A 56,497-nucleotide genomic window follows, 5' to 3' on the forward strand; every position below is an offset into this window, starting at 1 on the left:
ACACAACACCCACTCTCCCCCCCGCGACCCCCCGCCCCCGGGGTCGGGGGCGGGGGGGGGTGGTGTTGTGGGGTTGATGGCCCGCCCGCGCGGGGGGGGGGGGGGGGGGGGGGGGGGGCGCGCCCCCCCCCCCCCCCCCCCCCCCGCCCCGGCGCCCCCCCCCGCAACCGGTTCAGCTCGCCAGTGCCTGGGCAGCCTCCTCCGGGGCCCCGCTCACTCGCGGATCCGAGACCCGTACCGCCGGCGCCGGAACCTCTCGATGTGCCGGGTCCCGTACCTCGCCCACCAGGAGTTCCAGTACGTCCTCCAGCGCGACGAGGCCAAGGACCTTGCCGGACGCGTCGGCGACCTGGGCGAGGTGCGTCGCGGCGCGGCGCATCACGGTGAGGGCGTCGTCCAGGGGGAGTTCGGCCCGCAGGGTGGTCATGTGATGCCAGTTCTGCTGGGGCACCGCCCGGTCCGACTCCTCCAGGTCCAGTACGTCCTTCACATGCAGGTAGCCCATGAAGGCGCCGTTCTCCGCGACCACCGGGAAACGGGAGTACCCGGTGCGGGCGGTGAGCGCGACGACCTGGCCAGGGGTGACCGAAGGGCCCACGGTCACCAGGGAGCCGGAGTCGAGGAGGACGTCCGTGACCGGGCGGGAGCCCAGCTCCAGGGCGTCCTCGAGGCGCTCCTGCTCCTCGGGGTCCAGCAGACCCGCCTGCCCGGAGTCCTCGACGAGCCGGTTGAGCTGCTCACTGGTGAAGACCGCCTCGACCTCGTCCCTGGGCTCCACGCGGAACAGCTTGAGGATCACCCGCGCACAGGCCCCGAGGCCGACGGTGACCGGCCGGCACAGGCGCGCGAACGCGACCAGACCCGGGCTGAGCCAGAGCGCCGTCTTCTCGGGCGCGGCCATCGCCAGGTTCTTCGGCACCATCTCGCCGATGACGAGGTGGAAGAAGACGACCGAGGCGAGCGCGATGACGTACCCGAGGGGGTGGATCACGCCGTGCGGCATGTGGACCGCCTCGAAAAGCGGTTCAAGGAGCTGCGCGACGGTCGGCTCGGCGACCGCGCCGAGCGTCAACGAGCAGACGGTGATGCCGAACTGGGCCGCGGCCATCATCTGGGGCAGTCGCTCCAGGCCGTACAGCACCTGTCGCGCCCGGGCAGTTCCCAGTGGTTCGATCTGGCTGCGCCGTACGGAGACGAGCGCGAACTCGGCGCCGACGAAGAAGCCGTTGGCGAGCACCAGCAGGGCGGCGAAGAGGAGTTGGAGCACGCTCATCGGACGGCCTCCGCGACAGGCGCGGTCCGCACGAGGCGGACGCGTTCGGCGCGGTAGTGCCCGACTTGGCGCACCAGCAGCCGCCAGCCCGGCAGTTCGGCCCTGTCACCGGCGGCCGGGATGCGGCCGAGCAGATCGGCGACGAGGCCCGCCACGGTCTCGTACGGGCCCTCGGGCACGTCGAGCCCTATGCGCTTGAGGACGTCGACGCGGCAACTGCCGTCGGCCTCCCACGCGGGCTTCCCGTCCTCCGGTGGCGCCGCCGCGAGTTCGGGCAGATCCTGCCCGTCGTGCTCGTCGCGCACCTCACCGACGAGTTCCTCGACGATGTCCTCCAGGGTGACGACGCCCGCCGTACCGCCGTACTCGTCGACGACCACGGCGATCGGCTGCTCGCTGCGCAGCTGCTCCAGGAGCGGCCGCACCGGCAGCGTCTCGGGGACGAGCAGCGGTGCCTGCGCGATCCGGCCGACGGGAGTGCGCAGCCGGTCTCGCGAGGGGACCGCGAGGGCGTCCTTGAGGTGGACCATGCCGACGATCTCGTCGATCCGCTCCCGGTAGACGGGGAAGCGGGACAGGCCAGTGGCCCGGGTGAGGTTGACGACGTCCTCGGCGGTCGCCGAGGACTGCAGGGCGCTGACCTTCACGCGCGGCGTCATGACGTGCTGCGCGGTCAGATCGGCCAGCGACATGGTGCGGACGAAGAGATCCGCGGTGTCCTGCTCCAGAGCGCCGGCCCGCGCGGAGTGCCGGGCGAGGGAGACGAGTTCGCCGGGGGTGCGGGCGGAGGCCAGCTCCTCGGCGGGCTCGACGCCCAGGGCTCGTACGAGACGGTTGGCCACCGCGTTGAGCGCGGCGATCACCGGGCGGAACGTGCGGGCGAACATGTGCTGCGGGCCCGCGACGAAGCGGGCGACCTGCAGGGGCTTGGACACGGCCCAGTTCTTGGGCACGAGTTCGCCGATGACCATCTGCACGGCCGCGGCCAGCAGCATGCCGACCACGACGGCGACGCCGGGCACGGCGCCCTCGGGCAGGCCGGTCGCGGCGAACGGTCCGTGCAGCAGCTCGGCAAGCGCCGGTTCGGCGAGCATGCCGACGACGAGTGAGGTGATGGTGATGCCGAGCTGGGTGCCGGAGAGCTGGAATGACAGCTCCTTGAGCGAGTTGACGACTGTCGCAGCCCGTCGGTCGCCTTCGGCGGCCGCCTTCTCGGCGTCGGGCTTCTCGACCGTGACGAGGCCGAACTCCGCCGCGACGAAGAATCCGTTGGCGAGAATGAGCAGGAATGCCGCCCCAAGGAGCAGCAAGGGGACGATCATGCCGCCGCCTCGATATGTCGGAAGGGGGCGGCGCAGGTACTACAGGACGATCCGTCCATCGCTGGAGGGAGTCACTCCTCGGGTAGCTGGGGGCCTCTGAATACCGGCTGGCACATCAGCGGCGGAGGCGCGATGCGAACGCCTCCGCCAACAGATTAATCAAGACATGGGCCCGTGCGGCAGGGTGGAAGGCTGAGAGTCAGCCCTGATGTTCCTCCGAGTCACCCGTGGAGCGGGCTTCGGCGAGGGCTCTCAGGGCACGAGCGTCCTCGATCGCGCGGTGTTTGGCGATGCCCGGCTGGATGCCGAGCGCGGGCAGACTGGTGCCGTCACTGAGGTTGAGGAACACCCAGGGATCGCCCGGGCGCAGGTTGACCTGGAGGATCTCCGCCCAGGCCAGGCGCCTACTGCTGGCGATGTTGACGACGGTTACGCCGCCCTCGTCGGCGACGACCTTGGGCCGGGCCAGCATCAGGAGCACCCCGAAGATCAGGGCGCCGGTGAAGATGAAGCTGAGTTTTTCCCCCGGGCCGAGCTGCTCCAGAAGCATCACGACTGTGGTGAGGACCACAAGGATCGCGACACCGGTACCGACCAGGACGACCCGGGTTCGTGACGGCCGGAAAGTGACGGGCAGAGCGGGAAGTTCGGACATGGTCTTGAGGTCCCTCAGAGCCGGCAGGCGTGGATGGCCGTGGTCAGGATGGCCCGCGCGCCGAGCTCGTACAGATCGTCCATGATCCGCTGGGCTTCCTTGGACGGCACCATCGCGCGGACGGCGACCCAGCCCTCGTTGTGCAGCGGCGAGATGGTCGGCGACTCCAGGCCGGGAGTGAGCGCGACCGCCTTCTCCAGGTGCTCGGCGCGGCAGTCGTAGTCCATCATCACGTACGTCCGTGCCACCAGGACGCCCTGGAGGCGGCGCAGGAACTGCTGCACCTTGGGCTCGGCGTCCGCGGAGACATCGGCGCCGACGCGGCGGATGACGATGGCCTCGGACTTCATGATCGGGTCGCCGAACACATCGAGGCCCGCGTTGCGCAGCGAGGTGCCGGTCTCCACGACGTCCGCGATGACCTCGGCCACGCCCAGCTCGATCGCGGTCTCGACGGCGCCGTCGAGGTGGACGACGGAGGCGTCGATGCCGTGGTCGGCGAGGTGCTTGGCGACGATGCCCTCGTACGAGGTCGCGACGGTCTTGCCCGCGAGGTCCTCGATGGAGTTCGCCGTACCGGGCTTGGTGGCGAAGCGGAACGTGGAGCGGGCGAAGCCGAGCGGGAGGATCTCCTCGGCGCTGGCGCCCGAGTCGATGAGCAGGTCCCGTCCGGTGACGCCGATGTCGAGCCGGCCGGAGGAGACGTAGATCGCGATGTCGCGGGGGCGGAGGTAGAAGAACTCGACCTCGTTCTCCGGGTCGACGATCCGCAGTTCCTTGGACTCCCGGCGCTGCTGGTAGCCGGCCTCATGCAGCATCTCCGCCGCAGGTCCTGACAGGGAACCCTTGTTGGGGACGGCGATGCGCAGCATGAGGTCGGCTTCCTTTGCTAGATGGTTCGTTCGTACTTGCGGGGGTGCTTGGCTACGGCTCAGAGGTGGGCGTACACGTCGTCGAGGGAGATCCCGCGCGCGACCATCATCACCTGGACGTGGTAGAGCAGCTGCGAGATCTCCTCGGCGGCGGCTTCCTTGCCCTCGTACTCGGCGGCCATCCATACTTCGGCGGCCTCTTCGACGACCTTCTTGCCGATGGCATGAACGCCCTTGCCGATCAGCTCGGCGGTGCGCGAAGTGGCGGGGTCGCCGGTGGCGGCCTTGTGCTGGAGCTCGGTGAAGAGCTCCTCGAACGTCTTATTGGACATGGTGGCTCTCACCCTACGCGCTCACGCCGATCGGCTAGCGCCAGGGTTCGGATACTGAGCGGAGGGTGGCCGCGGTCGCCACGGCGGCCGTCACCGCCTCGTGCCCCTTGTCCTCTTTGGAACCCTCGATGCCCGCACGGTCGAGGGCCTGTTCCTCGGTGTCGCAGGTCAGCACGCCGAAGCCGATGGGGACACCGGTGTCGATGGAGACCTGGGTGAGGCCCTGGGTGACGCCCTGGCACACGTACTCGAAGTGGGGGGTGCCGCCGCGGATGACGACGCCCAGCGCGACGATGGCGTCGTATCCGCGGCCCGCGAGGACCTTCGCGACGACCGGGAGCTCGAAGCTGCCGGGCACCCGCAGGAGGGTCGGCTCGTCGATTCCCAGCTCGTGCAGGGCGCGCAGCGCGCCGTCGACCAGGCCGTCCATCACCTTCTCGTGCCACTGTGCCGCGATGACCGCGACGCGCAGGTCGCCGCAGTTGCGTACGGACAGTTCAGGTGCACCCTTGCCGCTCACGTCTCTCCTCAGTGCTGTTCTGGTGCTGTTGTGGTGCTGTGCTGGTGCTCTTACTGGTTGCCGCAGGCCGACACCGTGGTCGTGTCCAGCCAGGGCAGGTCGTGGCCCATCCGGTCCCGCTTGGTGCGCAGGTAGCGGAGGTTGTGCTCGCCCGCCTGTACGGGCATCGGCTCGCGGCCGGTGACCTTGAGGCCGTGCCGGACGAGCGCGTCGGTCTTGTCGGGGTTGTTGGTCATCAGGCGGACGCTCGTCACCCCCAGGTCGTCGAGGATCTGGGCGCTCGCGCCGTAGTCGCGGGCGTCGGCGGGCAGACCCAGCTCCAGGTTGGCGTCGAGGGTGTCCCGGCCGCGCTCCTGGAGCTCGTACGCGCGCAGCTTGGACAGGAGGCCGATGCCGCGCCCCTCGTGGCCGCGCAGGTAGACGACGATGCCCCGGCCCTCGGTCTGGATGCGTTCCATGGACGTCTGGAGCTGGGGGCCGCAGTCGCAGCGCTGCGAGTGGAAGACATCGCCGGTGAGGCACTCGGAGTGGACGCGGACCAGGACGTCCTCGCCTTCGCCGATCTCGCCGTGGACGAGGGCGACGTGCTCGACTCCGTCGAGGGTGGAGCGGTAGCCGTACGCCGTGAACTCGCCGAAGGCGGTGGGCAGCTGGGTCTTGGCCTCGCGGCGGACGGTGGGCTCGGCGGCGCGGCGGTAGGCGATCAGGTCCTCGATGGAGATGATCGTCAGGCCGTGCTTGCGGGCGAAGGGGATCAGTTCGGGGAGGCGGAGCATGCGGCCGTCCTCCCCGGCGATCTCGACGATCGCGCCGGCCGGGCGCAGGCCGGCGAGGCGGGCCAGGTCGACGGCCGCCTCGGTGTGGCCGTCGCGGACCAGGACGCCGCCGGACCTGGCGCGCAGCGGGAAGACGTGGCCCGGCCGGACGAAGTCCTCCGGCTGGGCGCCGCCGTCCGCGAGGAGCTGCAGGGTGGTGGCACGGTCGGATGCCGAGATGCCGGTGGACACACCGTGAGCGGCTGACGCGTCGACCGAGACGGTGAACGCCGTCTTCATCGACTCGGTGTTGTCGTCGACCATCTGCGGGAGCCGGAGCCGGTCGAGTTCGTCACCCTCCATGGGGGCGCAGATCAGACCGCGGCACTCGCTCATCATGAAGGCGACGATCTCGGGGGTCGCCTTCTCGGCGGCGATGACGAGGTCGCCCTCGTTCTCCCGGTCCTCGTCGTCGACGACCACGACCGGGCGGCCGGCCGCGATGTCGGCGATCGCCTTCTCGACGGGGTCGAGGGCGAAGTCCTCGATATTGTCCCTGCTGTACCAGACCGGCGCCGATGTCATGCCGGGGCTCCTTCCAGGACGGGCTGCCCGGCCTTGCGGGAGCGCAGCCACCAGTCGCGCATGCCCCACAGGACGAGCGCGCCGTAGAGGACGTAGACGAAACCGGAGAAGGCGAAACCGTTGGCGAAGTTGAGCGGGACGCCCACCAGGTCGACCAGCAGCCAGGCGAACCAGAACTCGACCATGCCGCGCGCCTGGGCGTACATGGCGACGACGGTGCCGACGAAGATGTAGGCGTCCGGCCACGGGTCCCAGGAGAGGGTCGGGTACGCCTTGAACAGGAGGCCGACCGCGAGGGTGCCCACGGCGGCCGCGCCGAGTAGCGCGCCGCGCTCGCGCCAGGTGGCGAACCGTACGGCGATGGAGCCGTCCTGAGCCTGCCTCTTGCCGCGGTTCCACTGCCACCAGCCCCATGCGGCGACGACCATGACGACGACCTGCTTGCCGGCGCTGCCGGACAGGTGCGCCGTGGCGAAGGCCGCGAGGAGGATGACGCCGGACAGGAACTGGACCGGCCAGGTCCATATGGAGCGGCGCCAGCCGAGCGCGAGGGCGATCAGACCGATCGTGTTGCCGATCATGTCCGACCACTTGATGTGCTGGCCGAAGAGCGTGAATGCCTCGGAGTTGAGCCAGTTCACCGCGCGGCCTCCTTGCCGCCGAGGAGGCGCTCCACGTACTTGGCGATGATGTCGACCTCGAGGTTGACCGGGTCGCCGGGCTGCTTGAGGCCGAGCGTGGTCAGCGCGAGGGTGGTGGGGATGAGGCTGACGGTGAAGTAGTCGGGGCCGGCCTCGACGACGGTCAGGCTGATGCCGTCGACGGTGATGGAGCCCTTCTCGACCACATAGCGGGAGAGGTCCGCGGGGATCGAGACCTTCACGATCTCCCAGTTCTCGGACGGCGTGCGTGCGATGACCGCGCCCGTGCCGTCGACGTGGCCCTGCACGATGTGCCCGCCGAGGCGTGCGCCCACCGCGGTGGGGCGCTCCAGGTTCACACGGGAGCCGACGGACAGGGCGCCAAGGCTTGAGCGGTCCAGGGTTTCCGCCATGACGTCGGCGGTGAACTCGTCGCCCTCATGTTCGACGACCGTGAGACAGACGCCGTTGACGGCAATGGAGTCGCCGTGCTGTGCACCTTCGGTGACTACAGGGCCACGAAGTCGGAAGCGTGAGGCGTCGCCGAGGTTCTCGACGGCGGTGATCTCACCCAGCTCTTCGACGATTCCGGTGAACACTTCCCGGGTCCTCCTGCCTCGTGGGGCACGGACTCCGGGGCCTGTCGATGACGACAGAATGAACGGACTGCGACACCGGGAACGATGCCGAATGAGACTCGTCCCGTCAGGACAAGTCGAAACAAACGGCAGCGCGCACGAATGCCCGCCCGCCGCGCACTGCCTCCCATCCGGACTTTAACCGTCGGTCCAGGAATTTCACCTGGTCAACCGGCCGCTGGAAGCGACCGGGTCGCGGACTGTAACCGCCGGTTCGGACTTTCACCGACCCCGGAGTGCGCTGCTTCTGGTACATGGCCAGTGTGCCACGTCTGATCGACGCCCATGCGGGCGAACAACTGTGGGCTGACTCACAGGCGGTATGGATGGACTTCCATGAGGACACAAGAGGAGACAACACCGGTCAACTCGGCTGGTACCGCGCATGCTTGACCCTTCGGGCCACACCGCATGGCTGAGGCTGGTCCATACCTATTGACCTCACTGGTCTAGTCCTCCTAGGGTCGCGATCATGGCTCGGCGATACCCGGCTGAGCGTTCACGACGTGTCGCATCCGCCCCCCGAGCGGCCCGGCGGCGGTGACGGAGGCCCTTGCCCCGCCGCCGGGCCTTTCAATCCGGCCCGTCCGAGCCGCCCGATCCGGCCGAGCGCCCGATCCGTCGGGGCCGACGCACTACCGACCCGGCGGCACGAACCCCTACCGGCCCGGCGGTGCAAACAGTTCGTCCTGAGCGCCTTCCCGGGCGGTCAGCAGCGCGCCGCGCAGCACCGCGCTCCCGCCCAGCGCGCTCGCGCGCACCTCCACAGGCAACGGCGACATCCGCGCGAGCCGCTCCTCGACGCGTGAAGCGAGCACGCTCCCGCCGGCCTGCCCGATCTCGCCTCCCAGGACGACGCAACCCGGGTCGAGCACAGCGACGACGGAAGCAGCACCGATGGCGAGCCGGTCGGCGAGGGCGTCGAGGAAACGGGAGGCGGGAGTTCCCGCCTCCGCCGCACTCGCACCCGCACCCGCAACGGCACCGGCACCGGCACCGGCGCCCACGCCCTCAACCGCACGGATGCCGGCGCCCACACGCGCACCCGCCCCCGTGTCCACGACCGATCCCACCGCCTCCCTCACCAGCGCCGCCGCATACGGCTCGTGCGGTATCCCTTCCGCCTCGACGCCGTACTCCGCCGCGAGCCCCGCGATCGCCACCGCCCCGGCGAGGGAGTGGAAGCCGCCCTCGCAGTCCGTCGCCGACGGCAGCTTCACGGTCCCCGGCACCGGCAGGAACCCGATCTCGCCGGTACCGCCGGAGGCGCCGCGGCGAAGGGAGCCGTCCAGGACGACGGCGGCGCCGGTGCCGTGGCCGAGCCACAACAGGACGAACGTGTCACGGTCGCGGGCTGCGCCGTCGCGCTGTTCGGCGAGGGCGGCGAGGTTGGTCTCGTTCTCGACCAGGACGCGAGCGGCGGGGAGTCGTTCCTGGAGGGCGGCGGCGAGCCGGCGGTGCCACTGGGGCAGCCCGGTGGAGCCGCGGAGCTCGCCGGTGACGGGGTCGATGAGGCCGGGGGCGCCGATACCGACGGTGTGCAGCCGCTCCGCCCCAGCCTCCTTGGCGGTGCGCTCCACCAGCGCGACCGCCTGCTCAACGGCGGGCCCGGTGCCCGTGTCATCCGTGATGGGCACCGACGCCCGCGCGAGTTCGGCGCCCAGCAGGTCGGAGACGACGACGGAGACGCCCTCGGTGCGGACGTCGAGGGCGGCCAGGTGTGCGCGGTCGGCGACGATCCCGTACAACCGCGCGTTCGGACCGCGCCGTTGTGATCCAGACTCCCCCACCACCGAGATCAGCCCGGCGAGGGTGAGACGTTCGACGAGGTCGGCGACGGTGGGCCGGGACAGTCCGGTGAGCTGCTTCAACTGCCCTGCCGTCAAAGGGCCCTCCTGCTGCATGAGCTGCAGGGCGAGCCGGTCGTTGATGGCCCGGGCGGTGCTCGGAGATGCGGGCATGCCGGGATCCTTCCAGATCAGCGAGGGCGCGGAGGCTTCGTCTCCGGCCCCGGCCGTAAATTCTCTATTTATCAGGCAGGGTTCCTGATAGTTTACGGCAACAGTACGGGGAGGACGTCCGGGAGGGGCAGCGGCACCATGGATGAAGTGGTCTACGACATGCGCAAGTTGAAGCGCGCGCGATACGCCGTGGCCGCCGTGTTCGCGGTGCACGGCGCGGTCACCGGGTCCTTCGCGACGCGCGTGCCGTGGATCCAGGACCACGCGGGGCTCAGCACCGGCCAGCTGGGGTTCGCGCTCGCCTTCACGGCCCTGGGCGCGTCCGTCTCCATGCCGCTGGCCGGCCGGATCAGCCACCGCTTCGGTTCGCGCACGGCCCTGCGCGGCCTGCTGGCCCTGTGGACGCTCGCCCTGCTTCTCCCGTCGCAGGCGCCGAACCTGCTCAGCCTCTGCCTGGCGATGTTCACCTTCGGCGCCACGGCCGGCATGGCCGATGTCGCCATGAACGCACTGGGCGTCGAGGTCGAGCGCGGCCTCAACAAGTCGATCATGTCCAGTCTGCACGGCATGTGGAGCGCGGGCGCCCTGACCGGCTCGGCGGCGGGCACGGTCGCCGCACACCTGGGCACGGACGCGCGCCTCCACCATGCCCTGGCGGCGGCGACCCTCACCGTCCTCGGACTGGTCGCGTGTCGTTGGGTGCTCGACCTGCAGGCCACCGAGGACGAGGAGCCACCGCCGCGGTTCGCGCTGCCACCACGGTCGGCGCTGCTGATCGGCGCGGTCGGGTTCTGCGCGGTGTTCGCGGAGGGCGCGAGCCTCGACTGGTCGGCGGTGTACCTGCAGGACGAACTGGGCAGCTCGGCCGGTCTCGCGGCGGCTTCGACGACCGGCTTCATGCTGACCATGGCGGTGGCCCGGCTCGTGGGCGACACGGTGGTGAACCGCTTCGGCGCGGTACGCACCGTGCGGGCGAGCGGCGTCCTGGCCGTTCTCGGCGGGCTGCTCATCGTCGTGGCGGATCATCCCGCGGTCGCGATGACCGGTTTCGCGCTGCTCGGCCTGGGCATCGCCGTGGTGGTCCCGCTGTGCTTCGCGGCAGCCGGTCGCAGCGGACCCAACCCCAGCCAGGCCATCGCGGGCGTCGCCACCATCACGTACACCTCGGGTCTTGTGGCGCCGAGCGCGATCGGCACGCTGGCGCAGGCGACGAGTCTGATGGTGTCGTTCGGCCTGGTGACTGTGCTGGCGTGCGGGGTCGTCGCCTTCGCGGGTGTGCTGCGCGCCGGCGACCGGGAGCGCCCGAAGGTCAGTCCGCCGGCCGCAGCAGTTCCTGGCCCACGGCTCTGAACCGGTCGCTCCACGACGTCGGGCGCAGTGTCCCCGCGTCCAGCCTGACGAGGACGCGCGTGCCGTGCGCGTACGTCACCGCGCCATCGGCCGAGCAGAAACGGAAGCCGTACGTCAGTCCGGTGTTCCCGAGCCGCTCCAGCCAGAGGTGGACGGCGTACGCGCCCGGCCGCTTCACCGGGGCCTCGTAGCTGACCCGCAGTTCCTTGACCGCGTTGCAGAAGTCGCCCGCCGCCTCCCAGTCCCCCTCGAAGCCGCGGAAACCGCGCTCCTCCCAGAAGGCCGTCCAGGCGCGCTCGACCATCACCGGGTACCGGGCGTTGTGGAGCAGCCCCAGCGCGTCGAGATCGTCGAAGTGGACGGTGACGGGGATGAGCCGTCCGTACGCGAGAGCGGGGGCGATCGGGGCTTCGGCGGTCACGGGCGGGGCTCCTGAGGGTGCCGGACGGGGCGGTGGGGTCACCCCATCCTAAGCAACCGCTCAGGAACCCCTGCTCAGGGGGCTCCTACGGCGTCGACTCAGCCCGTGATCGAGTCCAGCTGCTCGGCGGCGGGGCGCAGCGCCCACAGGTCCCCGCCGGGCGGCGTTTCCAGCTTCGGCACCGCCGCACGCGCGGCCTTGTCACCGGCGTCGGCCGCCGCGTGCACGACATCGCTCGCCGCGAACCGGTAGAACTCCAGCTCCGGGTGGGCCCAGGGTGCGGCTCCGGTCGCGGCGGGCAACAGGTAGTCGACCGCCTTGAACAGGCTCTGGCCGTCGGGCCCCTTGTACGACCACAGGTTCACGCCGACGTGCTGACCTATCGCCGCGAGGCGGGTATAGGCGACCAGGTCGAAAGTCGAGTAGTGCCAACTGCGGGTGCGGGCCAGCTCCTGGGGCTGGCTGCCGTCGGCGGCGATCTGCGGGGCGATCCGCTCGGCCCGCGCGTCCAGGACCGTCTGCCGTGCGAGATCCCTGTCCCCGGTCGCGTACGCCAGGCCGGCGAGCAGCATGTCGTAGAAGGTGCCGTGGTTGTTCTTGGCGGCGCCCTCCTCCTTGCCGAAGGCGCTGTCGGCCAGCCAGTCGCGCAAGTCGGTGTTCCAGGCGAGCATTTCGGAGCGGTCGGCCTTCGACCAGCCGGGGGCGCCCGTGTCGAGGATCGCGAGGGCGTCCAGGACGCTCGTATAGGACTGGGAGAAGTCGATGATGCCGATGGCGCGGCCGTCGTACTTGCAGGGGATGAACTGCCCGTGGTTCAGGTTCGGGTTCATCCGGGTGCCGGGGGCGAGGAACCAGGTGCGCAGGACGGAGGCGGCCTTCTCGGCGTACTGCTTCTTGCCGGTGTAGTACCAGGCGAGTGCGAGGTCGTACGTCGAGTCGAAGACCTTCTCGACGTCCTGGCGGTCGGTGCCGGTGTCGACCTCGGGGTTGCGCTGGCCGTCACGCTGGACGTAGGGGCAACCCCAGGGATTCTCGGCGGTCTTGGGCTGGGATGGCCACCAGTAGGGGGCCTGGCTGAGGTAGTCGTGGACGTCACCGCTCGGGGCGGGTCTCGGCTTGTCGACGACCGTCCAGGGGCCTTGGTTCAGCCAGTTGTCGGCGCGGGCCGTCAAGTTCTCCAGGGTGCGCCGGAGTTGGGGATCGCCGCGGTCCAGGCGGACCTTGGTCTGCCGCAGGCGGGCCCCGTCGAGGACCGCGGTCTTCGGCGCCTTCGGCTCGGCCTGAGCCACCGCGGAGGGGACGACGACGGCCGCCAGGGTGACAACGGCCGCAAGGAGCACGCCCAGTCGAGGGCTCGCACTCATCAGTCACTCCGATCATAAATGTGAACGCAGTTCATGAGTAGGATCGTGCGAGCGTAGGGCTGCTGCCCGGCCCTGACAATGGCCCGGACAGATTCACGTACAGAGAAAGCGAAGCCCGCACCAGGGACCTCGGCGTGCGCTGGAAACGACACGGCGACGGGCGTACGCGATCATGCTGTCCGGCGTCGCGACGGTCGTCTTCCTGCTGGCGACCCACGGCCGCGTGCCCAGCCACCTCGGCTGTTCGCTCTCCTTCGGGGGCGTCGCCGCGGTGATCCGCGCGCAGGGCTCGACGCCCGCCCACCGGGCCGCCGCGGGCTTCGCCCTGCTCTTCACGAGCAAGGACTCTCAGGTCGCCAAGTCATAGGCGTAGGCGGGCGAGAAGGTCCCCGGGGCGCCCTTGCAGCCGTCCGACTCGCCCGGCAGCTTCACCCACAGGTAGGCGTCGATCCGCGCCTCTCCGGTGTCGAGGGTCGGCGCCCGTCCGATCCTTCGGCCCGCCGGATCGCACCACTCGCCGTCCGCCGGGGCGCCGTTGCCGTTCCGGCTGGTGTCGATGACGGCTCCCAGGCTCGCCGGGCCGCCGAGAGCGGACAGCACCTCTCGGGCGTACGTGCTCTCCGTGCTCGTACGGTGGAAGTTGGACACGTTCGTGAAGATGCCGTCGGAGGAGGCGGCCGAGGCCGCGCCCGCCTGTTTGAGGAATGCGGCCTGGGCGGCGGCCGGTTTCCAGCCGGAGTGGCCGGCGTCGTAGTAGACGCGGGCCCGGGGATCGGCGGCCTTGAGGACGCGGCCGGCGCGGGCCAACGAGGCGAAGCGGTCGGCGCGTTGGCCGGCGGAGAGGCAGTCGGCCTGGGCGACCGAGTCCGGTTCCAGGATGACGATGACCTCCCGAGACCCCAGCCCTGCCGCGAAGTTGTCGATCCAGCCGTCGTACGCGTCGAGGTCGGGTGCCCCGCCCTCCGAGGCACCGCCGCAGTCGCGCCCCGGGATCGTGTACGCCACGACGACCGGGACCCGGCCCTGCGCGGCGCCGCCCGAGGTGACCGCCCTGACCCGCCTGGTGATGGTGGACGGCGTGAAGTCGGCGAACCAGACCGCGGCCGGCCGGTCGGCTATCCGCGACTCGATCACCGCACGCCGGGAGTCGCCCGGATTGGCGGCGACCCAGTCGAGCACCTGGGATTCGGGGTGCCGGTAGAGCCCGGCGGAGGCGGCCACGGTCGCGGTTTTCCCCTTGTCGGCAGAGGCTTTCGAACCTGAACCTGAACCTGAACTCGAACCCGAACTCGAACTCGAACCCGGGCTCGGCTTCGGTGAAGGGGACAGCTTCGACGGGGACGGTGAGACCGAGGCCCCGGTCGGCGACGGGGTCGGTACGGCGGGCAGCGGCAGGAGGCTGGGGGCGTGGGTCACCAGGGGTTCGGCGTCGTCGGACGCGCGCCCGTCGCCGAGCGCGGACATCATCCCCGTGACGCTGCCGACCGCGACCACGACCGAGGCCGCCGCGACCATGGCACCGCGCCGGGCCGCCCGCCTGCGCTCGGCCACGCGCGCGACCGCTCGCTGGGCACGTGAGCCTGACACGTACTGCTCCCCCCACTCCCGCCACGGACGTGTTCCCCCGTTCTGGGGAAGCGTCCGGCCCGGCGGCACTCCGGTCAGCCTAGGGCTGGGACCCTGCCCCCATGGCGTTGTTGGAACACTTCACCAATCCCGTGCACACCGTGGACACGGTCCTCTCCCGGATGCGCACCCTGGACGCGGCCCTCCCCGAGCGGGACGGGGTCGCGGTGTTCAACCGCGTCTACCTCGCCGTCACCGAGGAGGTCGAGCGGCGCCTGTCCGCCGGGGAGTTCGCGGACCCGGCGGCCGCGATCACGCTGGACGTGCGGTTCGCGGAGCGCTATCTGAACGTGGCCGAGGAGGGAGATCCGCCCGCCTGCTGGCGGCCATTGCTGCAGTTCCGGCGGCATCCCGGTGTACGTCCGCTGCAGTTCGCGCTCGCGGGCATCAATGCGCACGTAGGACACGATCTGGCGCTCGCGGTCGTGGACGCCTGCCGTACGCTCCGCTGCGAACCGGCCGACCTTGAGGACGAGTTCGACCGTGTGGGCGATCTCCTCGTCGCGCTGGAGGAGCGCATCCGCGAAGAGCTGATGCCGGGTCCCGATCTCCTCCAGATCGCCGATCCGCTGACTCATCTGATCGGCGCGTGGAGCCTGGACCGGGCCCGCGAGGCCACCTGGTCGGCCGCCCGGGCGCTGTGGGCACTGCGCGGACTGCCGGATCTCGCCGAGGAGTTGGCCGACCGCCTCGACACGGCGGTGGGCTTCGCCGGACGGATGCTGCTCACGCCGTTGCCGGACTGAGTTCAGGAAGGCGGCAGCGGGCGGCGTCAGTCCTCGTTGCTTAAAGCGGCAGCGGGCGGCGTCAGTCCTCCGGAAGCTCCACCGGCGCGATCTCGTCGTAGACGTCGCCGGGTCCGGGGTTGGTCGGATCGGTCGAGCCGCCCAGCTGGTGCATGACACCCCAGACGGCGTTCAGCGCGGTCTGCACAGCGCCCTCGGCCCAGCCCGCGGTCCAGGAGATGTCGTCGCCTGCGAGGAAGATGCTCCGCTTGTCCTCGGGCAGCGCGTCCTGCATGAAGTGCGTGAAAAGACGCCGCTGGTAACGGTAGTGGCCGGGCAGGTTCGCCTTGAACGCGCCCATGAAGTAGGGCTCGTTCTCCCAGGACACCGTCACCGGGTTGCCGATGATGTGCTTCCTGATGTCGACCTTCGGGTAGATCTCGCCGAGCGACTTCAGCATCACCTCCATCCGCTCGTTCGCGGACAGCGGCAGCCACTTCAAGCTGTCGTCGCACCAGGTGTACGAGAGACAGATGACGGCGGGCCTGTCCGGACCCTCGTCGAGGAGGTAAGTCCCGCGCGTCATACGGTCGGTGAGCGTCATGGACATCACGTCACGCCCGGTGTGCTCGTCCTTGTCGAGCCAGAACGGCCGGTCGACGGGCACGAAGAGCTTCGAGCTCTCCATGTAGTGGGTGCGCTCCATCGCCGTCCAGTGGTCGATCGGGAAGAGCGAGTCGTCGCAGGCGATCTTCGAGAGCAGCAGCCAGGACTGGGCGGTGAAGATCGCCGCCGGGTAGGTACGGATGTCGCCGTTCGCGTCCGTCACGGTGATCCGATTGCCGGACGTGCGGTTCAGGCGGGTCACGGCCGGGCGGGGGGCGCCGCCGTGCAGGGTGGCCAGCGAGGTCCCGTAGGCCCAGTGCACGATCTTCTCCGGCTCGCGTTCCCACAGCCGCAGCGGAAGCTGCTGGGAGCCGCCGACGATGCCGCGGTGGTGGTCGTCGGCCTCGGTGTAGACGACGCGCAGGATCTCGAGGATGGAGTTCGGGAAGTCGGTGTCCCAGCCGCCCGTCCCGAAGCCGACCTGGCCGAAGATCTCGCGGTGCCGGAACGACCTGAAGGCCTCCGAGTCGCAGAGGAAGCCGTAGAAGGTCTGGTTGTCGAGCTTCTCGACGAGCTGGGACCAGATCTCGCGGATGCGCGGGACGTCGCGCTCGCGCATGGCCTGGTTCATGTCGGAGAAGTCGGCGCCCTCTTCGAGGCAGGCGTTCCAGGCGGCGGCGACGTCACGGTAGACCTGCGGCAGGTCGTCCACCGTCTCGGCGTAGTGCGACTCGCCCTTGAGATCGACGACGGTCGAGGGCGTGCTCTCCGCGAGGGGGTTGGGGAACGGCCGGGTCTCCAGACCCACCAGGTCGATGTAGTGCTGGAGAGCGGTGGAGGAGGGCGGGAAGCGCATGGCGCCCATCTCGGCGGTGAGCGAGGGATCGCACCCGTCGAAGCCCACCGTCCGCAGCCGTCCGCCGATCCGGTCGGCCTCGTAGACGACGGGCTTGAGCCCCATCTTCATCAGCTCGTAGGCCGCCACGATGCCGGACAGTCCGCCGCCGATGACCGCGACCTCCGTGCCGTGCTCGGTCGCGGGTATCTGGCCGAGGCCCGCGGGGTGCGCGAGGAAGTCGTCGTACGCGTAGGGGAAGTCCGGGCCGAACATGGTGATCGGCGGCTGCTGCACGTCGGCGTGCTCGACCGCGTTGGGCACGGTGGACGTCATGGGGTACGGACTCCTTGCGGGAAAGCTTGAGGGGGAAGGCGAGTGGCGGACGTCAGACGAGGGACCCGTAGAGGCCGGGGCGGCGGTCCTTCAGATACGGGTTCGACTCGCGCGAGGCCGTGAGGAAGGCGGGGTCGGCGTCGGCGAGGACCAGTTGCTCACCTCGGCCGGCACGAGCGCGCGCGACTCCGTCGGGGCCGGCCAGCGTCGAGAGCCCGACGAAGTCGAACTCGCCCTCCTGGCCTGTGCGGTTGACGTACGCGACGTACATCTGGTTCTCGAAGGCGCGCACCGGCACGACCGATTCGGCGACGAACTGGAACGGGTGCATCTGCGCGGTCGGCACGAGCAGCAGGTCGGTGCCGGCGAGTGCGTGCGCCCGGACGTTCTCCGGGAACTCCACGTCGTAGCAGATCATGATCCCGACCCGCAGCCCGTCGAGCTCGGCCTGCACCACCGGCTGCTCACCCGGCGTGAAGTGGTCCTGCTCGAAGCAGCCGAAGAGGTGGGTCTTGCGGTAGTTCGCGAGACGGGCGCCGTCTGCGGAGATCAGCTGCGCCGAGTTGAAGACCACGTCCCCGGAGCGCTCGGGGTAGCCGTACGCGACGGCCACGCCGTGGCGGCCCGCGATCTCGGCGATCGCGTCCGCGGAGTCGCCGTCGGCGGCCTCCGCGAGGCGGGCGATGTCGTCGCCGATCGCGTACCCGGTCAGGAACATCTCCGGCGCCACGAGCAGCCCGGCTCCCGCCGCCGCGGCACGCCCCGCGGCTTCGTCGAGGACCTTGAGGTTCCCGACGACCGACCCGGGGCGGCCGGAGCTCTGGAGCAGGGCTGTGCGCATGCGTGTTCCTTGCCGGTGCGGAGGGGTTTGGGGGGCCTGTTAGACGGTACGGGCGCGAGCGCTCGGGCGACAAGGCGGAGCCGTTGCGCATGCGCGGACGAATCGTTGCGTGGGGGGTGGGGGTGGCGGCGATTCGTTGCGCGGGGGGGCTCAGGAGGTTTTTCGCCCCCTCCGCCCCTGCACGTCCCGAATCTGGAGGCTGCCGCCCCCAGGGGCCCCCGCTTCGCGCTGAACGCGCCCGTCCTCAAACGCCGGACGGGCTGAACCCAGCCCCTCAGGGACAAGGGACGGGCAGGGGCGGACGGAGCGAAAAACCCCTACCCCACCCCGAACGTCGTGATCACCGCAGCATGATCCGAAGGCCAGGCGTTCCCCGCAACGTCGGGCCACGCCCGAGGCGAACCGCAGACGAAGGTCCGCGAGTCGAGCACCCGCATCCCTTGCCCCCGGTACAGCACGTAGTCGATCCGATCCTGCGGCTCAGCACGCCCGCTCCCGTCCTCGTGCTCCACGTGGACCGGAGACCAGGTATGCCCGGGATCCCGCACAGGATCGGGGTGAACCTCGCGATACGAGTCCCGCAGCCCCGCCGTCTCCGCGGCCTTCGTGACGGGCCACTCGACATCGGGCCAGTCCAGATGCGAAGGAGCGTTGAAGTCCCCCAACAGCAGAACAGGCGTGTCGGCGTCCGAAGAGTCCGCGATCCCGCGGAGGATCTCCCGCATCTGGGCAAGCCGCACACCCTCGTGGGCGATGAGATCGGCCGCCGGCAGCCCGTCGAAGCGCGCCTCGTACGGCCCGTACGGCGTGTAGTGGAGGTGGGCGCTCCAGACGTCCACCTCCTGCCCGCCGTCGAGACGGATCCGCGCCCCGGTGCCTCCGTAGAAACCGACGTCCGGGTCACCGAGGCGGGCGGTGATCGGGTACCGGCTGATGATGCCGAGGTTGTCGCCGGCCCGGTGGTGGTGCCAGCCGAGCGCGTCGGCGAGTTCTTGCGCCGCGATGCCGTACGTCTCCTGGAGGGCGACCACGTCCACGCCCGTCTCCGCGATGACCTTGAGCTGCTTCTCCCGGTGGTCGTCGACCTTCGTACCGCCGTACCAGAGGTTCCAGCTCATCACCCGCAGCTCGGTCGGGGCGACCATGGCCCGCAGCCGCGCCGGGGTCACCTCCTCCAGGCTGCTGAGGACGGTACGTCCGAGGGCGGGGCCGATCGGCGCGAGCGAGGGGACGGCGAGCACGGCGCAGCCCGCGGCCTCGGCGGAGCTGACGCCCGTCTGGGTGTCCTCGACGGCGACGCACGCGGCGGGGTCGACACCGAGGGCGCGGCAGGCGGCGAGGTAGGGATCGGGGGCGGGCTTCGTGCGCTCGGTGTCGTCGGCGGTGACGGAGACGGCGAAGCGTCCGGCGCCGAGGGCTTCGAGGACGGTGTCGGCGACCGCGCGCGGCGACGCGGTCACCAGCGCCGTGGGTACGTCGTCACGGGCCAGGGCGTCGAGCAGGGCGAGCGCACCGGGGCGGGCCACGACGCCGGTGCGGACGCGGTCGGCGAACTCCCGGTGCAGGTCGTCCGCGACGGCCTCCGCCGAGGCCCCTGTGATCCCGGCCAGCCAGGCCGCGGTGTACTCGACCGGGTGCCCGAGCACCTGCGGCTGGTCGGCCCCCGTCAGTCTTCGCCCGAGCCCGTCAGCCACTTGTTCCACCGCCTCCCACCACAGTCGCTCGGTGTCCACGAGCGTGCCGTCCATGTCGAACAGAACAGCTTGGAGGGTGACGTGGGGGGTGGCGCGGTGGCTCACGGAACTCTCTTTCCTTCACTCAACAGGGCCCGTGGGGGGGGCTCGACCGGGGGTGGTTCAGTTGGCGCGCGCAGCGACCAGCACCGGCCGCTCCGGCAGGCTCACCGTCACCGCCGCCCCTGATCCCAGCGCCGCGGCCTCGTGCGTCGGCAGGTCGGCCTTGACCTCGGTGGCGTCGGCGAGCCGCACGGTGACCCGGGTGGCCGCCCCGAGGAACGCGGTGGCGACGACCTGGGCGTCACCCGTGTCGTCGGCCCGGACCTGTACGGCCTCGGGTCGTACGAGCACATCCACCACCTCGCCCTCCGCCACGACGGGTGCCTCTCCGTCGACCGGAAGCCGCTGCCCGAGCAGCTCGACCAGTCCGCCGGCCAGGCGTCCCGGAATCCGGCTCATCGTGCCGACGAACTCGGCGACGAACGGGGTGGCCGGCCTGCCGTACAACTCGGCGGGCGTGGCGCACTGTTCGAGCTGTCCGGCCCGCATCACGGCGACGCGGTCCGCCATGGACAGCGCCTCTTCCTGATCATGTGTCACGAACAGTGTGGTGATGCCGAGTTCCTGCTGAAGCCGGCGGATCTCCTCACGGAGGCTGAGCCGCACCTTGGCGTCGAGGGCGGAGAGCGGCTCGTCGAGGAGCAGCACGCGCGGGCGCAGGGCGAGTGCGCGGGCCAGCGCAATGCGCTGCTGCTGGCCGCCGGAGAGCTGATGGGGGAAGTTCTCCCCCTTGTCGGCGAGACCGACCAGGTCGAGCAACTCGGCGGCGCGGGCGCGCCGTTCGGACGTACGGACCTTGCGCATCCGCAGTCCGAAGGCCACGTTGTCCAGCGCGCTCAGGTGCGGGAAGAGGCTGTACGACTGGAAGACCATCCCGGCGTCGCGGCGGTGCGCGGGGACACGAGTGACGTCTTCGCCGTCGACCAACACCTCGCCGGAGTCGGGATGTTCGAACCCGGCGAGCATGCGCAGCGCGGTGGTCTTGCCGCAGCCGGACGGGCCGAGCAGGGCGAGGAGTTCACCGGGCCGCACGGTGAGGTCGAGCCCGTCGAGGGCCACGGTCGATCCGAACTCGCGGCGCAGGCCCCGGAATTCGACGGTGGCGGCCTGCTCGGACTTCTCGGACGTTTTCTGAAGGGTGGTGACAGTCATGGGTTCATCCCCGGGAGGCCGAAGCGGATGCTTTGGAGGAGCGGCCGCCGAACACGGCGAGCGAGAGGAGCAGCGCCCACGTGACGAGCAGGCTGAGTACGGACACCGCGACGGACAGCTGCGCCTGCGAGCCGCCGACGCTGTAGATCCACACGGCGAACGGCTGGAAGCCCAGCAGCTGCGCGACCGTGAACTCGCCGAGGACCAGCGCGAGTGTGAGGAAGGAGGCGTTGAGCAGCGCCCCGCGCAGATTGGGCAGCACGACCCGGACCAGCGCCTGCGGCCAGGGCGCGCCGCAGCTGCGGGCGGCCTCGACGAGCGTGCGTACGTCGACTGCGCGCAGCCCCGCGTCCAGCGCCCGGTACACGAACGGCAGCGCCATCACGACGTAGGCGAGGACGAGCACGAACGGGAAGCTCGGGTTCTGGATCGCCACGAAGGTCTGGAACAGCGGCGTACGGGAGAGGTGTTCGGGGCCCCACTTGAGGACCGTGGAGATCCCGGCGACGAACGCGATCGGCGGGACGACCAGCGGCAGTGAGCACACCACCTCGACGACCGGCCGCAGGCGGGGCGCGCCGAGCCGCAGCGCGACCATCGCGGGCACCATCAGGAGCAGCACCAAGGCGATGGTGGCGAGGGCCAGTTCAAGGGAGAGCAGCAGGCTGGAGGTGAAGCCCTCGGTGGAGACGATCTGGCTGTACGCGTCGAAGGTGATCCCCTGCCCCGGCACGTCCACGGTGAAGATCACGGACGCGGCAAGGGGTACCAGGAAGTACAGCGCGGCCAGGGCGAGGACACCCCACCGCCAGAGGTTCAGGCGAGCCATCGCGCGCTCCGTCGTTGCAGGGGCAGGTACACGGCCATCACCACGCCCGCGATCAGGACCATGTCGAGGCTGAGGGCGAGCGCCACGTTCTCCTGGCCGACCAGGACGTTGCCGGAGATGGCGTCGGCGATCTGCAGGGTGACCAGCGGGACCGAGCTGCCCACCATGGCCGCCGCGGTGGCGTACGCGGCGAAGGCACTGCCGAAGAGGAGCACGAGTCCGCCGAGCAGCGAGGGTGCGAGGACGGGGAGGGCCACATGCCGCCAGTACTGCGCGGAGGTGGCGCCGTTGTTCTGCGCGGCCTCACGCCACTGGGAGCGCAGTCCGTCGAGGGCGGGCGTGATGGTGAGGACCATCAGCGGGATCAGGAAGTACAGGTAGACGATGACCAGGCCCCAGAAGCTGTAGAGGCTCCAGCCCTTGTCGGTCAGGCCGAAGTGCCGGGTCAGGACGCCCGCGTTGCCGAGGGTGGCGACGAACGCGAAGGCCAGTGGGACGCCGCCGAAGTTGGCGAGCACGCCGGACGCGGTGAGCACGGCCTCGCGCAGCGCGCGGAAGCGTGAGGTCACCACGGCCTGGGCGAGCGGCAGTCCGAGGACGGTCGCGATGCCCGCGGAGACGGCGGACAGTTTGACGCTGCCGACAAGGGCGGTGAAGTAGGCACCCTGCAGCGAGTCGGTCAGATTGGCCGTGCTGTACGAAGTCGCGCCGGTGGCCTGGTCCTTGACGGTGAAGGCACCGTTCAGCATGGCCAGGGCGGGGATCCCGAAGGCGATCGCCACGACGACGAGCAGCGGGACGACGGGGAGCCAGCCGGCGACGCGGCGCCCGCGCTTTTGAGAAGCGACGGGCACCACGTCGGCCGCGGGGAGGGTGGCGGTCATCCGGAGACGGCCTCGCCCCAGCCCTGGGCCAGGACTTCCTTGGCCTTGGCCTGCTGGTCCTCGGTCGGGAAGCTCGGCGTGCCCGAGACCTCGGGGAGCTTGGCGGCGGCGGTCTTGTCGAGGGTGCCGGCCTTCTCCATGGCGGTCATCAGGACCGGGCGGGCGAATCCCTCGAGCCAGAGGTTCTGGCCCTCGGTGCTGTAGAGGTACTCCTGCCACAGGCGGGCGGCCGCCGGGTGCGGGGCGTCCTTGTTGATGGCCTGGGAGTAGAACTGGGAGAACTTGCCGTCCTCCGGGACGGTGACCTTCCAGTCGACGCCCTTGGACTGGAACTCCTCGGCGTAACCGGCGTTCAGGTAGTCCCAGTCGATGCTGATCGGGGTCTCACCCTTCTCGACCGTGGCCGGGGTGGACTCGACCGGCGTGTAGTTGCCGTTCTTCTTCAGCTCGGCGAAGAAGTCCAGGCCGGGCTGGATGTCGTCGAAGGAGCCGCCGTTGGCGAGGGCCGCCGCGTACACGCCGCCGAAGGCCGAGCCCGACTTGGTGGGATTGCCGTTGAGGGCGACCTGACCCTTGTACTCGGGCTTCAGCAGGTCCTTGAAGGTGGTGGGGCAGGTCTTGACGCGCTTGGCGTCGCAGCCGATGGAGATGTAGCCGCCGTAGTCGTTGTACCACTGGCCCTTCGGGTCCTTCTGGCCCGCGGGGATGTCGCCGAAGGAGGCGACCTCGTACGGGGCGAGCAGCCCCTGCTGGGCGGCGCTCAGAGCGAAGGAGCTGCCGAGGTCGAGGACGTCAGGAGCACGGTCCTGGCCCTTGCGGGAGGTGACGGCGTTGATCTCGTCCTGGCTGGAGCCGTCCGGGTTCTCGACCTCGATCTTGATGCCGTACTTCTTCTCGAAGCCGTCGATGAGGGCGCCGTAGTTGGCCCAGTCACGGGGCAGCGCTATCGCCTGCAGCGTGCCCTCCTTCTTGGCTGCTGTCACGAGGGCGTCGAGGCCGCCGAAGTCCGCGGCGGAGGTCGCGGTTGCCGCGCTCTTGCCGTCGGCGGTGGTCGACTCTTCAGGGGCCGCGCCACAGGCGCTCAGGGCCAGTGCGGCGACGACGGCGAGGCCGCCGGTGAGGACTGCGGTCCTCGGCAGGAACACGGACACGGGTTCTCCAGTGAGTACGCATGAGGGTGTGATGGAGCGAAGAACTTGTCTGAACAAGTTGGCCCCAGTAGGCCCGCCTTTGATGTCCGGTTCGTAAACTCTGGCGAAACCGTGTCACCTGTTTCCCTGGACAATCAACGCCCCCAGCTGTCACCCCAGCACCTCGACTAGGGTGATCACCCTGTGCACAGACACCGGACCAGAGGGGAAGCATGCCTGCGCGTCACGAGGAGATCGCCGAGGCGCTGCGGCGGGCGATCGACCGCGAGGAGTACACAGTCGGCAGCCTGCTCCCGGCGGAGACGGACCTCGCGGCGCGGTACGCCGTCTCGCGCGGCACGGTCCGCCAGGCGGTCGCGGCCCTGACCGCCGAGGGGCTCATCGGCTCGCGCCAGGGCGCCCGCCGCGTGGTCCTGGCCGGCCGCCGCAGCCAGAGCTTCGCCGAACTGCGCAGCTTCGCCCAGTGGGCGCGCGCGATGGGGCGGGAGGCCACCGGCGAGGTGGTGACACAGGAGTACCGCCCGGCGACCGCGGAGGATGCCGTACGGCTCCAACTGCGGGAGAACACCGCCGTGTTGCACGTGCTGCGGGTCCGTGGCCTGGACGGCGAGCCCGTCCTCCTGGAGCGGACCGTATACGCGGACTGGATCTCGCCCGCCGTCGAGGCCATCGAGCCCGACTGCCCCTCCGTCACCCAACGCCTCTTCGAGGACAGGGGCTTGGTCTTCGCCTACGGCGAGCACCTCATCGACGCGGTGGCGGCGGGCGCGCAGGACGCCGCACTCCTCGGCGTCCGCCGCACCAGCCCGCTGCTCCGGGTCCGCCGTGTCACCACCACCCGCGAAGGTCGCCCGGTGGAGTGGTCCGACGACCGCTACCGCTCGGACGCGGTGAGCTTCAGCGTGCACAACTCGATAGGAAACAACGCCCTGGCCCGCAAAACAGCAGAGTGAGCAGAAGCGCCCCCAGGGGCGCGGGGCACTGCGCGACCAGCCACAACGAGCCCGCAGTCGCCAACAACCCCACAGCGGCACCTACGTGGGCGACCCGGAAGAGAAGCGCCGCAGCAGAGGCGACAGAACCAGCACCGACTTCGTCCGCTCCACGAACGACTCCCCCGCGATCCGCTCGAGCACCCGCTCGAAGTGCCGCATGTCCGAGGCGAAGACCTGCACCACCGCGTCCGCTTCCCCGGTGACGGTGGAAGCGGCCACCACCTCCTGATAGCGCTCGAGCCCCCGCTGAATGGTCTCCGGCGAGGTGTTGCGTCGGCAGTAGATCTCGACGAACCCCTCGGTCTCCCACCCCAGCGCGGCCGGATCCACCCGCACGGTGAACCCCGTGATGGCGCCACTGGAACGCAGCCGGTCCACCCGGCGCTTCACCGCGGGCGCGGACAGACCGACCTGTTGCCCGATGTCGGCGTAGGAGCGCCGCGCGTCCTCGGCGAGGGCGTGCACGATGCGTTCGTCGAGATTGTTCAGCACTGCGGGTGGTTCACTTCTCTACGGTGGCGATACGGGACCGGCGGTAGCCGTAACTGAAGTAGAACACGAGCCCGACGGCCATCCAGACCCCGAAGACCACCCAGGTCACGGTGTCGAGGCTGCCCATCATCCAGACGCAGAACGCGAAGCCGAGGGCGGGGAGCACCGGCGACAGCGGCACCCGGAACGTACGCGGCATCTCCGGACGTGTCCGGCGCAGCACCACGACCGCGATGTTGACCAGCGCGAAGGCGAAGAGCGTGCCGATGCTGGTGGCGTCGGCGAGCTGACCCAGCGGGATCGCGGCGGCGAGCACTCCGCAGAACACCGACACGATGAGGGTGTTGGCGCGCGGCACCCCGCTCTTCGGGTGCACGCGCGAGAACACCTTGGGCACGAGCCCGTCACGGGACATGGCGAAGAGGATGCGGGTCTGGCCGTAGAGCACGGTCAGGACGACGCTGGCGATGGCGATGACGGCCCCGGCGGCGAGCAGCGTGCCCCAGAAGGCGTCGCCCGTGACGTCCTCCATGATCCCGGAGAGCGCCGCCTCCGAGTCGGTGAACCCCTGCCAGGGCATCGCGCCGACGGCCACGGCCGCGACCAGGACGTACAGCGCCGTGACGATGACCAGCGAGAGCATGATCGCGCGCGGCAGGTCACGCTGCGCGTTCTTCGCCTCCTCACCGGCCGTGGAGGCGGCGTCGAAGCCGATGTACGAGAAGAAGAGCGTGGCCCCGGCGGCGCTGACGCCCGCCATGCCGAGCGGCATGAAGTTCTCGTAGTTCCCGGACCGGAAGCCCTGGATGCCGATCAGGCAGAACAGCAGCAGCGCGGCGATCTTCACGACGACCATGATCGTGTTGGCGCGGGCCGATTCCCGGGCGCCGCCGAGCAGGAACGCCATCGCGAGCAGGACGACGACCAGCGCGGGCAGGTTGAAGATGCCCCCGTCACCGGGCGGCGCGGAGAGCGCGTCCGGGATGGTGACGCCGATGGTCCCGTCGAGGAACTCGTTGAGGTACTCGCCCCAGCCGACGGCCACGGCGGCGACCGACACCCCGTACTCCAGGACCAGACACCAGCCGCAGATCCAGGCGATCAGCTCGCCCATCGTTGCGTACGCGTACGAGTACGAGGACCCGGCGACCGGGATGGTGCCCGCCAGCTCGGCGTAGGAGAGGGCGGAGAACAGCGCGGTGAGGCCGGCGATCACGAAGGAGAGGGTGACCGCGGGGCCGGCCTTGGGCACGGCCTCCCCCAGGACCACGAAGATGCCGGTGCCGAGAGTGGCACCGATGCTGATCATGGTCAGCTGCCACAGCCCGAGGGAACGCCGAAGCGACCCTCCCTCGCCCTGGCCGCCCTCTGCGACCAGCCGTTCCACCGGCTTGCGGCGCATGAGGCGTGCGCCGATGCCCGGGGACGGCGGGGCGGCCGAGGGACGGGACTGCGGGGGTGCGCCTTGGTCGAGCACGCGTTGGCTCCTTCATCGCTGCCGGTCGGAGGAAGCGGGAACCGGCGACACCCCTGACAGCAGGGACCCGCCGAGCGGAGTCCCCGCCACACTCAGTACAGCGCTTGACCCTACGAGTCCGGCCTTCACGGGCGTAATGCAGCAACCTTGCGCACCTCCGCAAGATCATTGCGTTCCTCGCCGCTCGGCGGGTGTTCGTTGCGCGGGGGCTTTCGTTGGTTGCGCGGAGCCCTTTCAGCCCCGGGGTCCGGCTCCGCGAGCCGGGGCGGGCGAGCCGCGGTCAGCCTTCCTCCGGCCCCCCTGCGACGGCCCTCGCCCGCGCCACGTCGTCCTCGTCGAAGCCCATCTGCCCGGGCCGCCCGAACACCTCCGCCTGCACATCGATCCAGCGCATGTGCGACTCCCAGGCCGCCTGCTTGCTGGTGCCGAGGGCGGCGCCGATCTGGGACCAGGAGGCGCCCGCCTCGCGGGCCGCGCGGACAGTGAGCTGACGGCCGTACGCCGCCTTGCGGGCCACCACCTCGCTCAGCGCGAGAAGCTCCAGAAGCCCGGCCCGGTCGAGCGCCTCGGCGTCGCTCCCGGCCCCGGCGAGCGAATCCCGCACGCGCAGCTCGTCGAGACGGGCCACGGCGGTCAGCAGGGTGTGCTGCGACTCGATGTTCTGTGGTGTGGTCATGCCCTGAGCATTGCGTCAGGCAAGCTTGACGTCAAGATGGCCTGACGAAGAGGGGGACCAACGCCGACGGCTCCCGCGGCAGCGCCACGGGAGCCGTACGGGAACGAGGGAGCGCGCCGCTACCAGCTGGCGTGCAGCGGCTTGCCCTCGGCATAGCCGGCCGCGCTCTGGATACCCACGATCGCCTTCTCGGCGAACTCCTCCAGGGAGCCTGCGCCCGCGTAGGTGCAGGAGGAGCGGACGCCCGCGATGATCGAGTCGATCAGGTCCTCGACACCCGGACGGGACGGGTCGAGGAACATGCGCGAGGTGGAGATGCCCTCCTCGAACAACGCCTTGCGGGCGCGGTCGTACGCCGACTCCTCGCTGGTGCGGTTCTTGACCGCACGGGCGGACGCCATGCCGAACGACTCCTTGTACAGACGCCCGTCGGCGTCCTGCTGAAGGTCGCCCGGGGACTCGTACGTACCCGCGAACCACGAGCCGATCATGACGTTGGACGCGCCCGCGGCGAGCGCCATCGCGACGTCGCGCGGGTGCCGCACTCCGCCGTCGGCCCACACGTGCTTGCCGTACTTCTTGGCCTCGGCTGCGCACTCCTTCACCGCCGAGAACTGGGGCCGGCCGACGCCGGTCATCATCCGGGTGGTGCACATGGCGCCGGGGCCCACACCGACCTTGACGATGTCCGCGCCCGCCTCGATCAGGTCGCGCACGCCTTCCGCGGCGACGATGTTGCCCGCCGCGATCGGCACCCGCGGGTCGAGCGCGCGTACCGTCCTGACGGCGCTGATCATCGACTCCTGGTGCCCATGGGCGGTGTCGATGACCAGGGTGTCGACGCCCGCGTCGAGGAGCTGCTTGGCCTTGCCCGCGATATCGCCGTTGATGCCGACGGCGGCGGCGATGCGCAGCCGGCCGTTCGCGTCGGTGGCCGGCGTGTAGAGCGTGGCGCGCAGGGCGCCCTTGCGGGTGAGGATGCCCGCGAGTCTTCCGCCCTTGTCGACGGCGGGGGCGTAGCGGCGGTTGGCGTGGTCCAGCTTGTTGAAGGCCTCACGCGGCTCGATGTCCGCGTCGAGGAGGAGCAGGTCCTTGGACATGACCTCGGACAGCTGCGTGAAGCGGTCGACGCCGGTGAGGTCGGCGTCGGTGACCACACCGACGGGGCGGCCCTCCTCGTCCACGACGACGCCCGCGTTGTGCGCGCGCTTCGGCAGCAGCGCCAGCGCGTCGGCGACGGTCTGGTGCGGGGCGAGGATGATCGGGGTGTCGAGCACCAGGTGGCGTCCCTTGACCCAGGAGACGACGTCGGTGATGACCTCGATCGGGATGTCCTGCGGGATGACCACGAGTCCGCCGCGACGGGCGACGGTCTCGGCCATCCGGCGGCCCGCGATCGCCGTCATGTTGGCGACGACCAGCGGGATCGTGGTGCCCGTGCCGTCGGGGGAATTGAGGTCCACCCCCTGACGCGAGCCGACCGCGGAGCGGCTGGGCACCATGAACACGTCGTCGTACGTCAGGTCGTACGGGGGCTGGATGTCATTGAGGAAACGCACGTGCTGCACATCCCGGTCGATCAGAGGTGGCCCCCGGACAGGTCAGCCAGGGGGAAGAGCACGTACTTCATTCTCCCACGGTGACCTGCATGTGATGCCCGGACCGATCCTCCAGACAGGCATGCGCCCTCTTCGTGGCATCCTCCGACATCGCACCGGGGACCGTCCGCTACCGGGGTTCCGCCAGCGCCATCACCACGGCCAGCGGGGCGTCCGTCCCCCGCCAGTGGGCTGCCGCGTCGGCGAAGATCTCCTGAAGGACGCGCCAGTCCGCGGGCGAGGCCGCCGCGTACTCCTGCCAGTCCTGTACGAGGATCAGCCGGCCGTGCAGCGCGGGCCACCACTGGAGATCGCCGAGGCAGTCCGCGAGGGCGTCCCAGTTGGCGCCGAACCAGTCCGGCAGCCGCAGCGCGGTGGCACACGCCGCCATGAGCCCGGCCTTGTCCGAGACGCCCGCAAGGTCCAGGACCGCGGTCTCCCAGCCCGCCTGCCGCGCGGCTTCGAGCGCACGCTCCACGGGCAGCTGGGCGGGCCAGGAGAGGACACCGGCGGGTGCGTTTCCTTCGAGCACCGGCGCGAGCGGGTTGTCCGTCATCTCAGCACCACCCTGATTGATTTGTTGTGATCATCGGTGTAGTAGATCTCGCCACCCTGCCCGGTGACAATGCGGCACGCTCCCGGATTCACTCTCACCAGAAGTTCCGGCCATGCGATCGCCGCCCGCGCCGAAGGTCCCCTTCAGCTGAACGACTACCCAAGGATGAGCGGGAGCTTCGCTGCCGGCGCGCCCAGGTCTGCCATCTCCGCGTCGGTAGGGGCACGTCGCCCCGTGCCGACCAGCAGCGCGTCCTTGTCGGAGAACGACGGGGGGAACGTGGCCCGGGCGATCTTCTCCAGCATCTCGCGGGCCCGGGCGAGCCCCTCCGCGGGCGGGTCCGCCGCGTCCGGGAGATTCGCGACCAGGTCGAGGTGGTGCAGCGTCCACTCGAGGACGTACGCGGAAAGATAGTCGCCCACGGTGAGAACCTCGTCGCGGGTGCCGACCCACAGGCCCGGGTCGGCGAGTTCGGCTGCGGGCCCGGCAGCGGAACCGACGTCGTCGAGGTGAAACCTGAGCAGCCAGGGCTCGCCGTACGCGGCGGCCAGCCGGACGGTCAGCGCGTCGAGTGGGTCGTCACCGCTCGGCGGTGTCTCGGCAACCTCCCAGTAGGTCACCGCGTCGCGGGTCGGTTCCCTTTCGACAGGGGTCGCGAGGGTGATCAGAACATCCTGCGCGTCGATGACCAGATGGCACACCAGGTCCCGCACGAGCCAGCCTTTACAGCCCGACGGCCGCGCGAAGTCCTCGTCCGGGAGTTCGGCGACCGCCGTGCGCAACGCTGTCCAGGAGTGTGAGAAGAGATCCACACCGGCAAGGTAGTGCGGTGCCGCAAGGGCGGACAAGCGCATGCGAACGGTCGGTTCGCGTAGGTACCGCCGGCGGACGGTGCCGGGATGGACGGCGGTCGGCCCGCGCGGCGGCCGGACGTCGCCGAACGCGCTGAGGTACCGGACGATTCACCGTCCGGCCGCCGAGCCGAGCCCTCAGATCCCGTCGGGATCCTCCCGGTTCAGCGCCGGACGCGGCGTCGCTCCCGCCGTCATCAGGTAGTCAGCGGCGGACGTGTCCGTCACCAGGCTGGTGACGAGCCCGGACCGCAGCACCGCGTCGATCGCGGCACCCTTGCGCTGACCGCCCGCGATCGCGACGACCTCGGGGATACGGCGCAGCCGGTCCGTCTCGACGGTGATGCAGCGCTCGCCGAGGTCCCGGCCGACCCGGCGCCCCTCGGCGTCGAAGAGGTGCGCGGACATCTCCGCGGCGACACCGAGGGTGGCGTAATGGGCGCGCTCCTCCTCGGTGAGCATGTCGTGGACCGTCGAGATGCCCGCCTCCCAGGAGCCGATGGACACGCAGGCGACCGTGACCTTGTCGAAGTACTCGAAGGCACGGGCGATCCCGGTCTGGCTGCGCAGCGCGGCCGCGGTGGCCGCGTCGGGCAGCAGCATCGGCGCGTAGATCGGGTGGGCGTCGCCGCCCGACACCTGGGCGGCACGCCGTACGGCCTCCACCGAACCGCGCTCGGCGGTCCCGGCGTCGTACACACCCGTCAGCTGCACCACCGTGCACGGCGGCAGCCGGTCGAGGGCCGCCGCCATGTGGATGGTGGAGCGGCCCCAGGCGAGGCCGAGCACATCGCCCTCGTTGACCAGCTCGCCGAGCAGGTCCGCGGCGACCTCGCCGAGGTTCTCGGGGTCGGGCGACTCCTGGGCCTCGGCCGGGGACTCCACCACGACCGCATGCCTGAGGCCGTAACGGGCGCGCAGCGCGTCCGAGCGCTCGGCGTCCAACTCTGCAGGGACGCGGATCTCGATCCTCACGAGATCCCGTTCGAGAGCGGTCTCCAGGACCCTGGCCACCTTGAAGCGGCTGACGCCGAACTCCTCGGCGATCTGGATCTTGGATTTGCCCTCGAGGTAGAAGCGGCGGGCCATGGCCGCCGCCTGCACCAGCTCTGCGGGTCCCATCCGCATGGCTGACCGGCCCGCCGACATACCCGGCACGGCGATCTCCTCACTGCTGTTCACACTCTGGATTCGCCGTCCATCCTTGCAGATCCGGCGTATTTGATCAGCCCAGATGGGCGGCGTTCACGTTCCCTTCGGTCAGTGGCCGCACGCCCACGATGCCTGGGCCGTCACCGCCTGAGCCTGCGTGCGCAATGCACGTACCGCCTGGGCCGGGTCGGATGCCCCGTACACGGCCGATCCGGCGACAAAAACGTCGGCTCCGGCCTCCGCGCACCGCTCGATCGTCGACGCCGAAACTCCGCCGTCGACCTGAAGCCAGAGTTCAAGACCGTGCTTGCTGATCAACTCGCGAGTGCGCCGGATCTTCGGGAGCATGATGTCGAGGAACGCCTGACCGCCGAATCCCGGCTCGACCGTCATGATCAACAGCATGTCGAGCTCGGGAAGCAGATCCTCGTACGGCTCGATCGGCGTCGCGGGCCTGAGCGCCATGGAGGCACGGGCACCCATGGCGCGGATTTCGCGGGCGAGCCGCACGGGCGCCGCGGCCGCCTCCACATGGAAGGTGACAGAACCGGCACCCGCTTCTACGTACTGAGGTGCCCACCGATCGGCGTTCTCGATCATCAGATGGCAGTCCAGCGGCGTGTCCGTCGCACGGGCCAGGGACTCTACGACCGGCACACCAAGAGTGAGGTTCGGTACGAAATGGTTGTCCATGACATCGACGTGGAGCCAATCGGCCCCCTCCACCGCCTTTGCCTCCTCGGCAAGGCGGGCGAAGTCGGCGGACAGGATGCTGGGGTTGATCTGCACGGCCATGCCCCAAGACTGCCATGCCCGGGGCCCCTTGTTCGCCGCGGTCCAGACCTAGGCCGTTCTGCGGATGTTGTGCCACGGCGCCCCATGCCATGCTGGGCGGCCCACAGGCTCCAGATACGGCTACGGGGGTGGCCATGACGGCCCAAGAGGGAACGCAACGGCGCGGTATCGCCTGGCTCGTCTGCGGTCGGCGCAGCAAGTGGGCGGTGGTGGGCCTGTGGCTGGTGCTGCTGGTTCTCACGGCACCGTTCGCCCAGAAACTCACCGACGCCCAGGACAACGACGCGGCCTCCTGGCTGCCCGGCTCCGCCGAGTCCACCCAAGTCCTGCAGATCTCCGAGGACTTCAGGCCGGAACAGATCCCCGCGGTCGTCGTGTACGCCCGTGCGGACGGCCTCACGGCGCAGGACCGTGCGCAGATCACCGAGGATGCGGCCCAGCTGAAACAGCTGACCGCGCACGGCATCCGCGGCGCGGAGACCCGGGGGCCGGTCTACGACCGGGAGACCGACCCGCGCGCGGCCCAGATCCTCGTTCCCATCACGATGGACGAGAAGGGCTGGGAAGAGATCGCTCCTGCCGTCGACTCGATCCGTGAGGTGACAGGCAAGGGCGGCGAGGGGCTCGCGGTGCACGTCACCGGCCCGGGCGGTACGTCCGCGGACTTCTCCGAGGCCTTCGAGGGCATCGACTCCACCCTGCTGTTCTCCGCGCTCGGCGTCGTCATCGTGATGCTGCTGCTCACCTATCGCAGCCCCACCCTGATCATCGTCCCGCTGCTCGGCGTGATCGCCGCGCTGTTCACCGCCCAGGCGCTGATCTATCTCCTCGCCGAGCACGCGGGCCTGACGGTCAACGGTCAGAGCGCGGGGATCCTCACGGTGCTCGTCTTCGGCGCGGGGACCGACTACGCCCTGCTCCTGGTCGCCCGCTACCGGGAGGAACTGCGCCGCCACAAGGACCGCCACGAGGCCATGGCGCTGGCCCTGCACCGCGCGGGCCCCGCCGTACTGGCCTCGGGCGCCACCGTCGTCCTGAGCATGCTGGTGCTGCTGGCGGCCGAGATGAACTCGACGCGCGGCCTCGGCCCGGTCGCCGCGATCGGCGTCGCGGTCGCGCTGATCGCCATGATGACGTTGTTCCCCGCCCTGCTGGTGATCTTCGGACGCTGGATCTTCTGGCCGGTGATCCCACACTTCGGTTCCGCCGATCCGACCGAGCACGGCATCTGGGCGCGCATGGGCCGCCGTATCGCCCGCCGCCCGCGCATGATCTGGGGCGTCACGGCGGCGGCGCTCGCACTGCTCTCGCTGGGCCTGATCCAACTGCGCGCGGAGGGCATCAGCAACGCGGACGCCTTCACCGGCAAACCCGACTCGATCGTCGGCCAGGAGGTGTCCGCGCGCTACTTCCCCGCGGGCAGCGGCGATCCGCTCGTCATCGTCAGCAACCGCGCCCAGGCCGAGGAGGTCGCCCAGGCGGTGGCCGGCACCGCCGGTGTCGTACCGGACTCCCTCGGACTACCACCCGGCACTGAACCCGAGTTCGAGGGCAAGGTCCTGTTCGAGGCGACCATGACCGCCCCCGCAGACAGTGAGGCCGCGAAGCAGACGGTGGAGCGGGTCCGGGACGCCGTCCACGCGGTCCCCGACGCCGACGCCCAGGTGGGCGGCGGCACTGCGTCCCTGCTCGACATGGACAAGGCGACGACCCACGACAACATCCTGATCATCCCGCTGGTACTGGTCGTGGTCCTGCTGATCCTCTGCGCGCTGCTCCGCGCCCTGACAGCGCCTCTGCTGCTCATCGGAACGGTGGTGCTGTCCTTCGCGGCGGCGCTCGGCATCAGCGCCCTCGCATTCCGGCACATCTTCGACTACGCGGGCGAGTCGACGGACTTCCCGCTGTTCGTCTTCGTCTTCCTGGTCGCCCTGGGCATCGACTACAACATCTTCCTGACCACCCGCATCCGTGAGGAAGCGGCCCGGCACGGCACCCGCAAGGGCGTGGTGACGGGCCTGACCGCGACCGGCGCGGTCATCACCTCCGCCGGCCTGGTCCTCGCGGGCACCTTCGCCGCGCTGGGCACGCTGCCGATGGTGGCCTTCGCGGAGCTCGGCTTCACCGTGGCGCTCGGCGTCCTGCTCGACACGTTCATCGTGCGTTCGGTGCTGGTCACGTCCCTGTTCCTGGACGTCGGACCGAAGGTGTGGTGGCCGCACCGGCTGGCACACGAGGACGGCGGAGAGCCGCCGCCCGCGGTGGCTCCCTCGGAGGAGCCGCAACCGGCCTCACGGCCGGACTAGGTCGTCCTTCCGTGCGACTCCCCGCTGGTGCTTTCCCGGTCCGGTCATCCGGTCGTCATCCGGTCCGGCGGATCAAAGCCAGATACATCGCGTCCGTCCCATGCAGATGTGGCCACAGCTGTACGTCGGGACCGTCGCCCAGGGCCGGTACGCCAGGCAGAAGCGGGCGGGCGTCGATGAGCTCGGCGGCGTGCTGCTTGAGCACGTCGTCGACCACGGCCCGGGTTTCGGCGAGGTGCGGCGAGCAGGTCGCATAACCGACGACGCCGCCGACGCGCACGGAGTCGAGCGCCGTGCGCAACAGCCCGCGCTGGAGCGGCGCGAAACCCTCCAGGTCCCCGGGGCGTCGCCGCCAGCGGGCCTCGGGACGGCGGCGCAGGGCGCCGAGCCCGGTGCACGGCACATCCATGAGCACGCGGTCGAAGGTACCGGACCGCCACGGCGGACGCGTGCCGTCAGCCGCGATGACCTGGTAGGGCCCGGGGTTCCCGGCGAGCGCCTTCGCCACAAGACCGGCGCGGTGGGGCAGCTTCTCGGAGGCGAGCAGCAGGGCACCGCGTTCGGCGGCGAGCCCCGCCAGCATGGCGGCCTTGCCACCGGGACCGGCACACCCGTCCAGCCATGTCTTGTCGGGTCCGTCGAGCGGCGCGTTCGCCAGCGCGATGGCGACGAGTTGGCTGCCCTCGTCCTGAACGCCGGCACGGCCTTCCCGTACGGCGTCGATGGCGCCCGGTTCGCCGCCTTCGGAGAGCCGCACGGCGTACGGCGACCAGCGCCCCGGCAGCGCGGACTCCTCGCCGAGCACGTCGAGGAGCTCACCGGCGGTGGACCGGCCGGGGCGGGCGACCAGCGTCACCTCGGGCCGTTCGTTGTCGGCTTCCAGGAGATCCTCGATGCCGGCGCGGCCTCCGCCGAGAGCGTCCCACAGTGCCGAGACGACCCACCGCGGGTGCGAGTGAACGATGGCGAGATTGTCCTCGGGGTCGTCGTCGTACGGCGGCGCGACCTGCTCGATCCATGCGTCGAGATCCTGCTGCGAAATCTTCCGCAGGACGGCGTTGACGAACTTGGCCCGTCCGTCGCCGAGCACCACGCGGGCGAGCTCGACGGAGGCGGAGACAGCGGCGTGGGTGGGGATGCGGGTGCCGAGCAACTGATGAGCGCCGAGGCTCAGCACATCGAGCACCGGCGGATCTACTTCGCGGAGCGGCCGGTCGACACACGCGGCGATGACGGCGTCGTACGTCCCCTGCCGGCGCAGCGTCCCGTACACCAGCTCGGTGGCCAGCGCCGCGTCCCGCCCGTCGAAGTCGCCCTTCTCCCGCGCCTTCCGCAGCAACGGGGGCAACACGAGGTTCGCGTACGCGTCCCGCTCGTCCACGGCCCGCAGCGCCTCGAAGGCGAGCATGCGGACCGGGTCCTTCTGAGGGCGGCGATAGGGCTTGCCGGGCTTGCGCGGCCGACGGGACTGCTCACTCACGAAAAAGGTGCTCCGGATTCAGGAAAGGGTGCGTATCCCAGGGTACGCCGCAGGGCTGACGCCGGTCCCCGACGGTGTCGCGGGGTGCTGCCCAGAGCCGCCGGCATCGCGGCCCGTGCCAGACCCGCCTCGGTCTCCCGGCAGAGAGCCAGGAACCCGCCGCTGTGTCTCGGAGTGATCCCAGGAACCGATCGGGGGTCGCGGCGAGCGCCGGGTCAGGCCCCGACCCGCTCCCCGGAGGCGATGCGCACCCCGCGCGCCCAGTCGGCGGCGCGCATCGGCTTCTTGCCCTGGGCCTGGACCCACAGCAGCTCGACGGCGTACGAACCGGTCCCCACATGCACGTTGTTCTTGCCCACGGACAGCTCGCCCGGGGCGAGGTCGGTGCGGTCGGCGACCGGAGCGACCTGGATGAGCTTGAGCCGCTCGCCCCGGAAGACGGTCCAGGAACCGGGCGCGGGGGTGCAGCCGCGGACGACCCGGTCGACGCGCAGCGCCGGGGCCGACCAGTCGACGTGTGCGTCCTCGACGCTGATCTTCGGCGCCAGGGTGATGCCTTCGGCGGGCTGGGGGACGGCCTTCAGGCTGCCGTCCTCGATCCCGTCCATCGTGGCGGCGAGCAGCCCGGAACCGGCGAAGGCCAGCCGGGTGAGCAGGTCCCCGCTGGTGTCGGTGGGCCGGATCTCCTCGGTGACGGTCCCGTAGACGGGCCCGGAGTCGAGCCCCTCCTCGATGAGAAAGGTCGAGGCGCCGGTGATCTCGTCGCCCGCCATGATCGAGTGCTGCACGGGTGCGGCGCCGCGCCAGGCGGGCAGCAGTGAGAAGTGGAGGTTGACCCACCCGTGGACCGGAACGTCCAGTGCGACCCTGGGCAGCAGCGCACCGTACGCGACGACGGGGCAGCAGTCGGGCGCGATCTCCCGAAGCCGTGCCAGGAACTCCTCGTCCCGCGGCTTCACCGGCTTCAGCACCTCGATCCCGGCCTCCTCCGCGCGCTCGGCGACCGGACTCGCGACGAGCCTGCGTCCCCGCCCGGCCGGCGCGTCGGGGCGCGTGACAACGGCGGCCACCTCGTGCCGCCCGGAAGAGATCAGGGCGTCCAGAGCAGGAACGGCGACCTCGGGTGTACCTGCGAAGACAAGCTTCATGGGTGGCGGTTGACCTCTCGGACGGGAGCGCTTCAGACCTCGGCACACCCGCCGGGAGCGGCGGGCGTGCGGGGCAGCGCACCAGTCTATGCGGGGCGGCCGGTCCGGGGCGCGGGGGCGCCCGGCCCGCGCAGGAGGCCCCGCACCTGAGCACCGGCAACCGGCTCGCACAGGCGGTCCGCCAGAGAACACACGTGCCGAGCGGAGTCCCTCCGCGAGCCAACAGTCCACCGGGGGCGTACGCCCCACCTCGCGCCCCGTGCATATGCCCTTACGCCCCCGCAGCGTTACCACTCACCCCTCAACGCGTTGGTCAAGAAAGAGTTGACCAACGGGCCGCAATCGCGGCCCGATCCTTTTCAACGCCTGTTCGAGAGGCTTGTTCATGGCCGACCACGCAACCCACGACGCCCAGGCTCGGGCCAGCCTGCACTTGCTGGTGCGGGACATCGAGCGGGTCCGCCGGCAGGTGGACGCACTGCGCACGCTGACCGCCCAGCTGGGCAACGTCTACCGCCCGCGCCGCTCCGGCCCCTCCGCGGGCTTCGTCGTCTACGGACGCGCCCCCGCCCCGACCGTCCGCCTCGCCCAGGAGCTGCGGGACAGCGTCGAGACCCTGGTCACGGCCGCCGTGGACTTCGACCGCTCACTGGGTTTCTCGTGGGACGCGGTGGGTTCCGCCCTCGGGGTCACCAAGCAGGCGGTGCACCGCCGCTACGGCGCCCGCCGGGCCACCACCCAGGCCGCCGCGGAAGCGGAGCGCGCCACGGAGCCGGCGGGCAACCACACCGTCGCGGTCAACACCGGCATCCCCGCACTGCCGGTACCGACGGTCCCCGCCGCCCGCTCCATGCCGACCCAGCCCACGGCGGGCAGCCCCACCCTCCGCGAGGAAGTGCGGCCGACCGCGTTCCCGGGGCCGCGCAACGGCTGACCCCCTGTCTCCGCCTGCCTCCCGGCGCCACCAGGCCTGGGAGGCAGCCCAATCCGACGCCTCCCTCCCCACGTACCTTCACCCGATGTCCGGCGGATCGATCCGAATCCGTACGGGCTCGCTCCCCCCACGAGCCATCCGCGTCGCCTGCGCGGTCTTCAACGCCGCGGCGAGCGCGGCCCCGCTCCCGGGCGGCACCCGAATGAGGGCCCGTTCCCAGTGCTCGCCCGGGGGCGGCCCCCCGGCCTGCCGTGGCCGCCCCACCTGCGTGACGTGCATCGGTACAGGCCCCAACACCTCGGCGTCGCCAGGCAGTTCGGCCGCGGCAAGGAACCCCGCGAGCGCCTCCGGCGTACCGGACACGGCCGCCATCCGCGACACCGGGGGAAAACCGAGCTCGGCGCGCTCGGAGAGTTCACGGACGGCATGCCCGACGGGGTCCCACCGCACGAGCGCCTGGACAGGCCGCAAGGTCGGCTCGGCGACGACGACCACGGTCCCTCCGGCGCTCTGCGGACGCACCAGCGAAGCCGCGCCGATCCAGCGCCGCAGCGCCTCTTCCCCGGCCCGCAGATCGGGCCGCCCGAGCATCGCCCAGCCGTCCAGCAACAGCGCGGCCGCGTATCCGCCGTCGGCCACGGGCTCGGCACCCGGCGTGCTCACGACGAGCGCGGGCGCTCCCGTCACGGTGTCGAGGATCTGCTCCCGACCTGACGTTCGCACGGGTACGGCCGGAAACGCCCGCCCCAGTTCCTCCGCGGTCCGCCGCGCGCCCACGATCTGCGCCCGCAGCCGGAAGCCACCGCACTCGGGACAGTGCCAGGCCGTCTCCTCCCGCCCACACCACGTACACCGCAGTGCCCCCGCGTCCTGTGCCTCCAACGGCCCCGCGCAGTGCCGGCACCGCGCGGCCGCCCGGCACTGCGCACAGGCCATCCGCGGTACGTAACCCCGGCGAGGCACCTGCACCAGCACGGGTCCGTTGCGCAGCCCTTCCCGCACCACCTGCCAGGCGATCGTGGGCAGGCGCGCGGCGCGCGCCGCCTCGTCCCGGGCGAGATCCCCGTCCCCCACGGTCCGCACCAACGGCGCGGCCCCCCGCACCTGCTCGCGCTCTGCGACCAGCGGCAGCGCCCAGCCACTCTCGACCAGCTGCGCGGCCTCGACCGTGCAGCTCCAACTCCCCAGCAGAAAGGCGCACTTGTCATGAGCGGCCCGCAGCTGAAGCACCTCTCGGGCATGCGGCTGCGGCGCGTGCGGCTCGCTGTGGCTGCCGTCCCCGTCGTCCCAGATGGCGACGAGCCCCAGATCCCGCACAGGTGCGAACATGGCGGCCCGCGTTCCCACCACGGCCCGTACGGACCCCCGCCGCACGGCAAGCCACTCCCGGTACCGCTTCTCCGGCCCGGCCTCCGCGGTCAGCACGGCGTGCCGCCCCTCCCCCAGCAACGAGGTCAGCGCGGCGTCGACGCGCGAAACGGTCCGCCCGTCCGGCACGACCACGAGCGCACCCCGCCCCGAAGCCAGCGTCGCAGCCACGGCCCGCGCCAGCTCCTCGGCCCAACCGGGCCCGGGCAGCGCGTTCCACACGGCGCGCGGCGCTCCGCCCGCCGCAAGCGACTCGAGAAAGGCCGCCCCGCGCCCGTACCGCGCCCAGGACCCCACCTCAGGAACCCCGGGAACCGGCAGCGGCGCGGGCGAAGTCCTGCCCTCCGCCCGAGCGTTGCGCGGCGGCACAGCCAGCTGCAGCACATCGGCGAGGCTGCCCGCGTACCGGTCGGCGACAGCTCGCGCGAGCCCCAGCAACTCCGCGCCCAACACCGGCTCGGGCGAGACGACTTGAGCCAGCGCGGCCAATGGCCCCGCGTACTCCGACTCGGCAAGCCGCTCGACGAGGAACCCGTCGATCAGCCCCCCGCCCTCACGCCGCCCCTCCCGCACCCGATGCCGCCCGGCCCCGAACCGCACTCGCACCCGCACCCCGGGCTGCGCCTGCGCATCGAGCTCCTCAGGCACGGCGTAGTCGAAGTACCGGTCGAGATGCAGCACGCCCTTGTCCACGAGCACGCGCGCGACGGGGAGCTCTTTGGCCAGCGCGGCCCCGCGCCACGTCCGCGGCTTCGCCTTGGGCGCCGCGGCCTTCCGCACACTCTCCCGAATCAACGCAAGCTGCTCGGGCGGCGCACCCTCCGCACCACCCTCACCGTCCCCGTTCGCGCTGCTCACAGCAACATTCCTACCAGACCCCACCGACAGCGCCACGCGCCCGAGAACGGTGATGAAAACACCGGGGCCCGGTACCCCCAAGGGCACCGGGCCTCGCCGCACAGCAAGCCTTACAGGCCAACAGCCTTGCGCAGCGCTTCCACGCGGTCCGTCCGCTCCCACGTGAAGTCGGGCAGCTCGCGTCCGAAGTGACCGTACGCGGCGGTCTGGGAGTAGATCGGGCGCAGCAGGTCGAGGTCGCGGATGATGGCCGCCGGGCGGAGGTCGAAGACCTCGGTGATGGCCGTCTCGATCCTCTCGGCGTCGACCTTGGCCGTGCCGAAGGTCTCGACGAAGAGGCCGACGGGCTCGGCCTTGCCGATGGCGTACGCGACCTGGACCTCGCAGCGGGTGGCGAGGCCCGCGGCGACGACGTTCTTGGCGACCCAGCGCATGGCGTACGCGGCGGAGCGGTCGACCTTGGACGGGTCCTTGCCCGAGAAGGCGCCGCCGCCGTGGCGGGCCATGCCGCCGTACGTGTCGATGATGATCTTGCGGCCGGTGAGGCCGGCGTCGCCCATCGGGCCGCCGATCTCGAAGCGTCCGGTCGGGTTGACCAGGAGGCGGTAGCCGTCGGTCTCCAGCTTGATGCCGTCGTCCAGGAGAGCCTTCAGCTCCGGCTCGACCACGAACTCGCGGATGTCGGGGGCCAGGAGCGATTCCAGGTCGATGTCCGACGCGTGCTGCGAGGAGACGACGACGGTGTCCAGGCGGACCGCCTTGTCACCGTCGTACTCGATGGTGACCTGGGTCTTGCCGTCAGGGCGCAGGTACGGGATCGTCCCGTTCTTGCGGACCTCGGAGAGACGGCGCGCGAGGCGGTGCGCGAGGTGGATCGGGAGTGGCATCAAGGCCGGCGTCTCGTCCGTCGCGTAGCCGAACATCAGGCCCTGGTCGCCCGCGCCCTGCTTGTCGAGCTCGTCCTCTTCCTCACCTGCGGCGGCACCCTCGACCCGCTTCTCGTACGCCGTGTCGACGCCCTGCGCGATGTCGGGCGACTGCGAGCCGATGGACACCGAGACGCCACAGGACGCGCCGTCGAAGCCCTTCTTCGAGGAGTCGTAACCGATCTCGAGGATCTTGTCGCGGACGAGCTGCGCGATCGGCGCGTACGCCTTGGTGGTGACCTCTCCGGCCACGTGTACCAGGCCGGTCGTGATCAGCGTCTCCACGGCGACCCGGGACTTCGGGTCCTCGCGCAGAAGCGCGTCGAGAATGGTGTCACTGATCTGGTCAGCGATCTTGTCGGGGTGACCCTCGGTCACTGACTCCGAGGTGAACAGGCGACGGGACACAACGCTCCCTGAGGTTGCAGCGGCTGCTGGCTGATCATTGGTGGACGGCCGGGGGCTGCGCCCGGCGTCGTCCGCGAACAGTTTATCGGTCGCACTCGCCTATGGGCCCATCTGTCTCGCTTCGCGGAAGCGCTGTGACCTGCGGCACGGGCATTCTCCGCCATGACGCTCGGTCTCCGCCAGGGTCGCCACGCCCGTTTTTCGCGCGTCTTGTTGCGCCAGTTGAGGCAGTTTCGGCGTTCCCCCATGGCTGGGATTTCACGTGACTGAGACGTTCCACTTTCACCCGAGCCGCGGAACCATGCCCACCCGAGCCCGGGCATCCCCCTCACCCGAGCCGAGGCACCACCAGATCCCACACGATGTCGGCCAGCGCCTCCTTCGGCCCGTACGGCACCGGGGTCTCGCTACCGTCGGCGCCGAGCACCACGGCCTCGTTCTCCTCGGCGCCGAAAGTCCTGCGCTCCCCCACCTCGTTCACCACGAGGAGATCGCAGCCCTTGCGCCGGAGTTTCGTACGTCCGTTGGCCAGCACGTCGTCCGTCTCGGCGGCGAAACCGACCACCACCTGGCCGGGACGGGGCCGGTCCGCCGAGATCTCGGCGAGGATGTCCGGGTTGCGGACCAGCACGATCGGGTCCGGCTCCCGGCCGTCCTTCTTCTTGATCTTTCCGCTCGCGTATGTCGCCGGGCGGAAGTCCGCCACGGCCGCGGCCATGACCACCGCGTCGGCGTCCGGGGCCGCCTTCAGCACCGCCTCGCGCAGCTGCACTGCGGTTCCGACCTCTACGACATCCACGCCCGCCGGGTCCGGCAGTCCGGTGTTGGCGGCGATCAGCGTGACCCTGGCGCCCCGCGCGGCCGCCGTGCGGGCGAGGGCGTAACCCTGCTTCCCGGAGGAGCGGTTGCCGAGGAAGCGGACGGGGTCGAGGGGCTCGCGGGTGCCACCCGCGCTGACCACGACATGACGGCCGACGAGATCCGGCTCGGCCACGCCCCGCGCGAGCACCCGCCGGCAGACCTCGAAGATCTCCGAGGGTTCGGGCAACCGCCCCTTGCCGGTGTCGACGCCGGTCAGCCGCCCCACGGCGGGCTCGATCACGACGGCGCCCCTGCGGCGCAGCGTCGCCACGTTCTCCTGTGTCGCCGGGTGCTCCCACATCTCGGTGTGCATGGCGGGCGCGAAGACGACCGGGCAGCGGGCGGTGAGGAGGGTGTTCGTGAGGAGGTCGTCGGCGAGCCCGTGGGCCGCCTTGGCGAGCATGTCGGCCGTCGCCGGGGCCACGACGACCAGGTCGGCGTGCTGGCCGATGCGCACGTGCGGCACCTCGTGGACGTCCGACCAGACCTCGGTGGAGACGGGATGGCCGGAGAGGGCGGACCAGGTGGCGGCGCCGACGAAGTGCAGGGCGGACTCCGTCGGTACGACCCGTACGTCATGACCGGACTCGGTCAGCCTGCGCAGCAGCTCACAGGCCTTGTACGCGGCGATGCCACCGCTGACCCCCAGCACGACCTTGGGCTTGTCCACCGGGTCTCCCCACACTCGAGAACGTACGACGCCGAACGACTCAAGCCGAAAAGCCCGAGCCGGACGACTCCATGACACACCACAGGCCCGACAGTCGCGCTGCCGGGCCCGGGATGAAGAGAAACAGTATGGCTACTGAGCGGGGCCCTCGACGGCCTCGGACGTCAGCAGGCCCGCGTTGATCTCGCGCAGGGCGATAGAGAGCGGCTTCTCGTGGACGTGGGTGTCCACCAGGGGACCGACGTACTCAAGGAGGCCCTCACCGAGCTGCGAGTAGTACGCGTTGATCTGACGGGCGCGCTTGGCCGCGTAGATCACCAGGCTGTACTTCGAGTCGGTGGCCTCGAGGAGCTCGTCGATCGGAGGGTTGATGATGCCCTCGGGAGCGGTGATGGAAGAGGACACGCTCTGCCTTCCGAAAAGGGAAAAAGACCTGAAAGATCAAACAACTTCCATCAAGGCTAGCAGCTCACGCGCTACATCCTCGACGGAGGTGTTGACAAGGGTGACATCGAACTCGGTCTCGGCCGCCAGTTCGATCTTGGCGGCCTCCAGACGGCGCTCGATCACCTCGGGCGGTTCGGTACCCCGGCCGGTGAGTCTGCGCACCAGCTCCTCCCAGGAGGGCGGAGCCAGGAACACCAGCAGGGCCTCCGGCATGGACTCGCGGACCTGCCGGGCGCCCTGGAGATCGATCTCCAGGAGCACCGGCACACCCGTTTCCAGGTGCTCCAGAACAGCCGCACGCGGCGTCCCGTAACGGTTGCCGGCGAATTCGGCCCACTCCAGCAGCTCGCCGTTGGCGATCAGCTTGTCCATCTCCTCGTCACTGACGAAGAAGTAGTGGACTCCATGCTTCTCACCGGGGCGCGGCCTACGGGTCGTCGCCGACACCGAGAGCCAGACCTCGGGGTGTTCCTTGCGCATATGAGCGACGACCGTGCTCTTGCCGACCCCTGAGGGGCCGGAGAGCACGGTCAGCCGCGGACGTTCACTCATGCAGCGATTATTCCAGCAATCACGGGGTGCCCAGAACTCAGGCGCCCGCGCCGCCGAACTCGCGCTCCAAGGAGGCGATCTGGTTCGAGCCGAGGCCGCGTACACGGCGGCTCTCGGAGATCCCCAGTCGCTCCATGATCTGCTTGGCGCGGACCTTGCCCACGCCCGGCAGGGACTCGAGGAGAGCGGAGACCTTCATCTTGCCGATGACGTCATTCTCCTGGCCCTGCTTGATGACCTCGTGAAGGGAGGCGCCGGAGTGCTTGAGTCGATTCTTGACCTCGGCCCGCTCCCGGCGAGCCGCGGCGGCCTTTTCGAGCGCGGCTGCGCGCTGTTCAGGGGTAAGGGGCGGAAGAGCCACGCCTACGTCACCTCGGATGTCGAACTGTCGGATACGGACCGGTGAGGAACCTAGTCGCCCCACACCTGGGGAGCCACGAGCAACACGCTTGCCCGAACACTCTCGACGGAGACTAGCGGGCAACAGCGCCAGAGTCAGCGAGAACAGCGGAAAAGTCCTGGTCAGCCTCCCTGGAGCTGGACATTTCAGACATATTGCCCTGGATTTGAGAATGTATTCAGGCTCGACGCCCTCCAAAGACCCTCGTCGGAGAGCTTCCGAGATCCCTAAACGCACTCCCAAGGACCGCCGCGAGGCCTTCGGACGGCTCAGGCGGCCGAGACAGCGACCCTGATCTCCTCCGCGAAACCCTCCGCGACCTCCCGCAGCGCGACGACGTCGGGACCGTGACGCAGCACACCCCGGCTGACGTTCGGGACGACATTGCGCACCGCCGCGCCGAAGACACCCGCGAGATCGGCCGCGGTGGCCCCCTGAGCACCGATCCCGGGCGCGAGGATCGGCCCGTTGATGTCCAGGTCGTACGAGGAGAGGTCCCCCAGCGTGGCTCCCACCACCGCGCCGTAGGAGCCCAGCGGTGCCTCTCCCGCGTTCTCGGCGGCGAGGTGGGCCAGCATCGTCGCTCCGACGTTGCGGCCGTCCGCCCGGACCGCGTGCTGCACCTCGCCGCCCTCCGGATTGGAGGTGAGCGCCAGCACGAAGAGGCCGGCCCCGCTCTCGCGGGCCAGTTCGACAGCGGGCTTGAGCGAGCCGTAGCCCAGGTACGGCGACACGGTCAGCGCGTCCGAGAACAGCGGCGCGTCCTTGCGCAGGAAGGTCTCCGCGTACGCCGCCATGGTCGAGCCGATGTCACCGCGCTTGGCGTCCATCACGACCAGCGCGCCGGCCGACCGCGCCTCCTCGACCGTCCTCTCCAGGACGGCGATGCCGCGCGACCCGAAGCGCTCGAAGAACGCGCTCTGCGGCTTCAGTACGGCGACCCGGTCGGCCAGCGCCTCCACGACGGTGCGGCTGAACCGCTCCAGGCCCGCGATGTCGTCGCCGAGGCCCCACTCGGCGAGCAGCGAGGCGTGCGGGTCGATGCCGACACACAGCGGACCCCGGTCGTCCATGGCACGGCGAAGACGTGCGCCGAAGGGTTCCAGACTCATGCGGACTTCCTCACATCGGCGCCGACCGCGTCGGCGAGGGTGGCGTACGGGCTCGTACGGAGGCGTGCGGCAAGCCCCTTGTGGACGGCGCGGCCCCAGAAGGGGCCCTCGTAGATGAAGGCGCTGTAGCCCTGGACCAGCGTGGCGCCGGCCAGGATGCGCTGCCAGGCGTCCTCGGCGTTCTCGATGCCGCCGACGCCCACCAGGGTGATCCGGTCGCCCACACGCGCGTAGAGGCGGCGCAGCACCTCCAGGGAACGCGCCTTCAGCGGCGCTCCCGAGAGTCCGCCGGCCTCCTTGACCAGGGAGGGCTGGGACTTCAGACCGAGTCCCTCGCGCGCGATGGTGGTGTTCGTGGCGATGATCCCGTCCAGGCCGAGTTCGACGGCGAGGTCGGCGACCGCGTCGACGTCGTCGTCGGCGAGGTCGGGCGCGATCTTGACGAGGAGCGGCACCCGCCGGTCGGTGACCGCGCGGTCGGCGGCCTCACGGACGGCGCTCAGCAGTGGCCGTAGCGCCTCGGTGGCCTGGAGGTTGCGCAGACCGGGGGTGTTCGGCGAGCTCACGTTGACCACGAGGTAGTCGGCGTGGCGGGCCAGCCGCTCGGTCGACTTCACGTAGTCGCCGACGGCCTCCACCTCGGGGACGGCCTTGGTCTTGCCGATGTTGACGCCGACGAAGGTCCTGAACACCGGCGTACGGGCCGCCAGGCGCTCGGAGACGGCCGCGGAGCCCTCGTTGTTGAAACCCATACGGTTGATCAGCGCCCGGTCCGGCACCAGGCGGAACAGCCGCTTCCTGGGGTTGCCGGGCTGCGGCTCACCCGTGACCGTGCCGATCTCGATGTGGTCGAAGCCGAGCATCGACATGCCGTCGATGGCGACGGCGTTCTTGTCGAAGCCGGCGGCGAGCCCGAACGGGCCGTGCATCCGCAGCCCGAACGCCTCGGTGCGCAGTTCCTCGTGGCGGGGCGCGAGGGCAGCCGCAAGGAAGGTGCGGAGCACGGGGATGCGGGCGGCGAGGCGGATCCAGCGGAAGGCCAGGTGGTGGGCCCGCTCGGGGTCCATCCGCTGGAACACGAGCCGGAAGAAAATCTTGTACATGATCAGTGTCCTCATCAAGAGCCTCACGAAGAGGGGGACACCGTCTCCGGTGTCCCCCTCAGGGCTGCTAGTCGCGGGCCGCGGTCAGATGTTCGGCGTGTTCCTGCAGTGAACGCACGCCCACGTCACCGCGGTTGAGCGCGTCGATGCCCTGAACGGCCGCGGCGAGCGCCTGAACCGTCGTCAGACACGGGACGGACCGCGCCACGGCCGCCGTACGGATCTCGTAACCGTCGAGACGGCCGCCGGTGCCGTACGGCGTGTTGACGATGAGGTCGACCTGGCCGTCGTGGATGAGCTGGACGATGGTCTTCTCGCCGTTCGGGCCCACGCCCTCGCTCTGCTTGCGCACGACGGTGGCGTTCAGGCCGTTGCGCCTGAGCACCTCGGCCGTGCCGGAGGTGGCGAGCAACTCGAAGCCGTGGGCGACGAGTTCACGCGCCGGGAAGATCATCGAACGCTTGTCGCGGTTGGCGACGGAGATGAAGGCGCGGCCCTTGGTCGGCAGCGGACCGTACGCGCCCGCCTGGGACTTGGCGTACGCCGTGCCGAACACCGAGTCGATGCCCATGACTTCGCCGGTGGAGCGCATCTCCGGGCCGAGCACCGTGTCGACGCCGCGCCCGTGGACGTCACGGAAGCGCGACCACGGCATGACGGCCTCCTTGACGGAGATCGGCGCGTCGAGCGGAAGCGTGCCGCCGTCGCCGTTGGCGGGTAGCAGTCCCTCCGCGCGCAGTTCGGCGACCGTCGCGCCGAGCGAGATTCGAGCGGCGGCCTTCGCCAGCGGCACCGCGGTCGCCTTCGAGGTGAAGGGGACGGTGCGCGAGGCACGCGGGTTGGCTTCGAGGACGTACAGGATGTCCCCGGCCAGCGCGAACTGGATGTTGATCAGTCCGCGTACCCCAACGCCCTTGGCGATGGCCTCGGTCGAAGCCCGCAGTCGCTTGATGTCGAACCCGCCGAGGGTGATCGGCGGCAGCGCGCACGCCGAGTCGCCGGAGTGGATACCGGCCTCCTCGATGTGCTCCATGACGCCGCCGAGGTACAGCTCCTCGCCGTCGTACAGGGCGTCGACGTCGATCTCGATCGCGTCGTCGAGGAACCGGTCGACCAGCACCGGACGGGAGGGGCTGATCTCGGTCGACTCGGCGATGTAGGAGGACAGTCGCGTCTCGTCGTACACGATCTCCATGCCACGTCCGCCGAGCACGTACGACGGCCGTACCAGGACGGGGTAGCCGATCTCGTCGGCGATGGCCTTGGCCTCGGCGAAGGTGGTGGCCGTGCCGTGCTTGGGGGCCGGGAGGCCGGCCTCCGCGAGGACCCGGCCGAAGGCGCCGCGGTCCTCGGCGGCGTGGATGGCCTCGGGCGAAGTGCCCACAATCGGGACGCCGTTGTCCTTGAGCGCCTGCGAAAGGCCCAGCGGGGTCTGGCCGCCGAGCTGCACGATCACACCCGCGACCGGACCCGCCAGCGTCTCCGCGTGGACGATCTCCAGCACGTCTTCGAGCGTCAGCGGCTCGAAGTACAGGCGGTCGGAGGTGTCGTAGTCCGTGGAGACGGTCTCCGGGTTGCAGTTGACCATCACGGTCTCGTAGCCCGCGTCGCTCAGCGCGAAGGAGGCGTGGACGCAGGAGTAGTCGAACTCGATGCCCTGACCGATGCGGTTGGGTCCTGAGCCCAGGATGATGACCGCGGGCTTCTCGCGCGGGGCGACCTCGGTCTCCTCGTCGTAGGAGGAGTAGAAGTACGGCGTGTTGGCCGCGAACTCGGCGGCGCAGGTGTCGACCGTCTTGTAGACCGGGCGGATACCGAGCGCGTGCCGCACCTCGCGGACGACGTCCTCGCGCAGACCGCGGATCTCACCGATCTGGACGTCCGAGAAGCCGTGCCGCTTGGCCTCGGCCAACAACAAAGGATCCAGCTTGTCGGCGGCGGCCAGCTCGTCCGCGGTCTCCTTGATCAGGAACAGCTGGTCCACGAACCACGGGTCGATCTTCGTCGACTCGAAGACCTCCTCGGGAGTGGCGCCCGCGCGGATGGCCTGCATGACGGAGTTGATGCGCCCGTCGGTCGGCCGGACGGCCTCTGCCAGAAGAAGCGCCTTGTCACCGGGATCGCCGACGAACGTGAACTGACTGCCCCTCTTCTCCAGCGACCGCAGCGCCTTCTGCAGCGCTTCGGTGAAGTTGCGGCCGATCGCCATGGCCTCGCCGACCGACTTCATGGTCGTGGTGAGGGTGGAGTCGGCGCTCGGGAACTTCTCGAAGGCGAAGCGCGGCGCTTTCACGACGACGTAGTCGAGCGTCGGTTCGAAGGACGCCGGGGTCTTCTCCGTGATGTCGTTCGGGATCTCGTCCAGCGTGTAGCCGACGGCGAGCTTGGCCGCGATCTTGGCGATCGGGAAGCCCGTCGCCTTGGAGGCGAGGGCCGAGGAACGCGACACACGCGGGTTCATCTCGATGACGATGATCCGGCCGTCCTCGGGGTTGACCGCGAACTGGATGTTGCAGCCGCCGGTGTCGACGCCGACCTCGCGGATGATCGCGATGCCGATGTCGCGCAGCCGCTGGTACTCGCGGTCGGTCAGCGTCATCGAGGGCGCGACGGTGATCGAGTCGCCGGTGTGCACGCCCATGGGGTCGAAGTTCTCGATGGAGCAGACGACCACGACATTGTCGTTCCTGTCGCGCATCAGCTCCAGTTCGTACTCCTTCCAGCCGAGGATGGACTCCTCAAGGAGCACCTCGGTGGTCGGCGAGAGCGTGAGGCCCTGGCCCGCGATGCGGCGCAGCTCCTCCTCGTCGTGCGCGAAGCCGGAGCCGGCGCCGCCCATGGTGAAGGAGGGGCGCACGACGACGGGGTAGCCGCCCAGCGTCTCCACGCCGCCCAGGACGTCGTCCATGGTGTGGCAGATCACGGAGCGGGCGGACTCGCCGTGCCCGATCTTGGCGCGGACGGCCTCGACGACGCCCTTGAAGAGGTCGCGGTCCTCGCCCTTGTTGATCGCCTCGACGTTGGCGCCGATCAGCTCGACGCCGTACTTCTCCAGGACGCCCTGCTCGTGCATGGAGATGGCCGTGTTCAGGGCCGTCTGGCCGCCCAGGGTGGGCAGCAGCGCGTCCGGCCGCTCCTTGGCGATGATCTTCTCGACGAACTCCGGGGTGATCGGCTCGACATACGTGGCGTCGGCGATCTCCGGGTCGGTCATGATCGTCGCCGGGTTGGAGTTGACCAGGATGACCCGCAGGCCCTCGGCGCGCAGGACGCGGCACGCCTGGGTGCCGGAGTAGTCGAACTCCGCGGCCTGGCCGATGACGATCGGGCCGGAGCCGATGACCAGGACGGACTGGATATCGGTGCGCTTAGGCACGCTGGGCTCCCTTTTCTGCCATGAGCTCTACGAAGCGGTCGAACAGGTAGGCCGCGTCGTGCGGGCCCGCCGCCGCCTCGGGGTGGTACTGGACGCTGAAGGCCGGCTGGTCGAGCAGCTGAAGCCCCTCGACGACCTGGTCGTTCAGGCAGACGTGGGAGACCTCGGCGCGGCCGTAGGGGGTGTCGGACACCTTGTCGAGCGGCGCGTCGACGGCGAAGCCGTGATTGTGCGCGGTGACCTCGACCTTGCCGGTCGTACGGTCCTGCACCGGCTGGTTGATGCCGCGGTGGCCGTACTTCAGCTTGTACGTGCCGAAGCCGAGCGCGCGGCCCAGGATCTGGTTGCCGAAGCAGATGCCGAAGAGCGGGGTCTTGCGGGCCAGCACCGCCTTGACGACGCTCAGGTCCACGGTGGACGGGTCGCCCGGGCCGTTGGAGAGGAAGAAACCGTCCGGATCGATCGCGTACACGTCCTCGACCGTGGCGGTCGCGGGCAGGACGTGCACCTCGATGCCACGCTCGGCCATCCGGTGCGGGGTCATGCCCTTGATCCCCAGGTCGAGGGCGGCGACGGTGAAGCGCTTCTCGCCGATCGCGGGAACGACGTACGACTCCTTGGTGGCGACCTCCTCGGAGAGGCTGGCGCCGACCATCTCGGGCGCCTGCCTCACCTCGGCGAGCATGGTGCCCTCGTCGGGCAGCGCGTTGCCGGAGAAGATGCCGACGCGCATGGCGCCACGCTCGCGCAGGTGCCGGGTGAGGGCACGGGTGTCGATGCCGCTGATGCCGACGACACCCTGGCTGCGCAGTTCCTCGTCCAGCGAACGCCGGGAGCGCCAGTTGGAGGAGACCCGCGCGGGATCCCGTACGACATAACCGGCGACCCAGATCCGCTTCGACTCGGGGTCCTCGTCGTTCACGCCGGTGTTGCCGACGTGCGGGGAGGTCATCACGACGACCTGGCGGTGGTACGACGGATCGGTGAGGGTCTCCTGGTAGCCGGTCATGCCGGTGGAGAACACCGCTTCGCCGAAGGTCTCCCCCACGGCCCCGTAGGCACGGCCGCGGAAGATGCGGCCGTCCTCCAGGACGAGTACGGCGGGAACCTTCGCGGCTCCCTTGGTGGAGGTCGTCATCGTGCGCCTTCCGTTTCCGTCGTGTTGATCAGCTGGGTCAGGGTCTCGACCCATTGGTTGTGCTCGGCCGCGCGGTCGGAGCGGAACCCCGAGTCGATCAGCCGGTCGCCGTGCGCCCAGGTGACGACCAGCAGACCGCCCTCGGTGAGGACCTTGCCCGCGATTCCCTTGTCGAGCCGGGCCTCGCGAAGCTGCGCGGCCGGGACGAAGAAGTCGGCCGCTCCGGGGCGTACGACGTCAAGGCCCGCGTCCGTCAGCGTGAGCTCGACCCTGCTGCGCGTGCCCAGGCCGTGCGCCACGATGCGGTCCAGCCACTGCCCGGCGGTGGTGGAGCCGTGGTAGCGACCGGTCAGCTCAAGTCTCACCGGACCGGGCTCGGACGGCGCGGTGGGCAGCTCCGGCAGGTCGCCCTGGAGGGTGCCGCGCCATTTCCAGCCCTCGCGCATCAGCCAGTAGAGGAGCGCGACGAAGAGGGCAAGGCCGACGAGCCAGCCGACGCGGGCAGCCCAGTCGGTCACTTCCGCCGACTTCTGTTCGGCGGCGATCATCATCTGAGGTGTCACGCGAGCTTCCCGTCCACGAGGGTGGCCTTGCCCCGGAGCCAGGTGTGCGTGACACGGCCCGGCAGCTCACGGCCCTCGTACGGGGTGTTGCGGCTGCGCGAGGCGAAGCCCGCGGGGTCCACGGCTCCACGGTATTCCGTGTCGACCAGCACGAGGTTGGCGGGCTCACCTGCCGAGACGGGACGGCCGTGACCGGTAGCACGGCCGATCTCGGCGGGCTTGGCGGACATCCGGTCCGCGACACCTGCCCAGTCGAGCAGTCCGGTCTCGACCATCGTCTGCTGGACGACGGACAGCGCGGTCTCGAGCCCCACCATGCCCATGGCGGCCGCGGCCCACTCGCAGTCCTTGTCCTCGTGCGGGTGCGGAGCGTGGTCGGTGGCGACGATGTCGATCGTGCCGTCGGCGAGCGCCTGCCGAAGGGCCAGCACGTCACGCTCGGTGCGCAGCGGGGGGTTGACCTTGTAGACCGGGTTGTACGTGCGCGCCAACTCGTCGGTGAGAAGCAGGTGGTGGGGGGTGACTTCGGCGGTGACGTCGATGCCGCGGGACTTGGCCCAGCGGACGATCTCGACGCTGCCCGCGGTCGACAGGTGGCAGATGTGTACGCGGGACCCGACGTGCTCGGCGAGCAGGACGTCCCGGGCGATGATCGATTCCTCGGCCACCGCCGGCCAGCCGCCGAGCCCCAGTTCGGCGGAGACGACGCCCTCGTTCATCTGGGCGCCCTCGGTCAGCCGCGGCTCCTGCGCGTGCTGCGCGACGACCCCGCCGAACGCCTTCACGTACTCCAGCGCCCGGCGCATGATCACCGCGTCGTCCACGCACTTGCCGTCGTCCGAGAAGACCGTGACCCCGGCCGCGGACTCGTGCATGGCGCCCAGTTCGGCGAGCTTCTTGCCCTCCAGGCCGACGGTGACGGCGCCGATGGGCTGCACGTCGCAGTAGCCGTGCTCCTGGCCGAGCCGGTAGACCTGCTCGACGACGCCGGCGGTGTCGGCGACGGGGAAGGTGTTGGCCATGGCGAACACGGCGGTGTAGCCGCCGCTCGCCGCCGCCCGCGTGCCGGTCAGCACGGTCTCGGAGTCCTCGCGGCCCGGCTCACGCAGATGCGTGTGCAGGTCGACGAGCCCCGGCAGCAGCACCTTGCCCTCGGCCTCGACCACCTCCGCTCCCTCGTCGGAGAGCCCCGTGCCGACCGCCTCGATGACCTGGCCGTCGACGAGTACGTCCTGCGGCTCGCCGCCGAGCACCCGCGCACCGCGGATAAGGATCTTGCTCATGTGCTTACTTCTCCTCGGTACGGGTGTGGGTGACGGCGGGCTCGTTGCCGCCAAGGAGCAGGTAGAGGACGGCCATGCGGATCGAGACGCCGTTGGTGACCTGCTCGACGACGGTGCAGCGGTCCGAGTCCGCGACCTCGGCGGTGATCTCCATGCCGCGGACCATCGGACCGGGATGCATCACGATGGCGTGCTCGGGCATCCGCGCCATGCGGTCGCCGTCCAGCCCGTAGCGCCGCGAGTACTCGCGCTCGGTGGGGAAGAACGCCGCGTTCATCCGCTCGCGCTGCACACGCAGCAGCATCACGGCGTCGGACTTGGAGAGCGTGCTGTCGAGGTCGTACGAGACCTCGCAGGGCCACGCTTCGACGCCGACCGGCACCAGCGTGGGCGGGGCGACCAGGGTGACTTCGGCGCCGAGGGTGTGCAGCAGGTCGACGTTGGAGCGGGCGACACGGCTGTGCAGGATGTCGCCGACCAGCGTGATCCGCTTGCCGGCCAGGTCCTGCCCTGTCCCCGCGTCCCGGCCGACGAGCCGGCGTCGCATGGTGAAGGCGTCGAGCAGTGCCTGGGTGGGGTGCTGGTGGGTGCCGTCACCGGCGTTGATGACGGCCGCGTCGATCCAGCCGGACGTCGCCAGCCGGTAGGGGGCTCCGGAGGCGCCGTGCCGGATGACGACCGCGTCGACGCCCATGGCTTCGAGTGTCTGGGCGGTGTCCTTGAGGGACTCGCCCTTGGAGACGCTCGACCCCTTGGCGGTGAAGTTGATGACATCCGCGGAGAGGCGCTTCTCTGCGGCCTCGAAGGAGATCCGGGTACGGGTCGAGTCCTCGAAGAAGAGGTTGACGACGGTGCGGCCGCGCAGAGTCGGCAGCTTCTTGATCGGCCGGTCGGCGACCCGGGCCATCTCCTCGGCGGTGTCGAGGATCAGGACGGCGTCGTCGCGGGTGAGGTCGGCGGCCGAGATGAGATGACGCTGCATCTTTCAGGCTCCGTAAGGAAGTTCAGTTCGCGGGAGAATTCGGGCGCGCGGCTGTGCCAGGGCACACGACAGAAGCGCTGTGCGAGGGCGCACGACAGAGCCGTACGCCTGCGCGTGGCTACTGCCCGCCGCCCGTGGAGGTCCGCTTCGCACCCAGCAGGACGGTGTCGCGACCGTCCTCCTCGGCGAGCTGGACCTTGACCGTCTCCCGCAACGACGTGGGGAGGTTCTTGCCGACATAGTCGGCGCGGATGGGCAGTTCACGGTGACCGCGGTCGACGAGGACCGCGAGTTGCACGGCGCGCGGGCGGCCGATGTCGTTCAGCCCGTCCAGCGCCGCCCGGATCGTGCGGCCGGAGAAGAGCACGTCGTCGACGAGGACGACCAGGCGGCCGTCGATGCCGTCAGCGGGGATCTCGGTGCGGGCCAGCGCTCGCGGTGGGTGCATGCGCAGGTCGTCGCGGTACATGGTGATGTCGAGGGAGCCGACCGGGATCTGGCGTCCGGTGATCTCCGCCAGCTTGACGGCGATCCGCTGGGCGAGGAAGACACCCCGGGTCGGGATGCCGAGAAGCACCACGTCGTCGGCGCCCTTGGCGCGCTCGACGATCTCGTGGGCGATGCGGGTCAGCACCCGCGCGATGTCGGGGCCTTCGAGAACGGGCCGCGCATCGGCTTCGTAACTCTGCTTGTCATGCTCGGTGTCCATATGAAACGGACCTCCTTCTCCGCCTCACGGGACGGATCATTAAAGGACGTCGGAATTGCGCCATCCACGCTACCAGCCCCGCAACGCGCCTGATCACCCCCCTTCGAGCCATCCCCGGTGACTCCCACGGAAGGGTCGGTCCGGACCATTCGGCTTGACGGAGGAGAGTAACGCTGCGTAACCTCACAGTGAGTCACCAGAGTCACCAGCCGCGCGGCCGAGCCGCACGTTGATACAGCGTCCGGGGAGCTATATGTCCAGCGAATACGCCAAACAGCTCGGGGCCAAGCTCCGGGCCATCCGCACCCAGCAGGGCCTTTCCCTCCACGGCGTCGAGGAGAAGTCCCAGGGACGCTGGAAGGCGGTCGTGGTCGGTTCGTACGAGCGCGGAGACCGCGCCGTCACCGTGCAGCGTCTTGCCGAGCTCGCGGACTTCTACGGGGTTCCGGTGCAGGAGCTGCTGCCCGGCACCACTCCGGGCGGGGCCGCCGAGCCGCCGCCGAAGCTGGTCCTGGACCTGGAGCGCCTGGCCCACGTGCCGGCGGAGAAGGCGGGTCCCCTGCAGCGCTACGCCGCGACGATCCAGTCGCAGCGCGGCGACTACAACGGCAAGGTGCTGTCGATCCGCCAGGACGACCTGCGCACGCTCGCCGTCATCTACGACCAGTCGCCCTCGGTCCTCACCGAGCAGCTCATCAGCTGGGGCGTCCTGGACGCGGACGCGCGCCGCGCGGTCTCCCACGACGAGGGCTGATCCCAGCACGCACTTCAGCAGAAACGTGCCGCCGGAGTGGCCGGAACACATCGTTCCGGCCACCCCGGCGGCTTTCTGCGGCCCTCGGGGAGCTCCGGGGCAGGGAGACGCCGGAGGGCCCGCAGCGGACGTGCTGCGGGCCCTCCGGCGTTCTCGCGACTTTCGCGCGCCGTTCGGTACGTCCTGAGGTTCGCCTCAGGACTCGTCCCGGCGCAGTGACGGCTTCAGGTCCTTGAGGCGGCCGAGCAGGCCGTTCACGAACGCGGGTGAGTCGTCCGTGGAGAACTCCTTCGCCAGTTGCACCGCCTCGTCGAGCACCACGGCGTCCGGGGTCTCGTCGACCCAGATCAGCTCGTAGGCACCGAGGCGCAGGATGTTGCGGTCGACGACCGGCATCCTGTCGAGCGTCCAGCCGACGGAGTACTGCGCGATGAGGTCGTCGATCCGCCTCGCCTTGGTGGCGTAGCCCTCGACCAGCTGCATCGTGTACTCGCTCACCGGCGGCTGCCGGGTGTCGGTCCGGGAGTGCCGGATCCAGTCCGCGAGGACCGTCTGAACGTCCGCGTCGCGCTGGTCGCCCTCGAAGAGGATCTGGAAGGCGCGCTTGCGGGCCGTGTTGCGGGCAGCCACGGTTAGCTGTTCACCCGGCCGAGGTAGTCGCTCGTGCGGGTGTCGACCTTGATCTTCTCACCGGTGGTGATGAAGAGCGGGACGTTGATCTGGTGGCCGGTCTCCAGGATGGCGGGCTTGGTGCCGCCGGTGGAGCGGTCGCCCTGGACGCCGGGCTCGGTCTCCTGGATGACGAGCTCGACGGCGGCCGGCAGCTCGACGAAGAGCACCGAGCCCTCGTGCTGCGCGACGGTGGCGGTGAAGCCCTCGATCAGGAAGTTGGCGGCATCGCCGACGGACTTGCGGTCGACCATCAGCTGGTCGTACGTGTCCATGTCCATGAAGACGAAGTACTCGCCGTCCATGTACGAGAACTGCATGTCCCGCTTGTCGATCGTGGCCGTCTCGACCTTGACGCCGGCGTTGAACGTCTTGTCGACGACCTTGC

The 56,497-nt window shown here is 70.3% G+C and carries 52 protein-coding genes, 2 pseudogenes and 1 riboswitch (1 of these 55 cut by a window edge); of the genes and pseudogenes, 7 read left to right on the forward strand and 47 right to left on the reverse strand.

Translation table 11 applies throughout. From position 1 onward, the window contains the following. Positions 1-172 precede the first annotated feature (172 nt). The 10 genes from ACFYPC_RS22305 to ACFYPC_RS22350 form a co-directional block, all read right to left on the reverse strand. Entirely contained in the window at positions 173-1,273 is a 1,101-nt protein-coding gene (locus tag ACFYPC_RS22305) for a hemolysin family protein (RefSeq protein ID WP_388678897.1), read from the reverse strand. After that, positions 1,270-2,595, reverse strand: coding sequence for a hemolysin family protein (locus tag ACFYPC_RS22310; protein WP_388678900.1), 1,326 nt, complete (start codon positions 2,593-2,595; stop codon positions 1,270-1,272). Before ACFYPC_RS22310 ends, ACFYPC_RS22305 begins: the two co-directional genes overlap by 4 nt. A gap of 199 nt (positions 2,596-2,794) precedes the next feature. Then, the gene (locus ACFYPC_RS22315; protein WP_388678903.1) at positions 2,795-3,250 is read right to left on the reverse strand and encodes a PH domain-containing protein; all 456 of its coding nucleotides are present in this window, start codon (positions 3,248-3,250) and stop codon (positions 2,795-2,797) included. A gap of 14 nt (positions 3,251-3,264) precedes the next feature. After that, positions 3,265-4,122 carry an ATP phosphoribosyltransferase gene (gene hisG / locus ACFYPC_RS22320; protein WP_388678906.1) on the reverse strand — a complete coding sequence of 286 codons (858 nt, stop codon included), beginning with the start codon at positions 4,120-4,122 and terminating at the stop codon, positions 3,265-3,267. Positions 4,123-4,181: 59 nt separating this feature from the next. After that, the gene (locus ACFYPC_RS22325; protein ID WP_388678908.1) at positions 4,182-4,454 is read right to left on the reverse strand and encodes a phosphoribosyl-ATP diphosphatase; all 273 of its coding nucleotides are present in this window, start codon (positions 4,452-4,454) and stop codon (positions 4,182-4,184) included. Positions 4,455-4,488: 34 nt separating this feature from the next. Next, the gene (gene ribH, locus ACFYPC_RS22330; RefSeq protein WP_385741053.1) at positions 4,489-4,974 is read right to left on the reverse strand and encodes a 6,7-dimethyl-8-ribityllumazine synthase; all 486 of its coding nucleotides are present in this window, start codon (positions 4,972-4,974) and stop codon (positions 4,489-4,491) included. A gap of 50 nt (positions 4,975-5,024) precedes the next feature. Continuing rightward, positions 5,025-6,314: a bifunctional 3,4-dihydroxy-2-butanone-4-phosphate synthase/GTP cyclohydrolase II gene (locus tag ACFYPC_RS22335; RefSeq protein ID WP_388678911.1), complete on the reverse strand. Its 1,290-nt coding sequence runs from the start codon at positions 6,312-6,314 to the stop codon at positions 5,025-5,027. Next, positions 6,311-6,955, reverse strand: a complete 645-nt coding sequence (locus ACFYPC_RS22340) for a nicotinamide riboside transporter PnuC (RefSeq protein ID WP_388678914.1) — start codon at positions 6,953-6,955, stop codon at positions 6,311-6,313. Before ACFYPC_RS22340 ends, ACFYPC_RS22335 begins: the two co-directional genes overlap by 4 nt. Then, positions 6,952-7,554: a riboflavin synthase gene (locus ACFYPC_RS22345; RefSeq protein WP_388678916.1), complete on the reverse strand. Its 603-nt coding sequence runs from the start codon at positions 7,552-7,554 to the stop codon at positions 6,952-6,954. The genes ACFYPC_RS22340 and ACFYPC_RS22345 overlap by 4 nt, the downstream gene beginning before the upstream one ends. Before the next feature lie 152 nt (positions 7,555-7,706). Beyond that, a riboswitch (FMN riboswitch) is annotated at positions 7,707-7,837 on the reverse strand. A 415-nt stretch (positions 7,838-8,252) separates the two neighbouring features. Further along, on the reverse strand, positions 8,253-9,554 hold the full coding sequence (locus ACFYPC_RS22350; protein WP_388678919.1) for an ROK family transcriptional regulator: 1,302 nt from the start codon (positions 9,552-9,554) through the stop codon (positions 8,253-8,255). Between the two features lie 138 nt (positions 9,555-9,692). Between ACFYPC_RS22350 and ACFYPC_RS22355 the strand changes: the two genes are divergently transcribed. Continuing rightward, a complete protein-coding gene (locus tag ACFYPC_RS22355) occupies positions 9,693-10,904 on the forward strand; it encodes an MFS transporter (RefSeq protein ID WP_388678922.1) in 1,212 nt (403 codons plus the stop codon). On the opposite strand, the gene ACFYPC_RS22360 is transcribed toward ACFYPC_RS22355, so the two are convergent. Both ACFYPC_RS22360 and ACFYPC_RS22365 read right to left on the reverse strand, forming a co-directional pair. Continuing rightward, on the reverse strand, positions 10,864-11,325 hold the full coding sequence (locus ACFYPC_RS22360; RefSeq protein ID WP_388678924.1) for an acyl-CoA thioesterase: 462 nt from the start codon (positions 11,323-11,325) through the stop codon (positions 10,864-10,866). The two genes, ACFYPC_RS22355 and ACFYPC_RS22360, sit on opposite strands and share 41 nt — an antisense overlap. 98 nt (positions 11,326-11,423) lie before the next feature. Beyond that, positions 11,424-12,689 (reverse strand): alginate lyase family protein, encoded by a 1,266-nt coding sequence (locus ACFYPC_RS22365; RefSeq protein WP_388678926.1) that lies wholly within the window; start codon positions 12,687-12,689, stop codon positions 11,424-11,426. Between the two features lie 166 nt (positions 12,690-12,855). On the opposite strand from ACFYPC_RS22365, the pseudogene ACFYPC_RS22370 reads away from it, so the two are divergent. After that, positions 12,856-13,017: pseudogene (locus tag ACFYPC_RS22370) on the forward strand (nitrate reductase); the annotation flags it as partial. A 20-nt stretch (positions 13,018-13,037) separates the two neighbouring features. Here ACFYPC_RS22370 and ACFYPC_RS22375 read toward each other — a convergent pair. After that, positions 13,038-14,204 carry a glycoside hydrolase family 6 protein gene (locus ACFYPC_RS22375; RefSeq protein WP_388679463.1) on the reverse strand — a complete coding sequence of 389 codons (1,167 nt, stop codon included), beginning with the start codon at positions 14,202-14,204 and terminating at the stop codon, positions 13,038-13,040. Between the two features lie 173 nt (positions 14,205-14,377). On the opposite strand from ACFYPC_RS22375, the gene ACFYPC_RS22380 reads away from it, so the two are divergent. Continuing rightward, entirely contained in the window at positions 14,378-15,061 is a 684-nt protein-coding gene (locus ACFYPC_RS22380) for a DUF5995 family protein (RefSeq protein ID WP_388678928.1), read from the forward strand. A 61-nt stretch (positions 15,062-15,122) separates the two neighbouring features. On the opposite strand, the gene ACFYPC_RS22385 is transcribed toward ACFYPC_RS22380, so the two are convergent. From ACFYPC_RS22385 to ACFYPC_RS22415, 7 genes are all read right to left on the reverse strand, one after another. Further along, positions 15,123-16,817, reverse strand: a complete 1,695-nt coding sequence (locus tag ACFYPC_RS22385) for a flavin monoamine oxidase family protein (RefSeq protein ID WP_388678931.1) — start codon at positions 16,815-16,817, stop codon at positions 15,123-15,125. Positions 16,818-16,869: 52 nt separating this feature from the next. Continuing rightward, positions 16,870-17,658, reverse strand: coding sequence for a carbon-nitrogen hydrolase family protein (locus tag ACFYPC_RS22390; protein WP_388678933.1), 789 nt, complete (start codon positions 17,656-17,658; stop codon positions 16,870-16,872). 317 nt (positions 17,659-17,975) lie between these two features. Then, on the reverse strand, positions 17,976-19,457 hold the full coding sequence (locus tag ACFYPC_RS22395) for an HAD-IA family hydrolase (protein WP_388678936.1): 1,482 nt from the start codon (positions 19,455-19,457) through the stop codon (positions 17,976-17,978). 57 nt (positions 19,458-19,514) lie between these two features. Beyond that, complete coding sequence (locus ACFYPC_RS22400) at positions 19,515-20,606, reverse strand: ABC transporter ATP-binding protein (RefSeq protein WP_388678939.1); 1,092 nt, start codon at positions 20,604-20,606, stop codon at positions 19,515-19,517. 4 nt (positions 20,607-20,610) lie between these two features. Beyond that, positions 20,611-21,435 (reverse strand): ABC transporter permease, encoded by an 825-nt coding sequence (locus tag ACFYPC_RS22405; RefSeq protein WP_388678941.1) that lies wholly within the window; start codon positions 21,433-21,435, stop codon positions 20,611-20,613. After that, a complete protein-coding gene (locus ACFYPC_RS22410; RefSeq protein ID WP_388678944.1) occupies positions 21,423-22,319 on the reverse strand; it encodes an ABC transporter permease in 897 nt (298 codons plus the stop codon). The genes ACFYPC_RS22405 and ACFYPC_RS22410 overlap by 13 nt, the downstream gene beginning before the upstream one ends. Further along, on the reverse strand, positions 22,316-23,470 hold the full coding sequence (locus ACFYPC_RS22415; protein ID WP_388678946.1) for an ABC transporter substrate-binding protein: 1,155 nt from the start codon (positions 23,468-23,470) through the stop codon (positions 22,316-22,318). The genes ACFYPC_RS22410 and ACFYPC_RS22415 overlap by 4 nt, the downstream gene beginning before the upstream one ends. A gap of 212 nt (positions 23,471-23,682) precedes the next feature. Here ACFYPC_RS22415 and ACFYPC_RS22420 point away from each other — a divergent pair, with 212 nt between their 5' ends. Beyond that, positions 23,683-24,423 (forward strand): GntR family transcriptional regulator, encoded by a 741-nt coding sequence (locus ACFYPC_RS22420; RefSeq protein ID WP_388678948.1) that lies wholly within the window; start codon positions 23,683-23,685, stop codon positions 24,421-24,423. Between the two features lie 81 nt (positions 24,424-24,504). Here the strand turns inward: ACFYPC_RS22420 and ACFYPC_RS22425 are convergent, their stop codons facing one another. From ACFYPC_RS22425 to rpe, 9 genes and pseudogenes are all read right to left on the reverse strand, one after another. Further along, positions 24,505-24,957, reverse strand: coding sequence for an Lrp/AsnC family transcriptional regulator (locus ACFYPC_RS22425; RefSeq protein ID WP_388678951.1), 453 nt, complete (start codon positions 24,955-24,957; stop codon positions 24,505-24,507). Positions 24,958-24,967: 10 nt separating this feature from the next. Then, positions 24,968-26,434 carry an amino acid permease gene (locus ACFYPC_RS22430; protein ID WP_388678953.1) on the reverse strand — a complete coding sequence of 489 codons (1,467 nt, stop codon included), beginning with the start codon at positions 26,432-26,434 and terminating at the stop codon, positions 24,968-24,970. 280 nt (positions 26,435-26,714) lie between these two features. Further along, complete coding sequence (locus ACFYPC_RS22435; protein ID WP_388678956.1) at positions 26,715-27,110, reverse strand: hypothetical protein; 396 nt, start codon at positions 27,108-27,110, stop codon at positions 26,715-26,717. 119 nt (positions 27,111-27,229) lie between these two features. Next, complete coding sequence (locus ACFYPC_RS22440) at positions 27,230-28,669, reverse strand: GuaB1 family IMP dehydrogenase-related protein (RefSeq protein WP_388678958.1); 1,440 nt, start codon at positions 28,667-28,669, stop codon at positions 27,230-27,232. Between the two features lie 169 nt (positions 28,670-28,838). Beyond that, positions 28,839-29,264, reverse strand: coding sequence for a barstar family protein (locus ACFYPC_RS22445; protein ID WP_388678961.1), 426 nt, complete (start codon positions 29,262-29,264; stop codon positions 28,839-28,841). Then, positions 29,261-29,347: pseudogene (locus tag ACFYPC_RS22450) on the reverse strand (ribonuclease N); the annotation flags it as partial. The gene ACFYPC_RS22445 and the pseudogene ACFYPC_RS22450, both read right to left, overlap by 4 nt. Positions 29,348-29,419: 72 nt before the next feature. Continuing rightward, complete coding sequence (locus ACFYPC_RS22455) at positions 29,420-30,076, reverse strand: maleylpyruvate isomerase N-terminal domain-containing protein (RefSeq protein ID WP_388678964.1); 657 nt, start codon at positions 30,074-30,076, stop codon at positions 29,420-29,422. A 177-nt stretch (positions 30,077-30,253) separates the two neighbouring features. Then, complete coding sequence (locus ACFYPC_RS22460; RefSeq protein ID WP_388678967.1) at positions 30,254-31,297, reverse strand: sugar-binding transcriptional regulator; 1,044 nt, start codon at positions 31,295-31,297, stop codon at positions 30,254-30,256. 78 nt (positions 31,298-31,375) lie between these two features. Further along, positions 31,376-32,062: a ribulose-phosphate 3-epimerase gene (gene rpe / locus ACFYPC_RS22465; protein ID WP_388678970.1), complete on the reverse strand. Its 687-nt coding sequence runs from the start codon at positions 32,060-32,062 to the stop codon at positions 31,376-31,378. Between the two features lie 134 nt (positions 32,063-32,196). Here rpe and ACFYPC_RS22470 point away from each other — a divergent pair, with 134 nt between their 5' ends. Continuing rightward, positions 32,197-34,368, forward strand: coding sequence for an MMPL family transporter (locus ACFYPC_RS22470; RefSeq protein ID WP_388678973.1), 2,172 nt, complete (start codon positions 32,197-32,199; stop codon positions 34,366-34,368). Positions 34,369-34,423: 55 nt separating this feature from the next. Here the strand turns inward: ACFYPC_RS22470 and ACFYPC_RS22475 are convergent, their stop codons facing one another. Together ACFYPC_RS22475 and fmt are read right to left on the reverse strand one after the other, a co-directional pair. Further along, positions 34,424-35,848 carry an RsmB/NOP family class I SAM-dependent RNA methyltransferase gene (locus ACFYPC_RS22475; RefSeq protein WP_388678976.1) on the reverse strand — a complete coding sequence of 475 codons (1,425 nt, stop codon included), beginning with the start codon at positions 35,846-35,848 and terminating at the stop codon, positions 34,424-34,426. A gap of 215 nt (positions 35,849-36,063) precedes the next feature. After that, on the reverse strand, positions 36,064-36,996 hold the full coding sequence (fmt, locus tag ACFYPC_RS22480) for a methionyl-tRNA formyltransferase (RefSeq protein ID WP_388678979.1): 933 nt from the start codon (positions 36,994-36,996) through the stop codon (positions 36,064-36,066). 385 nt (positions 36,997-37,381) lie between these two features. On the opposite strand from fmt, the gene ACFYPC_RS22485 reads away from it, so the two are divergent. Beyond that, on the forward strand, positions 37,382-37,930 hold the full coding sequence (locus ACFYPC_RS22485; RefSeq protein ID WP_385740892.1) for a hypothetical protein: 549 nt from the start codon (positions 37,382-37,384) through the stop codon (positions 37,928-37,930). A 78-nt stretch (positions 37,931-38,008) separates the two neighbouring features. Here the strand turns inward: ACFYPC_RS22485 and ACFYPC_RS22490 are convergent, their stop codons facing one another. From ACFYPC_RS22490 to pyrR, 14 genes are all read right to left on the reverse strand, one after another. After that, on the reverse strand, positions 38,009-40,156 hold the full coding sequence (locus ACFYPC_RS22490; RefSeq protein ID WP_388678982.1) for a primosomal protein N': 2,148 nt from the start codon (positions 40,154-40,156) through the stop codon (positions 38,009-38,011). Between the two features lie 110 nt (positions 40,157-40,266). Then, positions 40,267-41,490, reverse strand: coding sequence for a methionine adenosyltransferase (metK, locus tag ACFYPC_RS22495; protein ID WP_388678985.1), 1,224 nt, complete (start codon positions 41,488-41,490; stop codon positions 40,267-40,269). Positions 41,491-41,818: 328 nt separating this feature from the next. Further along, positions 41,819-43,021, reverse strand: a complete 1,203-nt coding sequence (gene coaBC / locus ACFYPC_RS22500) for a bifunctional phosphopantothenoylcysteine decarboxylase/phosphopantothenate--cysteine ligase CoaBC (RefSeq protein WP_388678988.1) — start codon at positions 43,019-43,021, stop codon at positions 41,819-41,821. Between the two features lie 132 nt (positions 43,022-43,153). Then, complete coding sequence (gene rpoZ / locus ACFYPC_RS22505; RefSeq protein WP_003982715.1) at positions 43,154-43,426, reverse strand: DNA-directed RNA polymerase subunit omega; 273 nt, start codon at positions 43,424-43,426, stop codon at positions 43,154-43,156. Between the two features lie 36 nt (positions 43,427-43,462). Continuing rightward, a complete protein-coding gene (gene gmk / locus ACFYPC_RS22510) occupies positions 43,463-44,020 on the reverse strand; it encodes a guanylate kinase (RefSeq protein WP_383687219.1) in 558 nt (185 codons plus the stop codon). Positions 44,021-44,057: 37 nt separating this feature from the next. Then, entirely contained in the window at positions 44,058-44,381 is a 324-nt protein-coding gene (locus tag ACFYPC_RS22515) for an integration host factor (protein ID WP_030493613.1), read from the reverse strand. A gap of 308 nt (positions 44,382-44,689) precedes the next feature. Then, entirely contained in the window at positions 44,690-45,532 is an 843-nt protein-coding gene (gene pyrF / locus ACFYPC_RS22520) for an orotidine-5'-phosphate decarboxylase (RefSeq protein WP_388678992.1), read from the reverse strand. Next, positions 45,529-46,635 (reverse strand): quinone-dependent dihydroorotate dehydrogenase, encoded by a 1,107-nt coding sequence (locus ACFYPC_RS22525; RefSeq protein WP_388678995.1) that lies wholly within the window; start codon positions 46,633-46,635, stop codon positions 45,529-45,531. The genes pyrF and ACFYPC_RS22525 overlap by 4 nt, the downstream gene beginning before the upstream one ends. A 67-nt stretch (positions 46,636-46,702) precedes the next feature. Beyond that, complete coding sequence (gene carB / locus ACFYPC_RS22530; protein WP_388678998.1) at positions 46,703-50,011, reverse strand: carbamoyl-phosphate synthase large subunit; 3,309 nt, start codon at positions 50,009-50,011, stop codon at positions 46,703-46,705. After that, positions 50,004-51,149 carry a glutamine-hydrolyzing carbamoyl-phosphate synthase small subunit gene (gene carA / locus ACFYPC_RS22535; RefSeq protein ID WP_388679001.1) on the reverse strand — a complete coding sequence of 382 codons (1,146 nt, stop codon included), beginning with the start codon at positions 51,147-51,149 and terminating at the stop codon, positions 50,004-50,006. The genes carB and carA overlap by 8 nt, the downstream gene beginning before the upstream one ends. Further along, positions 51,146-51,700 (reverse strand): hypothetical protein, encoded by a 555-nt coding sequence (locus ACFYPC_RS22540; protein ID WP_388679465.1) that lies wholly within the window; start codon positions 51,698-51,700, stop codon positions 51,146-51,148. The genes carA and ACFYPC_RS22540 overlap by 4 nt, the downstream gene beginning before the upstream one ends. 8 nt (positions 51,701-51,708) lie before the next feature. Continuing rightward, on the reverse strand, positions 51,709-52,995 hold the full coding sequence (locus tag ACFYPC_RS22545) for a dihydroorotase (protein WP_388679004.1): 1,287 nt from the start codon (positions 52,993-52,995) through the stop codon (positions 51,709-51,711). Positions 52,996-52,999: 4 nt separating this feature from the next. Next, positions 53,000-53,977 carry an aspartate carbamoyltransferase catalytic subunit gene (locus ACFYPC_RS22550; RefSeq protein ID WP_388679007.1) on the reverse strand — a complete coding sequence of 326 codons (978 nt, stop codon included), beginning with the start codon at positions 53,975-53,977 and terminating at the stop codon, positions 53,000-53,002. Between the two features lie 118 nt (positions 53,978-54,095). Continuing rightward, the gene (gene pyrR / locus ACFYPC_RS22555) at positions 54,096-54,686 is read right to left on the reverse strand and encodes a bifunctional pyr operon transcriptional regulator/uracil phosphoribosyltransferase PyrR (RefSeq protein ID WP_388679010.1); all 591 of its coding nucleotides are present in this window, start codon (positions 54,684-54,686) and stop codon (positions 54,096-54,098) included. A 253-nt stretch (positions 54,687-54,939) separates the two neighbouring features. On the opposite strand from pyrR, the gene bldD reads away from it, so the two are divergent. Next, a complete protein-coding gene (gene bldD / locus ACFYPC_RS22560) occupies positions 54,940-55,440 on the forward strand; it encodes a transcriptional regulator BldD (protein WP_067366005.1) in 501 nt (166 codons plus the stop codon). 195 nt (positions 55,441-55,635) lie between these two features. Here the strand turns inward: bldD and nusB are convergent, their stop codons facing one another. Further along, a complete protein-coding gene (gene nusB, locus ACFYPC_RS22565) occupies positions 55,636-56,070 on the reverse strand; it encodes a transcription antitermination factor NusB (protein WP_384389259.1) in 435 nt (144 codons plus the stop codon). A gap of 2 nt (positions 56,071-56,072) precedes the next feature. After that, on the reverse strand, positions 56,073-56,497 hold the 3' portion of the coding sequence (gene efp / locus ACFYPC_RS22570) for an elongation factor P (protein ID WP_266467608.1). 142 nt of this gene lie beyond the right edge of the window; only the last 425 of its 567 coding nucleotides appear in the window; the start codon falls outside the window, past its right edge; its stop codon occupies positions 56,073-56,075.

Origin of the sequence: Streptomyces sp. NPDC005808 (assembly GCF_042871385.1) — a bacterium.
In the GTDB taxonomy this organism is placed as follows: domain Bacteria; phylum Actinomycetota; class Actinomycetes; order Streptomycetales; family Streptomycetaceae; genus Streptomyces.

Bases quoted from the DNA above. Each gene is read 5' to 3' on its own strand.
- ACFYPC_RS22310 (WP_388678900.1), bottom strand. From the start codon at position 2,595: ATGATCGTCCCCTTGCTGCTCCTTGGGGCGGCATTCCTGCTCATTCTC.
- ACFYPC_RS22350 (WP_388678919.1), bottom strand. From the start codon at position 9,554: ATGCCCGCATCTCCGAGCACCGCCCGGGCCATCAACGACCGGCTCGCC.
- ACFYPC_RS22405 (WP_388678941.1), bottom strand. From the start codon at position 21,435: ATGGCTCGCCTGAACCTCTGGCGGTGGGGTGTCCTCGCCCTGGCCGCG.
- ACFYPC_RS22305 (WP_388678897.1), bottom strand. From the start codon at position 1,273: ATGAGCGTGCTCCAACTCCTCTTCGCCGCCCTGCTGGTGCTCGCCAAC.
- ACFYPC_RS22525 (WP_388678995.1), bottom strand. From the start codon at position 46,635: ATGTACAAGATTTTCTTCCGGCTCGTGTTCCAGCGGATGGACCCCGAG.
- ACFYPC_RS22420 (WP_388678948.1), top strand. From the start codon at position 23,683: ATGCCTGCGCGTCACGAGGAGATCGCCGAGGCGCTGCGGCGGGCGATC.
- pyrF (WP_388678992.1), bottom strand. From the start codon at position 45,532: ATGAGTCTGGAACCCTTCGGCGCACGTCTTCGCCGTGCCATGGACGAC.
- ACFYPC_RS22325 (WP_388678908.1), bottom strand. From the start codon at position 4,454: ATGTCCAATAAGACGTTCGAGGAGCTCTTCACCGAGCTCCAGCACAAG.
- fmt (WP_388678979.1), bottom strand. From the start codon at position 36,996: ATGAAGCTTGTCTTCGCAGGTACACCCGAGGTCGCCGTTCCTGCTCTG.
- ACFYPC_RS22375 (WP_388679463.1), bottom strand. From the start codon at position 14,204: ATGGTCGCGGCGGCCTCGGTCGTGGTCGCGGTCGGCAGCGTCACGGGG.
- ACFYPC_RS22390 (WP_388678933.1), bottom strand. From the start codon at position 17,658: ATGCGCACAGCCCTGCTCCAGAGCTCCGGCCGCCCCGGGTCGGTCGTC.
- ACFYPC_RS22435 (WP_388678956.1), bottom strand. From the start codon at position 27,110: ATGACCACACCACAGAACATCGAGTCGCAGCACACCCTGCTGACCGCC.
- ACFYPC_RS22355 (WP_388678922.1), top strand. From the start codon at position 9,693: ATGGATGAAGTGGTCTACGACATGCGCAAGTTGAAGCGCGCGCGATAC.
- ACFYPC_RS22385 (WP_388678931.1), bottom strand. From the start codon at position 16,817: ATGACGTCCACCGTGCCCAACGCGGTCGAGCACGCCGACGTGCAGCAG.
- hisG (WP_388678906.1), bottom strand. From the start codon at position 4,122: ATGCTGCGCATCGCCGTCCCCAACAAGGGTTCCCTGTCAGGACCTGCG.
- ACFYPC_RS22380 (WP_388678928.1), top strand. From the start codon at position 14,378: ATGGCGTTGTTGGAACACTTCACCAATCCCGTGCACACCGTGGACACG.
- ACFYPC_RS22550 (WP_388679007.1), bottom strand. From the start codon at position 53,977: ATGCAGCGTCATCTCATCTCGGCCGCCGACCTCACCCGCGACGACGCC.
- ACFYPC_RS22445 (WP_388678961.1), bottom strand. From the start codon at position 29,264: ATGACGGACAACCCGCTCGCGCCGGTGCTCGAAGGAAACGCACCCGCC.
- ACFYPC_RS22400 (WP_388678939.1), bottom strand. From the start codon at position 20,606: ATGACTGTCACCACCCTTCAGAAAACGTCCGAGAAGTCCGAGCAGGCC.
- ACFYPC_RS22315 (WP_388678903.1), bottom strand. From the start codon at position 3,250: ATGTCCGAACTTCCCGCTCTGCCCGTCACTTTCCGGCCGTCACGAACC.
- ACFYPC_RS22545 (WP_388679004.1), bottom strand. From the start codon at position 52,995: ATGAGCAAGATCCTTATCCGCGGTGCGCGGGTGCTCGGCGGCGAGCCG.
- carA (WP_388679001.1), bottom strand. From the start codon at position 51,149: ATGACGACCTCCACCAAGGGAGCCGCGAAGGTTCCCGCCGTACTCGTC.
- pyrR (WP_388679010.1), bottom strand. From the start codon at position 54,686: ATGGACACCGAGCATGACAAGCAGAGTTACGAAGCCGATGCGCGGCCC.
- ACFYPC_RS22485 (WP_385740892.1), top strand. From the start codon at position 37,382: ATGGCCGACCACGCAACCCACGACGCCCAGGCTCGGGCCAGCCTGCAC.
- ACFYPC_RS22410 (WP_388678944.1), bottom strand. From the start codon at position 22,319: ATGACCGCCACCCTCCCCGCGGCCGACGTGGTGCCCGTCGCTTCTCAA.
- ACFYPC_RS22365 (WP_388678926.1), bottom strand. From the start codon at position 12,689: ATGAGTGCGAGCCCTCGACTGGGCGTGCTCCTTGCGGCCGTTGTCACC.
- rpe (WP_388678970.1), bottom strand. From the start codon at position 32,062: ATGGCCGTGCAGATCAACCCCAGCATCCTGTCCGCCGACTTCGCCCGC.
- ACFYPC_RS22540 (WP_388679465.1), bottom strand. From the start codon at position 51,700: ATGATGATCGCCGCCGAACAGAAGTCGGCGGAAGTGACCGACTGGGCT.
- ACFYPC_RS22470 (WP_388678973.1), top strand. From the start codon at position 32,197: ATGACGGCCCAAGAGGGAACGCAACGGCGCGGTATCGCCTGGCTCGTC.
- gmk (WP_383687219.1), bottom strand. From the start codon at position 44,020: ATGAGTGAACGTCCGCGGCTGACCGTGCTCTCCGGCCCCTCAGGGGTC.
- bldD (WP_067366005.1), top strand. From the start codon at position 54,940: ATGTCCAGCGAATACGCCAAACAGCTCGGGGCCAAGCTCCGGGCCATC.
- ACFYPC_RS22335 (WP_388678911.1), bottom strand. From the start codon at position 6,314: ATGACATCGGCGCCGGTCTGGTACAGCAGGGACAATATCGAGGACTTC.